This is a genomic window from Neisseria sp. MVDL19-042950, assembly GCF_030504625.1.
GTDB lineage: Bacteria > Pseudomonadota > Gammaproteobacteria > Burkholderiales > Neisseriaceae > Neisseria.
In genome coordinates this window covers 115344-172192 of record NZ_JAUKWH010000004.1, presented here as the reverse complement: position 1 = coordinate 172192, position 56849 = coordinate 115344, and the positions used below count along the sequence as shown (strand labels likewise).

Here is a 56849-nt window from a genome sequence, read left to right as displayed (position 1 = left end):
ATTTCTTCCCGTCCCAAATGCCCCCCTTCACCAGCATGCGGATTCAGACCGGTTACCAAAATGCGGGGGTTTTCAATGCCGAATTTGGTACGCAAATCACGATGCAAAATGGTGGCGACCGACTCCACCAAAGGCCGGGTAATGGCTGCGGCAATATCTTTCAGCGGCAGATGCGTCGTTACCAGCGCAACCCGTAAACCTCCTCCCACCAACATCATAACCACTTGCTCGGCACCGCTTTTTTCGGCGAAATATTCGGTATGGCCGCAGAAAGGTACGCCGGCATCATTGATGATGCCTTTGTGCAAAGGTGCGCTTACCATCGCCGCAAATGTGCCGTTTTGTACGCCTTCCAATGCGGTGTCCAACAACTTCAATACATACAGCGAATTTTCAGCGTTCAAACGGCCTGCTTCGCAAGGTGCGTTTAATGGGATATGCCAAACATCCAACACGCCATGCTCAGGAGCTGCCGAGGCATCGTAATCACGTATTGCTACTTTTTTCCCAAGAGCGGCAGCGCGCTGTTGCAGCAGGGTCTTGTCGCCTACAACGACACAATGGCAGGGCAATTCTGCCGCAGCAAGATCCAAACAGATGTCGGGGCCGATACCGGCAGGTTCGCCACTGGTTATGGCCAAAACAGGTAAAGTCATATTTTTCTCGCTTGCATGGCAGATAATGGTGTCAGGCATTGTATAGCCATAGTCCGAATAATGATATAAGAGAAAAAGTCGGGTAATACGGCGGAATCGCTGGATTCTCACTGTTATATCGAAAAGGCCGTCTGAAAAGTTTTCAGACGGCCTTTCGTTATCTTGCCTTAACGGATAATCCCACGGCTAGATGCTGCAAAAAATTCTTTAAATACAGCAAGCTCGGGCGAAACTTGACTGAGTTTCAACACTTCCGCCTTGGCTTCTTCCAAGCCCAAACCCTGACGGTAGAGGATTTTATACACCTCTTTCACACGTGCAATTTCTTCGGCGGAAAAACCGTTACGACGCATACCTTCAGTGTTCAAACCGGCCGGTTCGGCACGGTAGCCCGATGCCATCACATACGGAGGCACGTCTTTATGAACACCTGCCGCAAAAGCGGTCATGGCATAGCTGCCGATCTGACAAAATTGGAAAACCAAGGTATAGCCCCCCAAAACCACATAATCGCCGATGGTTACATGACCCGCCAGTGAAGCATTGTTGGCAAAAATGGTATGGCTGCCGACCACGCAATCGTGTGCAAGATGCACATAGGCCATAATCCAGTTATCGTCGCCGACACGGGTTTCGCCGATGCCTGTTACCGTACCGGTGTTAAACGTGGTGAACTCGCGAATGGTGTTGCCATTGCCGATAATCAGACGGGTCGGCTCGTCGCGGTATTTTTTATCCTGCGGTTGCGCACCTAACGAAGCGAACTGGAAAATCTTATTATTCTCACCGATGGTGGTATGCCCTTCAATCACGGCATGCGGGCCGATTTCAGTATGTGCACTGATTTTAACGTTCGGGCCGATAACGGAATAGGCTCCCACTTTAACGCTGCTGTCGAGTTCGGCTTTAGGGTCAATAATCGCGGTAGGATGGATTAAGCTCATTCAGGCTTTCCTTCATGCGGCAAACAGGTTGATTTATGTTGTGCAAAAATCTGTTTACCATACAAAATAAACAATCAGGCCGTCTGAAAACAAGCTCCAATTTAATGTTTTCAGACGGCCTCAATCATAGATTACAGTTCGACGGCGCGTTTGGCACACATAATTTCGGCTTCTACGGCCACTTGGCCGTCTACTTTGGCCACGGTTTTAAATTTACCGATGCCGCGTTTGTTCGCAATCAGTTCCACTTCGAAAACCAACTGGTCGCCCGGGATAATCTGACGTTTGAAGCGGGCATTGTCGATGCCGGCGAAGAAATAGATTTCTTCGGGATTGCGGCCGCCTTCACTCAAAATAGCCAACGTGCCGCATGCCTGCGCCAATGCTTCGATAATCAGCACGCCGGGCATCACGGGGAAATCAGGGAAATGGCCTTGGAAATGCGGCTCGTTCATGCTCACGTTTTTAATCGCCGTGAGGCTTTTCATAGATTCAAACGCGGTAATGCGGTCGAGTAACAAAAACGGGTAACGGTGGGGAATCAGTTTCTGAATATCTTTGGCTTCAATCGGAAGGGTAAATTCCATAGTTTATTCCTTATTATTTTCAGTGGATTGTGATACTTCAAGTGCTTTTTCAAGCTGTTTGATGCGTTTGCTCATTTCACTCAAATGGCGGATGTGCACGGCATTACGCGCCCACTCTTTATGGGTTTGCATCGGATACGGGCCGGCAATGTGCTGGCCGCTTTCCTTAATGCTGTGAGTGATGCTGCTGCCGCCGCCGATGGTGGTTTTATCGGCAATTTCAATATGGCCGACCGTGCCTACTCCACCGCCGAGAATGCAGTAATTGCCGATGGTAACGCTGCCGGAAATACCGGTTTTGGCAGCAATAACGGTATGCGAACCGATTTTGCAGTTGTGGCCGATTTGCACCTGATTGTCGATTTTGGTGCCGTTGCCGACAACGGTATCGCTCATCGCGCCGCGGTCGATATTACTGTTGGATCCGATTTCAACATCATCTCCCAACGTTACGCCGCCGGTTTGCGGAATTTTAAACCATGAATCACCGGCAAATGCCAAACCGAAGCCGTCCGCGCCAATCACGCTGCCGCTGTGGATTTCTACACGGTTCCCCAATGTACAGCCGTAATAAATAACCGCATTAGGGTGAATAACCACTTCATCCCCAAGCGTGCAATCATGCTCGACTACGGCACATGCCAGAATACGGCAGCCTTCGCCTAACACGGTATTGCCGCCGATATAAACATGTGCCCCGATTTCACAACTTGCCGGCACCGTAGCAGTAGGTTCGATAACCGCCGTCGGGTGTACGCCAGCCACTGCCCGCTCAACGGGAGAAAACAATCGGGCTACTTTGGCAAAATAGAGATACGGGTCTGGTGCAACAATCAGGTTATGCCCGGCAAATTCATCCGCCACTTTCGGGCTGACAATGATTGCGCCCGCATTGCTTGCTGCAACATCGGATTTATATTTGGGATTAGCCAGAAAGCTGATATGGTCTGCCGTAGCAGTCGCAAGCGGCTGAACGGCAGCAATGCCCACATCTTCGCCGCGCCATTCGCCGCCTAACTCTGCCACGATTTGCGATAGGGTGTAAAAAGCTGGTTTCATCTACATCAAAGGCCGTCTGAAAAGTAATGCCTGCACGTTTGAAGCAATTAACGTGCGTTTAAAGCTTTGATAACGCTGTCGGTTATATCAAACTTACTGTTAACATAAACAGCTTCCTGCAAAATCAGGTCGTAACCTTCTTTTTTAGCCAACTCCACGATAATGCGGTTGGCGTTCTGCTGCAAAGCTGCAAACTCCTCATTGCGTCGCAAGTTGTATTCCTCAGCCAACTGAGCCTGCTCCAAGCGGAACTTTTGCACGGCTTCGCCCAGTTTTTGAACGGCAGCTTCCCGCTCCGCCCCTTGCAGTTTTCCGGATGCGATTCTCTTTTCAAGCTCCGCACCTTCCGATTGCAATTTTTGCAGAGCCTTCTGCCGGCTGCTGAATTCTTTTTCCAGCGTTTTTTGGATAAGCTGCGCCTGCTTGGACTCCCGATACACCCGCTCGGTATTGATAAAGCCAAACTTTTGTACGCTTTCTGCCGCCGCTGCCTGCCCCATCAGGCCTAAACCCAATGTTGCGGCAGCACACCAGCGGATGATAAGTGATGGTTGTTTCATAACAAATCCTTCATTCTTGCCGGACAAAGCTTAGAATGTAGTACCCAATTGGAATTGGAAGCGTTGGATTTCATCGCCTTTTTTCTTATTCATCGGATACGCATAACTGAATTTCATCGGACCGAGCGGAGATAACCAAGTAACGGCCGCACCGGCAGAGTAACGCAATTCTTCTTTAAATGTCGACTTATGGCTTGTGCCTAATCCGTAAACATTCTGTGGTCTTTTGCTGGATTGGAGGCGATCGCTGCTGTTGTCATTGTAGGTCTTACCGTCCCACACGCTGCCCGCATCGGCAAATAAGCTCAAACGCACGGTACGCGAATCTTTAATACCCGGCATCGGGAACAGCAATTCTGCACTCACATTGGCCTTCTTGTTACCGCCGTAACTGATCAAATCACCGTGCTGGTCATAAACTTTCGGTCCCAAAGTGCCGCTTTCAAAACCGCGCACCGAGCCCAAACCGCCGCCATAGAAGTTTTCAAAGAACGGCAACTCTTTGGTTTTACCATATCCGTTGGCATAGCCCACTTCTCCGCCCAGCAGCAGGGTAAGATTTTTGCTGAGAGGGAAAAACCATGTTTGATTATGAGTCAGACTGTAATATTGCAGGTCGCCGCCGGGCAAACCGAATTCTCCGTTCACACCAGTAATATAACCGCGCGTAGGCCATAATGCACTGTCGGTTTTATTACGGCCCCAGCCGATATTGCCTTTGAATGTCCAACCTTTAAACTTACCGGTACAAGAGGTCGTATCGGTACCGTTGGCACAGGTAGGATCATTAAATTTGCCATACTGCTGGATGAAGTCGCGGTAACGGCGGGGAGCTCCCGAATAAATGTCGACGTTCAAGTGCTCCGCACCGAGGCCGAAGTTCACGCGGTCGTATTCGGTTACCGGCACGCCCATGCGCAAGCCGCCGCCCAACTTGGTCTGTTTATATTGCTGGGTACTTGATGAAGATTTACGCGGATCGTAAACGTTGCCATATAAGTCATAACCCAAGCTCACACCGTCAGGAGTGAAATAAGGGTCGGTAAACGACAACGATGCGTTTTGAGTTGTTTTACTGCGCGACACTCGGGCAGATACGGATTTACCCGTACCGAACAAGTTATCTTGTGCCACACCGAACGATAGAACCAAACCGGTATCCTGCACCCAACCTGCGCTCAAATCAAGCGAACCGGTAGAGCGCTCTTGCACCGACATATTCAAATCTACTTGGTCCGGCGTACCTTCTACGGGCTTGGCATCGAACTGTACGTTGTCGAAATAACCGAGCAACTCCACACGCTCTTTGGAACGTTGCAATTTGGAAGTATCGTATGGTGCGGCTTCCATCTGACGCAACTCGCGGCGGATTACTTCGTCGCGGGTTTTATTGTTGCCCGTGATATTGATTTCATTCACATAAACCTTGCGGCCGGGCTCGACATGCAATACGAAGTCCACCACACCGGTTTGCTGGTTGGGCACCGGCTGCACATTGATTTCGCTGAAAGCATATCCTGCACTGCCCATGGCATTCTGCATTGCCTGCAGGCTTTCAACCATCTTTTGGCGCTCGTACCATTTACCTTCTTTCATGGTCAGCATTTTGTAGAGGTTTTCTTTAGGTACTTCGCGGGTATCGCCTTCTATCTGCACCTTACCCCAACGGTAACGCTCACCTTCATGAACTTTTACGGTAATGGTTTGTTTGGTTTTATCATCGTTCGTTTGAATATCGGTATCCAAAACCCGGAAACTGAAATAGCCGTTGTTTTGGTAAAACTCGGTTACCCGTTCCATATCTTCGGCAAACTTTTGCTCATCGAAACGGTTGCTTTTCGTTAACCATGTGAATATGCCGCCTTCACTCAGCAACATTTGTTTGCGCAGTTTACGGTCCGAATAACGCTCGTTACCTTCAAAATTGATATCGGTAATGGTTGTACTCTTACCTTCTTCGATTTTTATATCGATTGCCACACGGTTACGCGCCAGCTTGGTAACAGTAGGCATGATTTTCACCGACTGTTTGCCACGGGTAATGTATTCCTGCTTCAAGCCTGCGATTGCCTGATTCAGTGTGGCTTGGTTGAAAGGTTGCGATTGTGCCAAACCGAATGCATCAAAGTTTTTCTTGATGGCATCGTTTTGAAGCATCTTCGCACCGGTAATATTGAGGCTGCTGATAGTGGGGCGTTCCACCACGGTCAGCAAAACCTGATTACCCATGGTTTCTACGCGCACATCATCAAAGAAACCAGTGGCATACAGGTTTTTAATGATTTCTTCACTCTTGGCATCGCTAAAAGTGTCGCCCACCTTGACGGGAAGATAGTTGAATACCGTACTCGGTTCGGTACGTTGCAGACCTTCTACACGGATATCCTGAATGGTGAAATCGGCCAAAGCCAGCGGAGACAGGCTGATCAGCATTAAGGTTGAAGCAATCTTTTTTAATTTCATAACATTTTATCCAAATATACGGGTTATATCGTTAAAGAAGGCCACCATCATCAACATCAGCATGACGGCCAAGCCGAAACGCAAACCAAGCATCTGAACACGTTCGCTCAGCGGCTTTCCGCGTATCCATTCGGCGGCATAATACACCAAATGCCCGCCATCCAACACAGGCACAGGTAATAAATTCATGATTCCTAAGCTGATACTCACCAGCGCAAGAAATTCCAAATAACTTTGCACACCGATCGAAGCGGTTTTGCCGGCAACATCGGCGATAGTTAACGGACCGGAAATATGGCTCAGCGAAGCCTGCCCTGTCAGCAGTTTACCGAAAAATTTTACCATTATCACTGAATAATTCTGTGTTTTTTCCCAACCCATTTTGAATGCTTCCGGCACGGAAGGCACATAATGATGGCTGATTTTTTGCCGCCACACCTCATCGGTAGAAGCCACCACACCGACCTTTCCGATCAAGGTGCCGTCCGAAAGCTCTTCGGAATCGGGCCGTACACCAGTGAGCATCACTACGCCGTCACGCTCGTACTGCACAGTGATTTTCTGCCCCGGGCTGTGGCGAAACAATGCCGCCCATTCCATCCAATTTTCTATGCTTCTGCCGTCGGCCATCAAAAGTTTGTCGCCTTTTTTCAAACCGGCCCGTTCGGCAGGGCTGCCTGCAATAACCATACCGATATAGTTGGTAATCTTAAACGGCAAAATACCGATATGCCCTTCTTCTTTGGCTACTTTACCTGCTTGCGGCGTGCCTGCAATATCTATTATGCGTAGGGCGTTTTTTCCGTCTTCCTTTTCCACCTCCGTGTTAACCCTGCCTACTTCGATGTTCAAAACGATTTCGGTACGCGCCTGCGCCCAATCTTCCACGGCCGTATTGTTTACCGACAAGATTTTATCGCCCGGCTCGAATCCGGCTTGGGCGGCAATACTGGACGGTTCGACCGTACCGACATAAGGACGGATTTCGGTTACGCCAAATGAAAAACTCAAACCGAACAACAAAATCGCCAATGCCAAATTGGTAAGCGGCCCGGCGGCGACGATGGCAATACGTTTGGCCGGATGCTGTTTATCAAAAGCATACGGCAAATCTTTTACCGCCACCTTGCCTTCACGGGTATCGACCATTTTGACATAGCCGCCCAGCGGAATCGGTGCCAAGCACCATTCGGTATCGCCGCGTTTTTTCTTTACAAACGGCTTGCCGAAGCCAATGCTGAAACGCAGCACTTTCACGCCGCATAAACGCGCTACAATGTAATGGCCGAACTCATGCAAGCTAACCAAAATCAAAATCGCAACGATAAAAGCCAATACGGTTACCACAACTTCACTTCCCCTATCTGCTTAAAGCAGTTATGCCCTGCCGTGCTTGTGCACGCGTTTGTGCATCTTGCGCCAACAGGCTGTCAATATCATTCAGGCCGTCTGAAAAACCTTGCTCCAAACAATGCGCCACAATACGGGCGATATCGGTAAAACGGATTTTTCCCGCCAAGAACGCGGCAACAGCTTCTTCATTGGCCGCATTCAAAACGCAAGGGGCACCGCCCCCTGTGTGCATGGCATCGTAAGCCAGCTTCAGACAAGGAAACCGATTCAGATCCGGCTCGCGAAACGTTAAAGCCGACAGTTTGCCGAAATCCAACGCACCTACCCCCGATTCAATACGCTCGGGCAGGCCCAAACAATAGGCAATCGGCGTGCGCATATCGGGATTGCCCATTTGCGCCAGCACCGAGCCGTCCAAATAACGCACCATGCTGTGAATCACGCTTTGCGGATGTATCACGACTTCCAATTTATCCGGCGGGCAGTTGAACAGCCAATGCGCTTCGATCAATTCCAAACCTTTGTTCATCATAGTAGCGGAATCAACCGAAATTTTCTGCCCCATCGACCAGTTGGGGTGTTTTACCGCCTGTGCGGGCGTGATATGGTCAAGCGTGTTTAAATCGGTATCGAGAAATGGGCCTCCGGAAGCCGTCAGAATAATCGACTGAATGCCGTGAACATTCAGACGGCCTGAATAATCCTGAGGCAATACTTGGTAAACCGCATTGTGCTCACTGTCTACCGGCAATACCTTCGCGCCGTTTGCCCAAGCGGTTTCCATAAACAATGCACCCGATACCACCAATGTTTCTTTGTTGGCCAGATAAATGGTTTTGCCGTTTTTGGCTGCGGCCAGTGCCGATGGCAATCCCGCCGCGCCGACAATAGCCGCCATCACTCCGGTTACTTCGGAAGCAGAAGCCACTTCAATCAAAGCCTGACCGCCATACAATACTTCGGTTTGGCAATCGGCGAGCTCCAAAAGCTGTTCCAGAGCGGCGGCATGTTCGGCATCGGCAACAACGGCAAAACGCGGCTTGAACCGCTCGCACTGTGCGGCCAGTTTGTTAACCTGCTTATGCCCCGCCAAAGCAAAAATGCGGAATTTATCGGGATGGCGGGCAACAACGTCCAGCGTGCTTTCGCCTATGCTGCCCGTGCTGCCCAAAATGGTTAAGACTTGTTGTGTCATGATTTGGTTCTTTATTAGGCCGTTTGAACAAGATCAAACCGGTAAAACAAATTAATCTTTAAGACGGCCTTACAAGCATGTATTCCTATTGTCACAAAACTCAATTCCTATCGCAATATGACGTAGAAATCTTGTAAATCATACAGGGCTGCAACGTAAAAAGCAGACAATAGCATACTCCGTTATGTTTTCAGACGGCCTGTTTATCATCAATTGCCCATTCAAGCATGAGGCCGTCTGAAAAGTTCTTCTAATCAACGCCGTATTCAATCGTTACGACCAAGCGCACTTGTTTGCCGACGGTAGATTTATCATAAATGCCTCCGTAGTCGTCGCTTTCGCCGCTACCGGTATCGGCATAAATATTAAACGAGCCTTGGGAAGCGGAACGCATGGCACCGACTTTGCCGCCGCCGGTTTTAACGAATTCCTGTGCACGCTTATGAGCATCTTCGGTAGCCTGATTAATCAAATCGCGCTTAATATTTTCCAGATTGCCGAGCAGATATTGCGGCGACTCAAATTCAATAAATTCGTTACGCGCCCGCAGATTTAAAATGGCTTTATGTGCGGCCTGCACTTTATCGAGCTTGTTGCTGCGCACGGTTATCTCTTGAGTGCCGTCGTAGCCGTTAGGAATTTGGCGTTCCCGACCATGCTCGTCGCTCTCCGTACGGTAGGAACGGGTTATCGAAGGCGTTCCGGTTTTGATTTCTTTTTCCTCAAAACCCTGTGCCAACAAAAACTTTTTTAATGCGGGATGTTCTTTTTTCAAAGCATCCAACACTTCTTTATAAGTATCGGCATGCAGGCTGACCGAAGTCGTCCATTGGGCACTGTCGGACTGAAAACTTTTTTCCGCAAGGCCTTTTACCGTAATGGTACCCGGCTGGCGGAAGTTTTTGAAATTCATACCAAGAATAAACGATGCGGCAATCAAGCCGACTGCAAGCAAACCGCCGAGGATACCCAAACCGGAAGAAAGGTTTTTTTCAGACATCATTCCATTCCTTTTTCAAAAACAATCTTTTTACAGACCTAAAGGCCGTCTGAAAACAATCAAGCGAATACCATCATAATCGCAGCATATACGCTCAGCACGGCAATCAAACTGTCTACGCGGTCAAAAACACCGCCGTGCCCGGGCAGCAAATCGCTACTGTCTTTAATGCCTGCCGAACGTTTCAACCAGCTTTCCAGCAAGTCCCCGACAATGCTCACCACAGTCAGCAACAGCCCTACCATAATGGCACCAAACCATGAAACTTCAAACGCCAGCCAACCGGCATTCCACACCAAAGTCATGTAAACAGCCACACATAATGCGCCTCCGAGTGCGCCCTCCCAGCTTTTGCCGGGGCTGATGGCCGGAGCCAATTTGCGTTTGCCGAATGCTTTGCCGCAGAAATAGGCAAAGATGTCGGCAACCCATACCAAACCCATCACTGCAAGCAATGAAACGGCCGCGTCTACGTCCGGGCGCAACATGACCAATGCGAACCAGAACGACACCATCAGCAGCCAACCTACCGTATAAGCCTGCCAGCCCGACGGCAATGTCCACTTGCCCCGCAGCCACAGCGGTACCAAAACCAGCCAAAACACCAGCACAACCAGCCACACCAACGAAGGCAATGCCCAATCGCCCAGATAAGCCACCAATCCGAACACGGCCGTTGCTGCCAAATAGTGATTGTTTTGTGCCGGCGTAAAGCCTGCCATGCGTCCGTATTCCCACAGCGCCACCAGCGCGATTAATCCGCTGAATGCCGCCCAGAGGCCGTCTGAAGCATAAAACAGCATGCCCAACATCAGCGGCAGTAACACCAATGCAGTAATTATTCTTTGTTTTAACATAATCCCTTAACCCCGTTGCTGCTCGATCGGCAGTTGCTCTGAGGTACGCCCGAACCGGCGTTCACGTGTCCGAAATGACTGAATGGCGGCATCCAACGCCGCCGCATCAAAATCAGGCCATAAAATATCGGTGAAATACAGTTCCGCATAGGCTATCTGCCACAGCAGAAAATTGCTGACACGGGTTTCCCCGCCCGTGCGGATAAATAAATCCGGCTCCGGTGCTTCGGCCAGTGTCAGATTTTCGGCCAACGCTTCTTCGGTAATTTCCACAACACCCGCTTTAACCAGTTTGTTGGCCGCCTGAAGAATATCCCAACGGCCGCCGTAATCGGCAGCAATAACCAAAGTCAAACCGGTATTACCGGCGGTTAAAGCCTCCGCCTCTTCGATGCCTTTACAAATTTCGTCATTAAACCGGTTTCGGTTGCCGATAACTTTCAAGCGCATATTATTACTGTGCAGGCGCTCCACCTGTTTTTGCAATGCCTGCAAAAACAACCCCATCAGAAAAGACACTTCATCTTCGGGTCTGCGCCAGTTTTCGGTGGAAAAAGCGAACACCGTCAGATACTGAACGCCCAGCTCGGCACACCGCCTGACCATATTTTCAAGCGCCTCAAGGCCGCGTTTGTGCCCCATCACACGAGGCAGGAAACGCTTTTTTGCCCAGCGGCCGTTTCCGTCCATAATCACGGCAATATGGCGCGGAATCTGCGTATATTCCAAAATGGTTTGCGTGCTGCTGTTCATATCTGCTGTTCCTGCCGTTTGTTTAAGCGGTTTTCACACGAGCCTGCAATATCCCAAGCCGCCTGTTGTTTTCAGACGGCCTGTTCGGATATTTAAATCGCCATCAAATCTTCTTCTTTAGTCGCCAACATCTTATCGACTTCGCCGATATATTTGTCGGTCAACTTTTGGATTTGTTCTTCACCGCGGCGTGCGTCATCTTCGGAAATTTCTTTGTCTTTCAACAAACGTTTGAAATCATTATTGGCATCACGGCGTACATTGCGGATGGCCACGCGGCCTTCCTCGGCTTCGCCCCGCACGACTTTGATCAAATCCTTACGGCGCTCTTCGGTCAGCATCGGCATCGGAACACGGATTAAATCGCCCATTGAAGCGGGATTCAAACCCAGATTGGAATCACGGATAGCCTTTTCGATAGAGGAAGCCATATTGCTTTCATAAGGCTTCACACCGATAGTACGGGCATCGATCAGGGTAACGTTGGCTACCTGACTTACCGGCACGGGGCTGCCGTAATATTCCACTTCCACTTGATCCAGCAAGCCGGTATGGGCGCGGCCGGTGCGGACTTTGGCCAGATTTTCACGTAATACTTCAAGTGAACGCTGCATTTTGCTTTCGGCAGTTTTTTGAATGTCGCTAATCATTATTGAACCTTGAAAATAGTTAAAATCAAACAGATAGGGTTATAGGCCGTCTGAAATCCTGTTTTTCAGACGGCCTGAATCATTGCTAAACAGTACATAGTACCGTGCTTGGGGTTTCCCGACAAGCCGCATACACCGAGTATTCGGGTTCAAGAGCCTGATTTATTTGTTTTATAAAAACTAAACATAATCGCATATTCGGCAACGGCAATCCTCAAATCCGCTCCTTATATCTTATTTGATTTGCATTCGTCATAAATATTTGTTATAAACTGAAATCTTTTGTTTGTTTTGTATATTTTTTGTTAAGGGGAAAACTTGTTCACATTGGCTTTAATATATGTTGCGGCAATCATCATATGTGCAATCAGCGCACATTGGTTGGCGGGAAAAATCATCAACAATAATTCATATACCATCCGCACCATATTAACTATGTTTTTATTCTTTATTTTCAGTGCGTTTTTTCGCGCAGGAGCAACGCCGGTGCTTGAAAAAATCCTGCATTCCTCTCCGAAAAATTCACTATTGGAAATATCGGTTTTTCAGGCATTCGATACCACGCTGCTAACGGAATTTCCCGATTTTATGGATGATTAACAGTCGGTCGCTTTTGAACATCTTTACCCGCTACGATTTTTGTATGGCAGCATTTTTCATCTCTTAAATAGCAGATAAACCAAATCATTCTACAACACACTGTTTGTAACAATTATTTGGTTTACCCGTTATATGGCCACGATAAATAGCAAATAAACTTTTTTGATGCGAAGCGGAAAGCCACAGACAATACGAGTAGTATGGAACCGACTCCGTTTCCGCTTTAGCAGCTTATAAAATTGTTCTCTTTGAACTGAAACACAGCACCGCCGTAGCAAGTTAAGTTTATTTGCGATAACTGTGAAATCAAAATATCAAGCCTCTCAACCATATAAGCCGTTTCATCATAAAAATCAGATTGTTGTCCGGTTCATACAAAAGAGGCCGTCTGAAACTTTTCAAACGGCCTCTCTGATTGAATCACAGCCAAATGATTTGAAAATCAACAATGCACCAATGTGCCTTCATCTTCCCCTGCAATCACACGTTTTAACGCGCCATCTTTTGCAATGCCAAACACCACAATATTCAGTTTTTGCTCACGGCATAAGGCAAATGCGGTGGCATCCATCACGCGCAGGTTTTTATTAATGGCCTCGTCAAAAGTGATGGTTTGGTAACGTGTAGCCGACGGATCTTTTTTAGGGTCGGCAGTATACACGCCGTCTACATTAGTGGCCTTAAGCATAATGTCGCAGTTCATTTCCGCGCCGCGCAACGAAGCGGCTGTATCGGTGGTAAAGAACGGGTTGCCGGTACCTGCTGCAAAAATCACAACTTTTCCTTCTTCCAAATATTGGATGGCTTTCGGACGGGCATAAGTTTCGGCAATCTGCTGCATACTCAAGGCAGATTGCACACGCGCCTTGAGGCCCAATGATTCGAAAGCATCTTTCAAAGCCAATGCGTTCATCACGGTTGCCATCATACCCATATAGTCTGCGGTGGCACGATCCATGCCTTGGGCTTGGGTGGCTACGCCGCGGAAGATGTTGCCGCCGCCAATCACTACGGCAACTTGAACACCCATATCCACTATTTCTTTTACCTGCCCGACAATCTGCATAATGGTGTCGCGATTAATGCCGAATGCGTCTTTGCCCATCAGGGCTTCTCCGGAAAGTTTCAATAAAACGCGCTTATATTTGGTTTGTTGTGTCATGGGATACCTTGCTTTCTTTGGGTTTGCTGTCAGAGGCCGTCTGAAATTGATTTAAACAGAGCGTTTCAGACGGCCTTTAAATGAGTGATGCGTATTTTAAATTTATGATTATTCTAACTTCCATGTGAAATAATTCAAATGATGCTGCACTTTGCCAAACCATCCGGTACGATTTTGCCAATCGGATTAACGGTAAGATATTCTTCCGGCAGCGCAATTCATTCAAGCAATTATTTTCAGACGGCCCCACCGGTTTCCAATCTGCCACTTGCCCGTTTCGTGCTGTGCATCATACTCGGTTTGCTACGGTTCGTCAGGCCATCTGAAAAACGCCCTCAAAAAAAAGCACCCTGATTCAGTGATGAATCTGAGTGCTTTCTTTTTCATGGGAAATTACACTTTCGCAGCAGCAGCCACTTCGGCAGCGTAGTCTACAACGGCTTTTTCGATACCGTCGCCTACTTTGTAACGTACGAAGCTGATTACTTCCGCGCCGTTTTCTTTCAGGAATTGGGCTACGGTTTGGTCAGGGTTCATCACGAATGCTTGGCCGTTCAGGGTAACTTCAGCCAAGAATTTTTTGATGCGGCCTTCAACCATTTTTTCGGCGATTTCGGCAGGTTTGCCTGATTCGATGGCTTGTTGGGTGTAAATGCGGCGTTCTTTTTCAACGGTTTCCGCATCTACTTCAGCTTCAGACACGCATTGGGGTTTGGCGGCAACGATGTGCATGCCTACTTTGCGGGCAACGTCTTCGGCGCCTTTGAATTCAACCAATACGCCTTCGGTAGCCAAAGCACCGTGGATGTAGGCGGTCAGGCTGTTGGCGGTTTCGATAACTTGGAAACGGCGTACAGACATGTTTTCGCCCAATTTGGCGATGATGGCTTTACGCTCTTCTTCAACCAAGTTGCTCAATTCTTCAACAGAAGCGGGCTTTTTCTCAACGGCAGTTTTTGCAACGAAGTTGGCAAACTCAACGAAACCGGCATCTTTTGCAACGAAGTCGGTTTCGCAGTTTACTTCAACCAAAGCGCCTACATTGCCTTCGATCGCATAAGCCAATACGCCTTCGGCAGCGGTACGGCCGGCCAGTTTACCGGCTTTGGCACCGGATTTGATGCGCAGGATTTCTTCTGCTTTTTCAATGTTGCCTTCGGCTTCAACCAGTGCTTTTTTGCACTCCATCATACCCAGACCGGTAGCGGCGCGCAGATCGGCAACCATTTTTGCAGTAATTTCTGCCATTTTGAATCTCCTAGAAATTTGGGAAGCACGGTTCGGCGTGCTTGTGAATCTTTTGCGAGGCCGTCTGAAAAGGCGTTTCATGTGTTTTCAGACGGCCTGTTTCGACAAAAGGGGGCATGAAGCCCCTTTTGGAAAAGCCTTATTCGGCAGCAGCTTGGGCAGCGGCTACGGTTTCTTGGATGGCTTGGTTTTTGCCTTCCAAAACGGCATCAGCCATGCCGCGGCAGTACAGACGGATGGCTTTTGCAGAGTCGTCGTTACCGGGGATAACGTATTTCACGCCATCAGGGCTGTTGTTGGTATCTACTACGGCGATCACGGGGATACCCAGTTTTTCGGCTTCAATCAGGGTACCTTTTTGGTAGCCGGTGTCGATTACGAAAATCGCGTCGGGCAGACCTTTCATGTTTTTGATGCCGCCCAATGAACGCTCCAGTTTTTCAACTTCGCGCTGCATTTCCAAGATTTCTTTTTTGCTGTAGCCGCTCTCGGCAGCATTTTCCAAAACCGCGGCTTTTTCTTCCAAGCGTTTGATGGATTGTTTAACGGTTTTGTAGTTGGTCAGCATGCCGCCCAACCAGCGGTGGTCAACGAAAGGCATACCGGCACGGGTAGCTTCTTCGCGGATGATTTCGCGGGCTTGGCGTTTGGTGCCTACGAACAGCACGGTGCCTTTGTTTGCAACCAGACGGCGAACGGCCTCTTGCGCTTCTTGGAACAGCGGCAGGGTTTTTTCCAAGTTTACGATATGGATTTTATTGCGCGCTCCGAAAATGTATTGTTCCATTTTCGGGTTCCAGTAACGGGTTTGGTGGCCGAAGTGAACGCCTGCTTCCAGCATCTGGCGCATAGTAATTTGAGACATAAAATTTCCTTAAAAGGGTTAAAGCATACACTTTGTCGCATAGAACTTACCTTGCGGTAAGCACCCTTTCGCGCAAAGTGCGGGCGTTTGTGTAAAAATAAAAATGCTTCCGCAAAACGGAAACCGAAAGATTATATAAGATAAGGATGCGGTTTGAAAAGTGTTTGTATGTGCCTGCGATTAAATCTTCGCGCCCGCCTACTTTGACCGACGGAAAAATGCGTCGGAAAGGCGAAATACGGCTACTGTCGGTTGCGCCCGTTTTCCGCCTGTTGTTTTTCGCTGAGTTTCATCATTTTGTTGCGCCGCCGTGTTTTTACTACCCAAAAGGTAAACAGGCTCGGCAGCACCGACCAGAACAGCAGGTAAATCAACGCCCGCTCTATGCTCGGTTGTACGGCGGCAAATAAAACAGTAACAAACAAATAACCTATGGCGATGATGTGCCACATACGAATCATTCCTTAATAATTTAAAATCTGTTTTTCAGACGGCCTGTTCCGGCTTTTCCGCCGGCAAGAAATCCGCTTACAATGCGTGAGGCCGCCTGAAAACAATCCGCCGCCCAAAGGAGCATAAAAATGAATATCCGCCCTTATCTCGACCATTTCTCTGAAATTCACGAAAGCTGCCTGATCGACCCTGCTGCGGTCATTATCGGCGACGTTTCGCTGGGCGAACATGTGTCAGTATGGCCTTTCACCGTTATCCGCGGCGACGTTAACCGCATTTCCATCGGCAGCCGCAGCAATGTGCAGGATTTGAGCATGCTGCACGTTTCGCATAAAAACGATGCCAAACCCGACGGTTCGCCTTTGATTATCGGCGAGGATGTTACCATCGGCCACAAGGTTATGCTTCACGGCTGCACCATCGGCAACCGTGTGCTGGTGGGCATGGGCACGATTATTCTGGACGACGCGGTTATCGAAGATGATGTGATGATCGGTGCGGGCAGTTTGGTGCCGCCGCGCAAACGTCTGGAAAGCGGTTATCTGTATGTCGGCTCGCCTGTTCAAAAAGTTCGGGCACTCACCGAAGCCGAAAAAAGCTCGCTGCTGTATTCTGCCGTGCATTATATGCGGGTGTCGGCCAATTACAAAAAAACGGCGCAGCAAGCAGGCTGACCATCGCCGTATCTACAATCAAAAGGCCGCCTGAAAAAATTTTTTCAGGCGGCCTTTTGATGTAAAACGTGAAATCCGGAACTTTATGGAATGCTTCGGTTTATTTGCTATACAATAGCCGCCATTCTGTTTCGGCAAGAACAACCTTATGAATGTACGTTGGTTTTATACCGCCTTATGGCAAGCTGCGCCGTATTTTATCCGCCGTTATCTGCGCCGGCGCGGAGAGAAAGCACCGGCTTATCTGGAACATTGGTGCGAACGCTTCGGCGAACCCTATCCCAATCCCGTTCAAAATCCCATCTGGATACATGCCGTATCAGTGGGTGAAACCCGTGCCGCCCAGCCTTTGGTGCGAGAGTTGCGGAAACATTTTCCCGATGCGCCCTTATTGCTAACGCAAATGACACCGACCGGCCGCGCCGCGGCGGAAAAGCTGTTCCCCGATGCGCAATGCCGTTATCTGCCTTACGACAAGCCTGAATTCATACGGCAATTTCTGAGCGAACACCGGCCGCACTTCGGCGTGCTGATGGAAACCGAAATCTGGCCGAACCTTATGCACGGATGCTCCGAAGCCGGTGTACCGTTGTTTTTAGCAAACGCGCGGCTGTCGGAAAAATCACAAAACGGCTATCTGAAAATACGTTCATTGGTGGAGCCTGCCATGCAGACTTTGCGCGGCTGTTATGCGCAGACCGCCGCCGATGCCGAGCGTTTGCATTTGATCGGCGCATCCAACGTGCATGTGTGCGGCAACAGCAAATACGATATTTCTCCGACCGCAGATATGCGCGAATGTGCGGCGGCATTCCGCCGGCGAATCGGCAACCGCCCTGTGGTGGTGTGCGCCAGCACCCGTGAACACAAAGGCGTTGACGAAGCGGAACTGCTGCTCAAAGCATGGCAGGGTTATCACGGCGATGCTTTGCTGGTGATTGTGCCGCGCCATCCCGAACGTTTTCAGACGGCCTTCGACACCGCCGCCGGCATGGGCTTTAAAACTCAGAAACGTAGCGACAATACCGAAGTGGCCGCCGATACGCAGGTATGGATAGGCGACAGTATGGGCGAGCTGTTCGGTTATTATCTGGCGGCCGATGTGGCGTTTGTGGGCGGCAGTTTGGTGGATACGGGCTGCCAGAACATTATCGAACCGGTGGCCTGTGCGGTTCCGGTTTTGTTCGGCCCGTCGACTTATAATTTTGCCGCCACCTGCAAAGGGGCATTGGAAGCGGGAGCGGCGAAACAGGTGTTCAGTGCGCAGGAATGGCTGTATGCGGTAACGCATTGGCTGGCCCACCCCGAAGAGCGGGCACAATATGCGGGGCGTGCCGAAGCGTTTGTGAGTCGACACCGCGGTGCCAGCAAAAAAATGGCGGAGATTATGGCAGAGGCCGTCTGAAATTGCTTTCAAACGGCCTCTGTATACTGCCTACCAAAATTAGCGGACTTGGCTGCCGATAATACCGCCCAAAGCTGCACCGCCCAGGGTGGAACCGGTGTCGCCACCGAGCAGATTGCCGGCCACCCCGCCGATAATGGCACCGGTGGTAGTATTGCGTTGAGTACGGCTCAGATTCCCGCAAGCGGTCAGAGAAGCGGCGATAGCCAGCAAAGCAATGGTTTTAACTACTACTGATTTCATGAAATATCCTCCGGATAAAATTTAGTTAGGCATAAATTCGCAAACAGTATGGCATAAGCGGCAGATAATGGTATATTGCCTGACGTAAATCCTGTTAAAACTGCGAAAAGATTGTGAAAGCATAAAATATGTCTGTTTACGCTGTTGCTCACATCATACACTTGCTCTGTGCCATCGCTTTTGTCGGGGGCGTATTCTTTGAAACGCTGATACTCTCTGTGCTGCACACCAAGCAGGTGTCGCGCGGGGCAAGGCGGGAAACGGAAAAGGCTATTTCCCGTCGGGCGGTGCAAGTGATGCCGTGGATAGTCATCATGCTTTTTCTTTCCGGCTTGGCGATGTCGCACCGGTATGCCACCGCTTTCGCCCAGCCGTTCGCTTCTTCTTTCAACCTTCAGTTGTGTTTGAAAGTGCTGCTGGCTTTCGGCGTGCTGGTGCATTTTGTGATTGCGGTAACCAAAATGCGGCGCGGCACGCTCACGGTGGCTTGGTCGAAATACATCCATACGGCGGTACTGATACACATGATATTGATTGTGCTGCTGGCGAAAACGATGTTTTATGCAAGCTGGTAGGCATGCTTACCGCAAAGGCCGTCTGAAACATAACACGCTGTTTCAGACGGCCTTTCAGCGGGATATGCTAAAATATCTATTTTAATATTATTTACTCTCTGAATTTCTGTTAAGGAAACACACACCATGGTAGAGCAACACCCTTCCGTCGGATCGCCGTTATTTTATACGGCATTTTTTATTGCGATATTGATTATGATCGCCATCGACATGCTGTCGCTGAAAAAAGCCGGCGTACATAAAGTCAGCGTAAAAGAAGCGTTGGCATGGTCGTGCGTTTGGGTGGCCGTATCGTGTGCTTTTGCGGGCTGGTTGTATTTCGAGCTGGCGGGCAATCCGCTCTACGGGCATCTGGTCGCCAAAGAAAAGGTGATGGAATTCTTTACCGGCTATGTGCTGGAAAAATCGTTGGCCGTCGATAACATCTTTGTGTTTTTAATGATTTTTTCTTATTTCAAAGTGCAGCCGCAATACCAGCACCGCGTGCTGCTCTACGGGGTGTTCGGTGCGATTGTGTTGCGGATGATCATGATTTTCATCGGCGCGGTATTGGTAAGCAAGTTTGAGGCGGTGCTTTACGTGTTCGGCGCATTCCTGCTCTATACCGGTATTAAGATGATTAAATCGGGCGGCGAAGAAGAACATGAAGATTTGTCGCAAAACAAGCTGCTCAACTGGGTAAAAGGCCATATTCCGGTAAGCAAAGATTTTCACGGCGAAAATTTCTTTACCGTTGAAAACGGCCGCCGCATCGCTACGCCCATGCTGCTGGTGCTGATTATGATTGAAATGAGCGATGTGATTTTTGCGGTGGACAGCATTCCGGCCATTTTCGCGGTAACTACCGACCCGTTTATCGTGCTGACTTCCAACATCTTCGCCATCCTCGGCCTGCGCGCCATGTATTTCCTGCTGGCCGATATTGCCGACCGCTTCGTATTCTTGAAATTCGGCTTGGCATTCGTGCTGAGTTTCATCGGTATCAAAATGCTGATTATGCACTGGGTACACATTCCCGTCGGCGCATCGCTGGCAGTGGTGTTCGGCGCGCTGGGCGTGTCGATTCTGATTTCGCTGATGTATAACCGCCGCAAGGCGAACGGAAATTAAACTTCAAACGGCTTGTCGGATGCGGGCTTTATCCGTCCGATACGGCAGGCCGTCTGAAAAAGAAGGTATCGCTCCATGACTGCATCCATGTATGTTTTATTGCTGTTGGCACTTATTTTTGCCAACGCCCCATTCCTTACCCCGCGTCTGCTCGGCGTGTTCAAATTGCGCAGCAAACATTTCGGCCATCATTTGCTCGAGCTTTTCACCGGCTTCGGCATCATCGCCGCGCTTGCCCGCCTGTTGGAATCCCGCGCGGGCAGCGTGCACCCTCAGGATTGGGAATTTTACGCAACCGTTGCCTGCCTGTATCTGATCTTCGCTTTCCCCGCCTTTGTCTGGCGTTATTTCTGGCACAGCAAACATCAGCAGTAAGGCCGTCTGAAACGGAACACCATCATGCACATTGAAAATCTATCCCAAGCCCATTTATTGGTGGTTAAAGTCGGCTCCAGCCTCGTTACCGCCGAGGGCAAAGGCATCGACCAAGCCGCACTCGACAACTGGGCGGCACAAATCGCCAAGCTCAAAGCCGACGGCACACAGATTATATTCGTATCCAGCGGCGCGATTGCCGAGGGCATCAAACGGCTCGGCTGGCCGAAACGCCCGACCGCACTCAACGAATTGCAGGCCGCCGCCGCAGTCGGGCAGATGGGCATTGCACAAGCGTATGAAAACGCGTTCGCACCGCACCATATCCATACTGCCCAAATCCTGCTCACCCATGAAGATTTGAGCAACCGCACCCGCTACCTCAACGCCCGCAGCACGCTGAGAACCCTGCTGAATAAAGGCATCGTGCCCATCATCAACGAAAACGACACCGTAACCACCGACGAAATCAAACTGGGCGACAACGATACGCTCGGCGCACTCGTTACCAATCTGGTCGAAGCCGACGCATTGGTGATCCTGACCGACCAAAAAGGGCTGTACGACAGCGACCCGCGCAAAAACCCGCAAGCCGAATTGATTTCCACCATCGCCGCCGAACATCCCGAGCTGGAAAACATGGCCGGCGGCGCAGGAAGCAGCGTCGGCACCGGCGGCATGTACACCAAAGTGCTGGCGGCCAAACGTGCGGCCTTGAGCGGTGCGGCTACGGTAGTGGCCAGCGGGCGCGAACCCGACGTGCTGGTGCGTTTGAAACAGGGCGAGAGCATCGGCACGCTGTTTACCAGCGAACACAGCCGCATCAGTGCCCGCAAACAATGGCTGCTCGGCCACGTGCAATTGAGCGGCAGCCTGATTGTCGACAAAGGCGCGGAGCGCGCCGTTGCCGAAAAACACGCCAGCCTGCTGCCAGTGGGCTGCGTGCGGGTAGACGGGCACTTTTACCGCGGCGAACTGGTGGCCGTACTCAACACCGAAGGCAAAGAAATCGCCCGCGGCTTGGTGAATTACGGCAGCGGCGATACGGCCAAGATTCTGGGGACACCGTCCGACCAAATCGCCGACCGGCTCGGCTACGCGGCGGAAGACGAATTGATTCACCGCGACAATATGGCGCTGCATTGGTAAAACATGGCAATGAGGCCGTCTGAAAACATTTTCAGACGGCCTCAAACCAACCGGCGGCCGCATGCTTTCGCACGAGGTTCCGATCCGGCATGACGGGTTCGCAGCCATATCCGACCGACGTTAGGCCGGAAACGCCGTCGCGATGCAATCGAATGTTTCGCCGCCGTACATCACAAGCCTTACATCACCAAAGGAGACAAACACATGGCAAAGGTCAACGTGCTGGTAGTGGAAGACGAAGAATCCATCCAGATGCTGATCCGCTTCACGCTCGAGCAGGCCGGATTCGGCGTACGGTCGGCCGCCGGCGTGGAAGAGGCTCGACCGATGCTGACCGAAGCCCTGCCCGATGTGGTGCTGCTCGACTGGATGCTGCCCGGCATGTCGGGCGTGCAATTTACCCGAGAGTTGCGTCAAGACCCGCGCAGCAAAGACTTGCCGATTATCCTGCTAACCGCCCGCAGCGAAGACACCGACAAAGAGCTGGGGCTGAATCTGGGTGCCGACGACTACCTTACCAAACCTTTTTCCCCGCGCGAGCTGATTGCCCGCATCAACGCTCTGCTCCGCCGCCGCGCCCCGCAGAAAACCGACGAAGCCATTGTATTGGAAGGGCTGCGGCTGGACCCCGCCGAACAACGCGTATATGCCGGCGACAGCCCTATCTCTTTCGGCCCCGCCGAGTTCAAACTGCTGCATTTCTTCATGACCCACACCGACCGAGTGTATAGCCGCCGCCAATTGCTGGATTTGGTGTGGGGCGATCATGTGTTTGTGGAAGAACGCACGGTAGACGTACACATCCGCCGCTTGCGCCGCGCTTTGGAGCCGACGGGCTTCGACCGTTTCATCCAAACCGTGCGCGGCAGCGGATACCGCTTTTCGCAGAAAACAGAGGCCGTCTGAAAATGGGATTCGTATGGCACCATATCGCCGGCGCATTGTTCGGCCTAACCGCAGCGGCACTCATCGGCTATGCGGTTGACGAAACCAACGGCCTGCTGCTGGCTTCGTGCGGCTGGCTGGGCGGCTGGCTGGTTTATCAGTTTTACTATATTTTCAAACTGGTGCGCTGGCTGGCCACCCCGAAAACCGACACCGCGCCGCCGGCCGGCGGCATGTGGTCGCATGTTTTCGACGCAATGCTGCAACAGGCAAAAAGCCGCAACAACCGCGAACAAAAGCTCACCACCGCCCTGCAACGTTTCAACCGCGCCGTCGAAGCCATGCCCAACGGCGTGCTGATTCTCGACCGCCAAGGGCGCATCGGTTGGATGAACCCGCTGGCGGTGCAACACCTCAACCTCAGCCCCCATTCCGACTGGAACAGCCTGTTAAAAAACCGCGTGCACATTCCCGCCCTGCTGAATTTTCTCGACAGCCCGCCCGCAACCGCCCCCGAAATCAAAATCACTCTGCCCAAAAGCGGCGGCATAGGTACGCGCACGCTGCTGGTGGCGCAAGCGGTGTTCGACGGCAACGAAAAACTGCTGATCACCCGCGATATCAGCGAAACCGAGCAACTCAACGCCACACGCACCGCCTTCGTAGCCAATGTGTCGCACGAATTGCGCACGCCGCTCACCGTGATTAACGGCTTTCTCGAAACCATGGCCGACATGCCCGGGCTGCCGCGCGAACAGTCGCAACAGTTTATCGGCCTGATGCAGAAAGAAGGCCGCCGTATGCAGACGCTGCTGGCCGACCTGCTGACCTTGTCGCGTTTGGAGTCGGGGGCAAAAGCGGAACTCTCTCCGGTCAACCTGTCGGCGCTGGCCGCATCGCTGACCGACGATGCCGATAACCTGTCGGCCGGCAAACACACCATACGTGCCGAAATCGAACCCGATTTATGGATGAAAGGCGCACCGGCCGATTTATATACCGCCTTGAGCAATCTGGTGTTCAACGCCGTGCGCTATACGCCGGAAGGCGGCGAAATCACCGTAAGCCTGCATCTCGTGCCCTCCGGCAACCCGCTGATCAAACCGAGAATACGCTTTGCCGTACGCGACAACGGCCCGGGCATCTCCGCCGAACACCTGCCCCGCTTGACCGAACGGTTTTATCGGGTGGACAAAGGCCGCTCCCGCCGCGACGGCGGCACAGGGCTGGGGCTGTCGATTGCAAAACACGTTCTTGCCGCCCACGGCAGCGCGTTACAGATTTGGAGCGAAGTGGGCAAAGGCAGCGAGTTTTCCGCCGAGTTCAGGCAAACCGCCCCGCCGGAAGCCGCATAAATCTCTCCGGCCGCACGAACGGGCAGCCGTCCGAACCGGTCATAACCATGAACGGCCTGCCGTTTGCCGAACCGGTAAATTTGGCAGCGAGGCCGTCTGAACGTTGGCCGCAAAATCTTTTCAGACGGCCTCACAACAACAGCACCCTATCCGATTCATTTGATTTACTGAGGATTTTTCATGATTTCGCTCACTACATTGATTATCGCCGGCATCTTCGTGCTGGCCCTGCTGCTGGTCAGCATTTTCGCCCCCAATCCGATTACTTGGATCATGACTTTGGCGTTCGGCGCAGTATTTTTCTTCATTCTGCTGCCCAAATACCAAGGCGAACAACAAGCGGTGCGGCAGGGGGTGGAAATTCAGGCCGCCGTACAGGAAGTGCGCTCGTGGAGCCGCAAAACCGGCGACGGCAACTACATCGACCAATATGAAATCATCGCCGTCGCCCCCAACCCCGAAAACGGCAAAATCCAACAGTTCGTCAGCCCGCCGATGGGCCAGAACCCCCAACCTTATCTGGGCGACAGCATCAAGGTAACGGTAGATTGGTCCGACCCCAAAGCCTATGTGATGGATTTATCGTTTCTGCCGTTTAAAGTGAATTGAACGCAGCCGCAAGAAGAGGCCGTCTGAAAATATCTTTCGGACGGCCTCTTCCCGCTCTCTGTTTTTTGCAACAAATTCACCGTTTTAAATAAGCACGCCGGCACTGAAAATGCTACAATCTGCAACTTTCATCCCATATTCGACACCACTTGCGGGCTTGCTAAATTAATCGAAAAAATATGTCTAAATCAACACATTGGTCGTCTAAAATCGGCTTCATTCTGTCGGCCGCCGGCTCGGCCATCGGGCTCGGTGCCATCTGGAAATTCCCCTACACGGCGGGAACCAACGGCGGCGCTGTGTTTTTCCTGCTGTTCCTCCTGTTCACTATACTCATCGGCCTGCCGATTTTACTGGCCGAGTTTTACATCGGCAGGAAATCGGGTAAAAACGCCATCGATGCGTTCAAAACACTGGCTCCGGGCACACCGTGGCACTGGGTGGGGCGCATGGGCGTGCTGGCTTGTTTTATATTGCTGTCGTTTTACAGCGTCGTCGGCGGCTGGGTGCTGGCCTATGTGGTGCACGCTTTTCAGGGGGCGGTATCGGCGCAAACCGATTTTGAAGCATTGTTCAACCAAACCATCAGCAGCCCCGCTTCCGCCATCGGCTATCAGGCTTTGTTTATGCTGCTTACCGTAGCCGTGGTGCAAGGCGGGATTGCACAGGGGATTGAAAAAGCCAGCCGCTGGCTGATGCCGGCTTTGTTTGTGATGTTCCTGCTGCTGGCCGCCCGTTCGCTTACTTTACCCGGTGCCATGGAAGGCGTGGCTTTCCTGCTGCAACCCGATTTCAGCGCCGTTACCGCCTCTTCAGTGCTGACGGCGTTGGGTCAGGCGTTTTTCGCCTTGAGCTTGGGCGTATCGGCCATGATTACTTACGCCGCCTATTTGGACCAAGAACAAGATCTGTTCCGTTCCGCCAACAGCGTGATGTGGCTCAATATGTTGGTGTCGCTACTGGCCGGTTTGGTGATTTTCCCCGCCGTATTCGCATTCGGTTTCAAACCGGGCGCGGGGCCGGGGCTGATTTTTATCGTGCTGCCTGCCGTCTTTCAAAACATTCCGTTCGGAAACGTATTGTTCGCCGTTTTTATGCTGTTGGTTTCCTTTGCCACGCTCACTTCGGCATTCGCCATGCTCGAAACTGTGCTGGCCGCCACCATACACAATCACGAAAGCCAACGCCGCAAAGCCGCTTGGCCTTTAGGGGCGGCCATTTTGGTGGTGGGCATTCCTTCCGCCCTGTCGTTCGGCATCATGGCGGAAACCAAAATCTTCGGCAAAACCGTTTTCGATTTGTGGGATTATCTGATTACCTCGTGGATTATGCCGGTAGGCGCTCTGTGCATCGCAACATTTGCCGGCTGGATGCAAAAACGGGAAAACGTTTTGGCACACATGCGGCAGGGAACGTCCGTACCGCAAAAACTTACCGCCGCATGGTATTTTGCGTTGCGCTATCTCGCGCCGATAGCGATTTTGCTGGTATTTGCCAATACTTTGGGCTGGATAACGGTTTGACGGGAGAACGCGGGGTTCAAGCCGGTTTCGTTCCCGCATCATGATAACGAGGCCGTCTGAAAATGGTTTTCAGACGGCCTCGTTTTATCTCGACAATGAATTTCTATAACAGCCTTACCGCTTTAACATCACGCCCTGTTTCGGGATCATTCGTTTGATCTTCTGCAAAGAAGCCCGTTGCATAAAGATTTTCTTGAAGCCATTCGGTTGTAGCTTGCTTAGTGTTAGGTTGATTTGCTCCATGTGTTCTCAACCAATAATCCAAAGAATAAGGTTTTCTGTGTTTTTCTAAAACGTCATTTTGGTCTCCAACAATAACAATATTGTTGTTTTGTCTGAAAAATTTCAATAATTCCAGAAAGTCTACTTCACCACCGCCATACTTTAACGTTAACTTGATTGCCACTTTAAACTCTCCTTTTGTTATCTTGTGGAAGAAACATTGATTATTTGGCAATAATAATTTAAGTAATTATAAGTTTTAAATTCTTTTTTTCAAGTTATAAATCAAAAAGGCCGTCTGAAAACTTTTTCAGACGGCCTCACTTCTCTATTTCACAGACTTGGCTTTATTTGGCAGCTAGCTCGCTACGCAGTTTTTTGGTTACTTCCATCATTACTTCAAGCTGCTCGATGGTTTCTTTCCAGCCGCGGGTTTTCAGGCCGCAGTCGGGGTTGACCCACAAGCGCTCGACCGGTACCACTTCCATGGCTTTGCGCAGCAGTTTTTCCACCTCGGCGGTGGTCGGCACGCGCGGGCTGTGGATGTCGTACACGCCCGGGCCGATGTCGTTCGGGTATTTGAAGTCGCCGAATGCGGTGAGCAATTCCATGTCGGAGCGTGAAGTTTCGATGGTGATCACGTCGGCATCCATAGAGGCAATGGCGGGCAGGATATCGTTAAACTCCGAGTAGCACATGTGGGTGTGGATTTGGGTGCTGTCTTCCGCGCCGGTGGACGACAGGCGGAAAGATTCGCAGGCCCATGCGAGGTATTCGTCCCATTGTGCTTTTTTCAGCGGCATGGCTTCGCGGATGGCGGGTTCGTCGATTTGAATCACTTTGATGCCGGCTTTTTCCAAATCCAACACTTCGTCGTTCAAGGCCAAGGCGATTTGTTTGGCGACTTCGCTCAACGGAATGTCGTCGCGCACAAACGACCATTTAAACATGGTTACCGGGCCGGTAAGCATGCCTTTCATCGGGCGTTTGGTCAGGGTTTGGGCGTAGGAAGACCAGTAAACGGTCATCGGGTTCGGGCGGGAAACATCGCCGAAGATGATGGGCGGTTTCACGCAGCGTGAGCCGTAGCTTTGTACCCAACCGAATTGGGTGAAGCAGTAGCCGGCCAGTTGCTCGCCGAAGTATTCCACCATGTCGTTACGCTCGGCTTCGCCGTGTACCGGTACGTCCAGCTCCAATTTTTCCTGTACTTCCACGCAGTAGGCGATTTCTTTTTTCATCGCTGCATCGTAATCGGCTGCGGAGAGTTCGCCTTTTTTGAAGGCGGCGCGGGCTTGGCGGATTTCGGTGGTTTGCGGGAACGAACCGATGGTAGTGGTCGGCAATACGGGCAGGTTCATCCAAGCCTGTTGTGCTTTGATGCGCTCGGCAAACGGTGATTTGCGTTGATCGGCGCCTTTGGGCAGGTTGGCGACGCGTGCTTTTACGGCATCGTTGTGGATTTTTTTGTTGGTGGCGCGGTCGGCTGCGGCGGCATCGGAAGCGGCAATCGCGTCTTTCACGCTGTCTTTGCCGTGTGCCAAGGCTTGTTTGACTACGCCCAGCTCAACCAGTTTTTGTGCGGCAAAGGCCATCCAAGATTTGATTTCGCTGTCCAGTTTTTCTTCCACGGCCAAGTCTTGCGGGCTGTGTAGCAGCGAGCAGGAAGGGGCGATCCACAAGTTGTTGCCCAGCTTGGCTTTTACCGGTTCCAAAGTGTCGATCACTTTGGAGAGGTTGGCACGCCATACGTTGCGGCCGTCAATCAGGCCGACAGACAATACTTTGTTTTCCGGCCATGCGTCGGCGAATACGGCGAGTTGCTCGGGTGCGCGCACGCAGTCGATGTGCACGCCGTGTACCGGCAGGGCTTTCAGCAGGTTCAGATGCTCGGCTACGGTCGCAAAGTAGGTGCCGATGATGATGCGCACGCCGGTGTTGGCCAGTTCTTTGTACACGGCGGAGAAAGCGTCGAGATAAGGTTTGGGCGCGTCAACGGCCAAAATCGGCTCGTCGATTTGAATCCAATCCACACCTTCGGCGGCCAGTTCGCGCAACAGTTGTGCATAAGCGGGCAGCAGTTTCGGCAACAGGGTGGCTACGCGGCAGCCGAATTCTTCTTTCTTTTTACCCAACCACAACAAAGTCAGCGGGCCGACCAAAGTAGGCTTGATGTCATGGCCTTGCGCTTTGGCTTCTTTGATTTGGGCAATCAGATTTTTGGCGTTGACTTTGAATTCGGTGTCGGCGTGCCACTCGGGTACGATGTAGTGGTAGTTGGTGTCGAACCATTTGGTCATTTCCATTGCAAACTGGGTGGCGTTGCCGCGCGCCAGTTGGAAATATTCGGGCAGGGTCAGATTAGCCGCGTCGAAACCGAAACGCTTGGGAATCGCGCCCAAAGTGCAGAGCAGGTCCAAAACGTGGTCGTAGAAAGAAAAATCGCCCACGGGCAGCAAATCGGCACCGGCGGCTTTTTGGGTCACCCAGTTCAGGCGGCGGATTTCGGCGGCAACTTCTTGCAGCTCGGCTTCGCTTTTCGCGCCTTTCCAAAAGGCTTCAACGGCAAATTTCAGCTCGCGCTTCGCACCGATGCGCGGGTAGCCGGACAGATGAAATGTGTTCATAACTTCTCCTGTTTAACGGATATCAATCAGATATTAATTGGATGGTTACATCTTGAATGCTTTTATTGCATGACGCAAACGATAAATTTGAACGGTTTGTATGAATAATTTTAATAAATATATTTTCAGACACCCTGCCATTACGAATGATAAATCAAGGCCACTAAATGTGATAACGACTTTTTTGTTATATGGCTATATCGATTTTTGCTTTTCAATTTGTGCATTTTTCAAGCGGCGGTTTTGATTTTATTGGGAATTGCCGATTGTTAAAAAGCAGAGGAAAAAAGGCCGTCTGAAAATTCAGACGGCCTTCGGCTCATAAGCAACAACGGATGGGAAAACATGGTTTCAGCTTGGCAGGTCTATGTTGAAGTGTGCACCGACATTACGGTCGCACAACACGGCGGCATCGGCCACGGCTTTGGCGCACAGCAGCAGATTGCGGTCTTCGTATTCCCGTGCGGTTTGCGGTTCGGGTAAGGTGTTCAGCCAAGCGTTTAAGACGGCCTGTGCGTCAGCCAAGCCGTTATGATTGCGCAAAATGCCCAAGCAGGATGCAGTTAGTTTATGCAGATTTTCGCGGCTGAATACGGGCAGGTTTGAGGGCGGATTTGCCGGTGTGTGAACGCTTGGCTCGGTGCGTTTCAACAAAATCTGTTTTCCGCCCTTCTCTATCCGTTCCGCCGCTTTGTGCGCCATGACTACGCATTCCAGCAGCGAATTGCTGGCCAAGCGGTTGGCTCCGTGCAGGCCGGTGCAGGCGGCTTCGCCCAAGCAGAACAGGTTGGCGATTTGGGTTCTGCCGCAAGTGTCGGTGGCCACGCCGCCGCAGGTGTAATGTTGCACGGGGCAAACGGGCATGGCTTCGCGGGTGATGTCGATGCCGTTTGCCAAACAGTGGGCGTAAATGCTGGGGAAATGGCTGCGGACAAATTCTGCCGGTCGGTGGCTGATGTCGAGCCGCACAAACGGTTCGCTTTGCTTGGCGATTTCTCGGGCAATGGCGCGGGCGACGATATCTCGCGGTGCCAGTTCGGCCAAAGGATGTTGACCCAGCATAAAGCGTTCGCCTTGCTGATTGCGCAACACGCCGCCTTCGCCGCGAACGGCTTCGGAAATCAGAAAAGTCCGCCCGTCTGTTTTATGCAGCAAAGCCAAGCCGGTGGGGTGGAATTGGATAAACTCGGCGTTTTCTATGGTGCAGCCGGCACGCAAAGCCATGGCGATGCTGTCGCCCGTGCATTCCGGCGGGGTGGTGGTGTGCGGATAAATCTGCCCCAAGCCGCCGCCGGCCAACACGGTATAGCGGGCATGCCATTCGGCTGTCTGGCCGTTTTCTTGCGACAACACGCGCAAGCCGCAGGCCGCGCCTTCGGGATTTTTCAAAACGTCCAGCGCTATATGGCGTTCAAACACATGGATATTGGCTCGGTTGCACAAGGCGTGATGCAGGTTTTCCATCACCGCTTTGCCGGTGTGGTCGGCAATATGGGCGATGCGACGCATGCTGTGGCCGCCTTCGCGGGTTAAATGCAGCAGGCCGTCTGAATTTCGGTCGAACGGCACGCCGAATTGCAGCAGCCATTCAATCGCTTGCCCGCCTTGCGCCAAAATGTCGCGCACCGCCGTTTCATCGCACAACCCCGCTCCGGCGGTTAAGGTGTCGGCCACATGCTTTTCCAGCGTGTCGGGATCATACAAAACCGCCGCAATCCCGCCCTGTGCATGGCTGCTGGCGCTGTGTGGCAGGCGGTTTTTGCACAAAACGGCAATGCGGCAGCTTTCAGGCAGCGAGAGTGCCAGCGTTAAGGCGGCCAAGCCGTTGCCGGCGATGATAACGTCCCATTCGGTGTTCATTATGCAGGTCCGATTCCGTTGAAAGGGTTTTGTTTGGGTTGTTTTAAGGCGGCGGCAAAATTCAACATGCGGTCAAGCGGCAGTTTGGCGGCTTTGCCCAGCTGCTCGTCCAGCAGGATTTCCCCGTTTTTGTTTTCCAGCGCGTTGCGGATACCTTGCAGCGAGTTCATCGCCATCCACGGGCAGAACGCGCAGCTTTTGCAGGTGGCGCTGTTGCCTGCGGTGGGCGCGGCGATAAAGGTTTTATGCGGGGCATGTTTTCGCATTTCATGCAGAATGCCCAAGTCGGTGGCCACGATAAAGGTCTGTTCCGGCCGCTCGATCGCGGCTTTCAACAGCTTGCTGGTCGAGCCGACTACATCGCCCAGCTCGGTAACACCCGACGGAGATTCGGGGTGCACCAACACCACGGCTTCGGGATGCTTGGCTTTGAGGGCGGCCAGTTCGGACGTTTTAAATTCGTTGTGCACAATGCACGAACCTTGCCACAGCAGCATGTCCGCGCCGGTTTCTTTGCGGATGTATTCGCCCAAATGGCGGTCGGGACCCCAAATCAGCTTTTTGCCTTGCTGATGCAAATGCGTGGCGATTTCCAAGGCAATCGAAGAAGTAACCACCCAATCGGCACGCGCTTTAACGGCGGCGGAAGTGTTTGCATACACCACCACCGTGCGGTCCGGATGTTGATCGCAAAACTCGGCGAATTCATCGGCCGGACAACCCAAATCCAAAGAACATTCCGCTTCCAAATCCGGCATCAACACGGTTTTTTCGGGGCTGAGGATTTTGGCGCTCTCGCCCATGAAACGTACGCCGGCCACTACCAGCGTTTGCGCAGGATGTTCCGCACCGAAACGCGCCATTTCCAACGAATCGCCCACGCAGCCGCCCGTTTCCAAAGCCAAATCCTGAATCAGCGGATCAACATAATAATGCGCCACCAACACGGCATTGTGCTGCTCCAATAAATCGCCGATTTCGTTTTTCAGACGGCCTGTGGCTTCATGGGACAAAGGCTCGGGCACACGCGCCCATGCTTGGCGGATTTGGCAGGCGGAAGAGGGCTGGTTCGACAACGGCGCATCATAGTCGAAAGCGCGGTATTGGCCGGTTTGCATGGCAAGGTTCCTCCTTGTCGGGTGAATTTCTTTTTTATATTATGCTCATATTGAGTATAATAAACAAGCGGAAGCCGTGCAGTAAAAACGCACCATACGAAAAGTGTTACGAAAGCCATGCAACGATATACGTTAAAATAAGGCTTTAACCAATAATCGGATCAGAGCGGATGGATTCATTTCCCGAGACAGACGGCAACACTGAAGGTCTGGTGGAACTGGTGGCAGTCTTGATTGCTGTAACCGACGGACAGCCGCGTGTGCTTACCGTTGATAACGGCAACTTGTTGCTCAACGGCCCGTTGCTGCCGGTACACCGTTCGCTTCAAGCGGGTGTGCGCGTGTGGGTGGCAAAGAAAACCGGGCAACCGATGGGCTATGTGGAACAGCTTTACACTTTTCTCGACACCAACTGCAAAAACGGACAAGGCCTGCCCGTGCTGTATGTGAGCTATTTGGGCTTGGTGCGCGAAGCAAATGAAAATATTTTGAGTGATACGGCCAGATGGTGCGATTGGTATGCCTATTTCCCTCGGGAAAACACCTGCCACCCCGATCATGAACAAATTATCGCCCATATCGTGCAGCATATCCGCCGTTGGGCGAATACCGCCGACACCGAAGCCACACGGCGGGAGCGCCTGAACCGTATGAATTTGTGTTGGGGATTGGAACCTTACGAGTGGTCGGAGGAATACGTTTTGTTACGTTACGAATTGCTGTATGAATCAGGGCTGATTCACGAATCACCCGAGCCGGCGGCAGGGTTTGATTTGAACTTAACGGGCAAAGCGATGGCACATGACCACCGGCGCGTATTGGCCACCGCCATGTCGCGTCTGCGCGCCAAAATCAAATACCGCCCGATTATTTACGAATTGCTGCCGCCGCAATTTACCCTGTTGCAGTTGCAGCAAAGCATCGAGGCCTTAATCGGGCTCAGGCTGCACAAACAGAATTTCCGCCGCCAGATCAAGCATCAAGACTTGATCGAACCTGTGCCGGGCAATACCGTAAGCAGTATCGGCCGTCCGGCACAACTTTATCGATTTAAAGACAACATTTTGTTGGAAAGCCCGATTTCCGACATCAAACTGCCGTTGCGCAAATAACCGAATTGTATGGAGAACCTTATGCAGACCGCTGCCGTGTCGCCTTTGCTGTTTCCTCTGCCCGATGTATTGTTGAAACCGTTAGTTCGGGAGGCCTTGTCGGAAGACTTGGGGCGGCGCGGCGACATCACTTCCGCGGCGGTGATTTCTGCGGGGATGCAGGCCGAATTGGCAATCGTGAGCCGCGAGAACGGCATATTGGCCGGTATGGATTTGGCAAGACTGGCATTTGCCGAAACCGATGCTTCGATTATGTTTCAGGCTTTGGCTGCAGACGGGGCGAATATTTTGGCCGGACAGGTGCTGGCGACGGTTAAAGGTTCGGCGCATGCTTTGCTTACCGCCGAACGCACCGCCCTCAACTATCTCACCCATTTGAGCGGCATTGCCAGCATGACCGCCGCCGCCGTTGCCGAAATCAAAGATTATCCGACACACATTACCTGTAGCCGCAAAACCATTCCCGGTTTGCGTACCCTGCAAAAATACGCGGTGCGGGCAGGCGGCGGTTGCAATCACCGCATGGGCTTGGACGATGCCATTCTGATTAAAGACAACCATTTGATTTATTCAGGCGGCCTCATGGAAACGGTAAAGCGCGCCAAACAGCTTGCCGGTCATCTGATTCCCGTTGAAGTGGAAGTGGATACGCTGGAACAACTGGAGCAGGCTTTGGCCGGCGGTGCGGATTTGGTGTTGCTCGACAATATGGACAATGAAACGTTGAAACAAGCCGTAGCCATGTGTTGCGGACGGGCGCGTTGCGAAGCGTCCGGCGGGATTAAATTCAACCGTTTGCGCGAAGTGGCGGCAACGGGCGTGGACTTTATCGCGCTGGGTTATCTGACGCACAGCAGCCGTGCTTTGGATATCGGTTTGGATTTTATTGCCGGATAATCAAGATAAGGTAAAAAGAAAGGCCGTCTGAATTTTCAGACGGCCTTGAAATTTAATATGGCTCAAATGCACTCTTGCAACATGCGACGACACACATGAAATATGTTATAAAGACAGCTTTCTAAACCTTTATTTCGGAGCGACATGATGGAATTAGTATTTATCCGCCACGGGCAAAGCGAATGGAATGCCAAAAACCTCTTTACCGGTTGGCGGGACGTTAAACTGAGCGAGCAAGGTTTGGCCGAGGCAGCTGCTGCGGGTAAAAAACTGAAAGAAAAAGGCTATCAGTTTGACATTGCATTTACTTCGGTTTTAACCCGTGCCATCAAAACCTGCAATATCGTACTGGAAGAATCTGACCAGTTATGGGTGCCGCAAATCAAGACTTGGCGTTTGAACGAGCGCCATTACGGCCAACTCCAAGGTTTGGATAAAAAACAAACTGCCGAAAAATATGGTGATGAACAAGTACATATCTGGCGACGCAGTTACGACACCCTGCCCCCGCTTCTTGATCCGAACGACGAATTTTCCGCCCGCAACGATCGCCGCTATGCCAATTTACCGGATGATGTTGTACCGGATGGCGAAAACCTGAAAGTAACCCTTGAGCGCGTATTGCCTTTCTGGGAAAATCAAATCGCTCCCGCCATTTTGAGTGGAAAACGCGTATTAGTGGCCGCTCACGGCAATAGCCTGCGTGCGTTGGTAAAACATATCGAAGGCATTTCCGATGAAGATATTATGGGTGTGGAAATCCCGACCGGCCAGCCGCTAGTATACAAATTAGACGATCATTTGAAAGTGGTTGAGAAGTTCTATTTGTAATTTCCCGGCCTGAGACCTTTACAATAACATACGTTACTAAAATATTCTGCCAAATAAAATTGCCGAAATGAAAAACCTCTTAAATTTGCTTACAAAATTAAGCAGATTTAAGATGTTTTTAATCGGTATGGACTGTTAAAAGCAATATTATGTGTTAAATATCATTAATTAAATATTTTGCAAAGGTCTCGGCCTGACTGATCTATCAAAAGGCCGTCTGGAAAAAAACCAGCAAAATTGCAGGTTTTTTTCCAGACGGCCTAAACCGTTTTAAAAGACTTATTAATCTGCTTGGCGACGCAGAATTGCAGGAATCTCAAAATCATCCAACACAGATTGGTTTGAGAAATCTGAAGCGGTTAAATTCATGCTGCGCGTACTGCGGCCTGAGCGGATCAAACTGTCAATATTCGGGAATCCGTCGTCGGTACCGGTAGCCTGCTGGGTTTTTACCATGCGCAAATTGCTGCCGGAAGAAACTCCGTTATTCTCTTTCAAACCGGTAGCGATAATGGTAACGCGGATAGCATCTTCTTCCATGTTTTCATCTTCGGCAGTACCGTATTTACGTTCGGCATCCGGATGGGCATATTCGTCAACCACTTTCATGATTTCGCGGTATTCAGACATTTTCAGGCAGCCGGGAGCGGTAGTGATGTTTACCAATACGCCGCGCGCTCCATCCAAAGTAACATCGTCCAATAGAGGGCTGGAAATGGCTTGCTCGGTAGCCAAACGGGCGCGGTCGATGCCTTGCGCAAAACCGGAACCCATCATCGCCATACCCATGATGCTCATCACGTTTTTAACGTCGGCAAAGTCCAAGTTGATGAAGCCGGGGCGGGTAACCACTTCGGAGATACCGGCTACGGCATCACGCAATACGTTGTCGGCGGCACGGAATGCTTCACGCACGGTTACGTCTTCACCTAAAGCAGTCATCAGTTTGTCGTTAGGAATCACGATCAACGAATCCACTTGGCTTTTCAGATGATCCAAGCCTTCTTGTGCGATATGTACGCGTTTGCCTTCATGACCAAACGGACGGGTAACGACGGCCACAGTCAGAATGCCCAGCTCTTTGGCCACTTCGGCCACGACAGGAGCTGCACCGGTACCTGTACCGCCACCCATACCGGTGGTAATAAACAACATATTGGCACCGCGAATGGCATCGGCAATGGCTTCACGGTCTTCCTGTGCGGCAGCACGACCGATTTCGGGATTGGCACCCGCACCCAAGCCGCGGGTGAGGTTGGTACCTAATTGAATACGTTTGGCTGCATTATTTTTACCCAAAGATTGGGCATCAGTATTGGCACTGATAAATTCCACACCTTGAACGGTGTTTAAAATCATATTATTGATGGCGTTGCAGCCACCGCCACCAATACCGATTACTTTGATGACCGCAGGGCTTGCGGCGGATTCCACGACGTCGTAAACCAATTCCATGTATATGCTCCTCTGCGCCCTGCGTCAGGACGAATAAAAACGATGTTAACAATTGACATTATATAAGAAGCATGATGCGGCTGGCAAAAGGCTTCTTGTATTTTTATTATATTTTTACGTTCATTTTAAAAATTATTTTTCAACCAATCTCTGATTCTGACCCAAAGGCTTTCTTTGGGTTCTCTGATGGCAACCGCACCGGTAACAGGCGTACCGTAAACTTCGCCGCGGGCCGCCTGAAGCAGGCCGATGGCAGTCGCATAACGGGGGTTGCGGATACGCTCGGAAACACCGCCCATTTCTTGCGGCACGCCGATACGTGCAGGCAAGTTGAATACGTCTTCGGCCAAATCGACAATACCGGTAAGCAGCGATGCGCCACCGGTCAAAACGATGCCCGAAGTCAGCACTTCTTCGGGGAAACCCGAACGGCGCAATTCGTTTAAGGTTAATTCTAAAATTTCTTCCACACGCGGGCCGATCACGCTGGCCAACACTCGACGGGAAATTTGGCGCGGTTGGCGGTCGCCCACGCTGGGTACTTCGATCATTTCATCCAAGCCGTCCATGGTGGCGATGGCCACGCCGTGATGGATTTTGATGTATTCGGCGGCATTATGGGGCGTGCGCAGAGCTTGCGCCAAATCTTTGGTAATCAAGTCGCCTGCAACGGGAATGACTGCGGTATGGCGGATGGCACCGTTGGTATAAACGGCAATATCGGTGGTGCCGCCGCCGATGTCGATCACGCACACGCCCAAATCTTTCTCGTCTTCGGTTAAGACGGCCTGCCCGCTTGCCAAAGGCTGCAACATGATTTGATCCATGTGCAAACCGCAGCGGTTAACGCATTTTTGGATGTTTTGCAGGGCGGTAATGGCACCGGTGATAATGTGTACGCGGGTATCCAAACGCACGCCGCTCATGCCGATGGGCTCTTTTACACCGGGTTGGTTGTCGATGATATATTCTTGAACCACAGTATGCAGAATGTTGTGATCGGGCGGGATATTCACGGCCTTGGCGGTTTCAATGGCCCGGTCAATATCGGCTTGAGTAACTTCGCCGTCTTTAATCTTCACGACCCCTTGGGAATTCAGGCTGCGGATATGGTTGCCGGCAATGCCGGTGGTAACGCTGTCCACTTTGCAATCGGCCATCAACTCGGCCTCATTCATCGCCTGCTTAATGGCTTGGGCGGTTGCATCGATGTTGGTAACCATGCCGGCTTTCAACCCGCGCGAGGGGGCTTGGCCCAAGCCGATGATATGGATTTCGTTATCTTCCTGTATCTCGCCGATTAATGCGATTACTTTAGATGTGCCGATATCCAATGCACTGATGTATTTGCCTTTTACCATGATGTCCCATTCATTTCTGTTTTACTGTTGATTCTGTACTTCTGCCGTCTCCGAAACATTGCTTTCAGACGGCCCATCTATTTCTTCCTGCTGTTTACGGTAACGCACAGCAAAACCGTCTTTGTAGCGCATATCCACATACATCAGGTTGCTTTGCTGCGAGCTCAAAATATCCGGCCAGATTTCGGCAAACCGTTGCAGGCGTTTGATTTCGTGTTCTCGCCCCAAACGCACGGAGATGCCGTTGTTCAATTCTACCGACCACGCGGAACGCGGCGTATATTCGAGTTTGGCAATTTCCAGCTCCAATGGTTTAAGTATGGCGCTGAATTCATTGTAATGTTTTACCATGACTTTGGCTGCACCGGGCTGCCCTTCGAAGAGCGGAAACGATTCATCGGTAGCCGCTTTAAACAGGTTGCCGTTACTGTCGACCAAGCCCGATTCTTTCCAACGGGCAACCGGTATCCGTTCGACCAAATCGATTTCCACCGTATCCGGCAGACGGCGGCGCACCGATACTTTGGCCACCCACGGCAATTGTTCGAATGCTCTTTGCGCTCCGTTCAAATCGGCTTTTAAAATATTGCCGCGTATGTATTTTTGAGCAACGGTTTGCAGTTGCTTATTGCCGGTACGCTTCACGTCGCCCTCGATTTTAACTTGCTTTACCGGAAAATAAGGTGAATTGTAAACCCAAACGCTGAAAGCTCCCAGTAGTATTAGCACTACTAGAAGCATCAACCAACGGGTAATGCGCCGCAAGGCGCCGGCATTATCCCACATGAGCAGTTTTCAGAATTTCAACACATAAATCGGCGAAGCTCAAGCCGGTTTGAGCGGCAGACTTCGGCACCAAACTGTGGCCGGTCATACCGGGCAAGGTATTGATTTCAAGCAAATACAGTTTGCCGTCGGTATCTTTCAGGAAATCCACCCGCGATACGCCCTCGGCACCGACCGCTGCCGTACCGCGGGCCGCCAGAGAGCGCATCAGTTTCTCGTCTTCTTCGCTTAAATCGGACGGACATTGATACACGGTATCGTCACGGTTGTATTTTGCTTCGTAGTCGTAAAACTCGGTAGCGGGAATAATGCGGATGCTGGGATAGCCTTGGCCGTTAATCACCGGACAGGAATATTCGCCGCCGCCGATAAAGCGTTCGGCAATAATCTCGCCGTGAAAGTGCTTCAATTCTTGATAAACATTTTTCAGACGGCCTGATTCTTTTACTTTAACCACGCCTACGCTGCTGCCTTCTGCGGCAGGTTTCACAAACATGGGCAACCCGAGTTGCCGCTCGACGGCTTCAAAATCAGTGTCTTCATGCAACACGGCAAATTCGGGCACCGGCAAGCCGACGGCCTGCCAAATCAGTTTGCAGCGGTATTTGTCCATACCGACCGCCGAAGCCATCACGCCGCTGCCGGTATAGGGGATACCCAATAATTCCAGTGCGCCCTGCACGGTACCGTCTTCGCCGAAGGTGCCGTGCAGGATATTGAAGGCCGTCTGAAAACCTTGCGTTTTTAATTCGTGCAACGGGGTTTCTTTCGGGTCGAATGCATGGGCATCTATGCCTTTGCTTTTCAGCGCGGCAATGATGGCGGTTCCGCTGTCGAGCGATATTTCGCGTTCGCTTGAAAACCCGCCCATCAATACGGCAACTTTGCCAAATTCTTGCATGGTTTGCTTCTTTCTTATTCAGACGGCCTGTTGGTTTTCAGACGGCCTGTTATGTTTGTTATCAGATATTCTTACCCGCCAGAGCCTGCGGGGTCTTGTTGATGCTGCCTGCGCCCATAGTCAGCAATACGTCGCCGTCTTTCAACACATTCAGCAGTGTTTCCGGCAAGGCGTTGACATCTTCGCAGTAAATCGGCTCGAGCTTGCCCAACACCCGTACGGCGCGTGCCAATGCGCGGCTGTCGGCAGCGATAATCGGGTCTTCGCCGGCCGCATATACTTCGGTCAACACCAAAGTATCGACGGTATTCAGCACACTCACGAAATCTTCAAACAAATCGCGGGTACGGGTATAGCGGTGCGGTTGGAATGCCAACACCAAACGGTTGTCCGGATAAGCTCCGCGTGCGGCGGCCAACGTAGCGGCCATTTCTACGGGGTGATGGCCGTAATCGTCGATTAATGTGGCTTTTCCTCCGTTCGGCAATGCAATTTCACCGTATTTTTGGAAACGGCGGCCTACACCTTCGAAGCCGAGCAATCCTTTCTGTATGGCCTCGACCGACGCGCCGACTTCCAATGCCACGCCGATGGCGGCAAGTGCGTTCAGCACATTGTGGCGGCCGGGCATGTTCAACACCACTTCGAACGGCTTGATGTCGTCTTGCTTCACATGCACGGTAAAGCGCATCTGCGTGCCTTCCGTGCGCACATCGGTGGCATAAATATCGGCAGATTCATCCAACCCGTAAGTGGCGAAAGGTTTGCTGATACGCGGAATGATGGCGCGGACGTGCTCGCTGTCGATACACAAAAACGCCTTGCCGTAGAAAGGCATGCGGTGGATAAAGGTAACAAACGCCTGATACAGCTTCTCGACGCTGTGGTCGTAAGTATCCATGTGGTCGGTGTCGATATTGGTAACCACCGACATCACGGGCGTTAAATGCAGGAACGAAGCATCGGATTCGTCGGCCTCGGCAACAAGGTATTCGCCGCGCCCCAACCGTGCGTTGGTGCCGGCGGCAGTCAGTTTACCGCCGATAACGAAAGTCGGATCCATGCCTGCCGCCGCCAGCACGGAAGCGGTAAGGCTGGTGGTGGTGGTTTTGCCGTGCGTGCCGGCAATGGCAATACCGTCGCGGAAGCGCATCAGCTCCGCCAGCATCAGGGCGCGGGGAATCACGGGAATCTTGCGCTCTTGTGCGGCAACCACTTCGGGGTTGTCGGATTTCACGGCGGTAGACGTAACCACCACATCGGCATCGGCCACATGTTCGGCGGTATGGCCGGGATAAACCCGAACGCCCAAGCTGCTCAAATGCTGCGTTACCGCGCTTTGGGCCTGATCGGAACCGGATACTTTAAAACCCAGATTGTGCAAAACCTCGGCAATCCCGCTCATACCTGCGCCGCCGATGCCCACAAAATGAATGTTGTTAACTCTGTTTTTCATCATTTGGAATTATCCCGAAGCTCCGTTTCAGACGGCCTTTTCGGAGGCTGAAAAGCCATTATTTTAAAGGCCCGAAGCAATATACGCCATGATTTTAATGTAAAGGGCGTTTAACACTGAACGAGGCTGTCTGAAAGGCACGAAGCTCTCTTTTTAAGACGGCCTCAGGTTTGAAACCGGCCGTCTGAAAACCTTACATGGTGGTGGCAATCGCCGTTACCGCCACATCATCCGCGCTGTACGGCATGGCGAGCGTGCGGGCGTTTTTCGCCCACTCCAAACAGCGTTCGCGGTTCAACGCCCACAATACTTCCGACAGCTTCTCGGCAGTCAACTGGGATTGCGGCAGCAACAGCCCCGCATCGGCCTTCACCATAAAACGGGCGTTGGCGGTTTGGTGGTCGTCTACCGCATGCGGATATGGCACCAGCAACGCTCCCAAACCGGCGGCGGTCAATTCGGCAATCGTCAACGCACCGGCACGGCAAATTACCAGATCGGCATCGCGGTAGGCGGACACCATGTCGTCGATAAACTCCACGCACTCGGCCTCCACGCCCAAAATATCGTAGTCGGCCTGCAATGTGCCCAATTTATTGCGGCCCGCCTGATGATAGATCTGCGGGCGTTCGCTTTCCAACAGCAATGCCAATGCCTGCGGAACGATTTGGTTCAGCACGTCCGCACCCAAACTGCCGCCCATCACCAATATTTTCAGACGGCCTTCGCGACCGGCAAAACGCTCGGCAGGATCGGGCAATGCGGCAATATCGGCACGCACCGGATTGCCGACCAAACCGTCGGGATTATCGAATGCTTTGGGGAAGGCATATAGCACGCGGCGCGCCCAGCGGGAAAGCTGTTTGTTTGCCAGCCCCGCCACGGCATTTTGTTCGTGAATCACAATCGGAATACCGGCCAGCTTCGCCGCCACTCCTCCCGGAAAAGTAACGAAACCGCCGAAACCGATAACACAATCCACGCGGTGTTTTTTGATAATGTGCAACGCATGCTGTACGGTTTTGAACAAAGTAAACGGCAGCATCAGCTTGCGTTTCCAACCATTACCGCGCACACCTTTAATCGCCAATGTTTCCAGCGGAATATTGTGTTGCGGCACAATACGCGTTTCCATCGAATCTTCGCTGCCCAGCCAAATCACACGATGCCCGTACTCCCGTAATGATTCGGCTACTGCCAATGCCGGAAAAATGTGGCCTCCCGTGCCCCCCGCCATCAGCATGAATGTTTTTCTTGCCATTTTTTATCCTTCTACTTTATAACCGCGCAATTTTAAGCGGTTTTCATAATCTATCCTCAATAACAAAGCCATGCACACCAACATGATAATCACCGCCGAACCGCCGTAAGACATCAGCGGCAGCGTCAAACCTTTGGTCGGCAGCAAACCGATATTCACACCGATGTTGAAAAAACTCTGAATACCCAGCCAGATACCGATACCTTTCGACACATACGCCCCGAAATACAATTCCAGATCGCGCGCCTGCTTGCCGATAGAAAACGCACGCCACACCAGCCACGCATAACAGAAAATCAGCACGAAAATACCGACAAAACCGAACTCTTCGCCGATAACGGCCAAAATAAAGTCGGTGTGCGCTTCGGGCAGGTAGAAGCGTTTTTCCAAGCTCGCGCCCAAACCCACGCCGAACCACTCGCCGCGGGCAATCGCCATCAGCGAATGGGTAAGCTGGTAACCTTTGCCGAGCGGGTCTTCCCACGGGTTCAGGAATGCCGCCACCCGCGCCATCCGGTACGGGGCAACGGCAATCAGCCCTATCATGCTGGTCAAACCGATACCCACCATCATCATGAACCAACGCCACGGCAGGCCAGCCAGAAACAGCAGCCCCATCGCCACGGCGGTTACCACCACAAACGAACCGAAGTCGGGCTCCAACATAATCAAGCCCAAGCCGATACCGACCGGCACGGCCGAGAAGCCCACTTTTTTAAACTGTTTGAGAATTTCGGCACGGCGGGTAAAGAAGCTCGACAGATACAGAATCACCGCCAGTTTGAATATTTCGGTGGGTTGCAAATTGACCGGCCCCAGATGAATCCAGCGTTTCGCACCGTTAATCTCGCGCCCCACCACCAACACGGCCACCAATAACACCAAACTGACCAGCAATATCAGTGGCGTCATCTTTTTCCATCTGGCCATCGGGATTTTGGCGGCAAGCAGACCGAACAACGCACCCGCGCTTAAAAACATGGCTTGGCGGCCGAGGTAAAACCACTTGTCGCCGCCGTCGTGCGCGGCATAAGCAATGGAGGCGGAATAAATCATCATCAGGCTGAACGTTACCATCAGCACCACCATCCACAACAAGGACTGGTCGATTTTATGGCCGCTGCGCAGGATTTTGCGGTCTAGGATTTTCGATTCGGTAATCATATTTCTGGTTTCGGATGTATTTCTGTTGTTTCATGTTTTCAGACGGCCCCGTCAAGCAGGCCGTCTGAAAAAACTTACGGTTTAATATTGATTCCGGCGTTATGTGCGACGCTGCGGCAAGGTTCGCCGACTTCTCCGTCGGTAACGGCAATACCGCCGTCAGCCCAATCGCGGCACAGATATTGGCGGCCGATAAAACCTCGGCCGGTGGGCAGGCCGTGGATTTTAATCAATCCGCCGCCGGTTTGTCTTGCGCGGCAGCGGCGGATTGCGTTTGTTTGTCCGGTAAATACTTTCGGGCGTTTTGCCGTCGCCTTCAAACTGCTTGCGGCCTACCGGATTGAAACCCAGCGACACAGGATAGATTTTCATCAGTTCGCTGTCATGATACGCCCGTGTCTAGCGTTTTTCTTGATAAACCACCGATCGGTCTATCACGGCTTCAGACGGCAGCGGTTTGCTGCTGCCCGCTTCGGGTTTGGATTCCGCCGCGCCTTCCGATACTTCCGGCGGCTTCAGCAAAAACAGCGCTGCATCGAGCACCGCAGCCAACAGGCATATCGTAGCGAAGAGGCGGCGTTGCCATTTTTTACGTCGGTTCATATTCTGCTCAAGGCCGTCTGAAAAAATAAAATTCGGTTTCACAGTGATGCTTTTCAGACGGCCTGATTACAACGCCTCAAACACCTCAACAAACACCTGCGCCCGATGCGCATAGCCTTTGAACATATCGAAGCTCGCGCAAGCCGGGCTGAGCAAAACAATATCGCCGCTTTGCGCCAGCTTGTAGGCCGTCTGAACGGCTTCTTCCAGCGTTGCGCAGTCAATCAAGTCCACGCCGCAGCCTGTCAAATCGCGGCGGATAAGCGGCGCGTCCACACCGATCAGCAGCACGGCGCGGGCTTTGTTGTGCAGTGCTGCGCGCAGGGGCGTGAAGTCCTGCCCTTTGCCCTGCCCGCCCGCAATCAACACCAGCGGGCTTTGCAAACCGGCAATGGCGGCGGCGGTGGCACCGACATTGGTGCCTTTGCTGTCGTCGATAAACGTGATGCCGTTTTTCTCGCCGACTTTTTCCACTCGGTGCGGCAAGCCTTTAAAGGTTTGAATATGTTGCAGCAATTCGGTTCGCGGCAGGCCGACGGCTTCGCACAAAGCCAAAGCCGCCAACACGTTTGCCGCATTATGCAAGCCTTGCAGGGGAATGGCGGCGGTGTCCAGCAAATCGTTTGCACCGGCTTTCAGACGGCCTGCCTGAACATCTGCCCAATAATCGGCCTGTCCTTCCAATGAAAACCATTTAACGTCGCGGTTCGGACGTTTCATGGCGCGGCACATCACGTCGTCGGCATTGAGCACCTGCACGCCGTGGCCGCGAAAGATTTTGTCTTTGGCGTGGGCGTAGTCGAGCAGGTCGTCGTAGCGGTCGAGATGGTCTTCGGAAATATTCAGCACCACCGCGGCATCGGCGGCAAGATGGCCGGTGTTTTCAAGTTGGAAACTGGATAACTCGAGCACCCATACGTCCGCCGCTTTGCCGCCGCGCTGCATATAGGCTTCCAACACGGGCGTGCCGATATTGCCCGCCACCACGGTATCCAGCCCGCATTTTTCACACAGATAACCGACCAAACTGGTTACGGTGGTTTTGCCGTTGCTGCCGGTGATGGCGATGATTTTGTCGCTTTTGCCTTTCAACTCGTGCGCCAGAATTTCCACATCGCCCAACACCACGCCGCCGCTTTGCTTGAACGCCTCGATTTCAGGCGTACGCTCGCTGATGCCGGGGCTGAGGGCGAGAATATCGAAGCCGTGCGTCAAAGCATCTTTCAGACGGCCTGTATAACAGCTTAAGCCGTTAAACCGCTGCTTCAATTCCGCCTCGCGTTCGGCTTTCAGACAGGCATCATAAGCCGCCACCTGTGCGCCCTGCTGCAGCAAAAACGCAATCATCGAAACACCCGTGCCGCCCAAGCCGGCGACTAGGATTTTTTTGTTTTGCCAGTTCATGTTTTGTCGATACCTTAATGGAGGGGTTTTCATCCGCCTCATCCAATTTAAATAACAATGTGAAAGATTCCGTTTTACTTATCAGGTCAAGTCTTGAACAACATTAATAGCAGCAACAATTGGCAACAATGCGCCCACCAATAAAATAACCAGCCACAATAAGAGGCTATCGCTAACCCTCCTGAGCAATACAAAGTAACCCCAAGCATATAGCCCCAAAATAGCGGAACTTATTATCGAAACAGGCAATGCGCTGATATCGATGACCCGGCTTAATATCACATTCAGCAACACATAGCCTACTGCCCATTTCCATGCCGGGTAATTGTCAAAACTATCCTGTAACTTCCCGAATATCAATAAAATCAAGATTTGCAGCATTTCCATCCCCTGAAACTGTGATCATGGTCATAAAATATGCTTGATTACTCGATCTTTCAGACGGCCTCAACGCACCTTCAGCGTACTCAAACCGATCAGCACCAACACGATGGTAATGATCCAAAAACGCACCACCACCTGCGTTTCTTTCCAGCCTTTTTGTTCGTAATGGTGGTGAATCGGTGCCATCAGGAAAATGCGTTTTTTCGTGCGTTTGTACCAGCTCACTTGCAGCATCACGGAAATGGCTTCGACCACAAACAGGCCGCCCATAATCACCAGCACGAACTCTTGGCGGATAATCACGGCCACGGTGCCGAGTGCCGCGCCCAAAGCCAGCGCACCCACGTCGCCCATAAACACTTGCGCGGGGTAGGCGTTGAACCACAAAAAGCCCAAACATGCGCCGCACATGGCCGCGCAGAAAATCACCACTTCGTTCGCGCCCGCCACATACGGCTGCTGCAAATAGGCGGCAAATTCGGAGTGACCGCTGGCGTAGGCAAAAATCGCTAAACCGCCCGCCACCAGCACCACGGGGAAAGCGGCCAAGCCGTCCAAACCGTCGGTAAGGTTCACGGCATTGGACGTGCCGACGATGGTCAAATAAGCCAACACCACAAAGCCGAACACGCCCAGCGGCAAGGCGACTTGTTTGAAGAAAGGCACAATCAGAATATTGTTGGCCGAGTTCTGCGCCACATAAAACAGCAGCAAGCCCGCCGCCAATGCCACGCCCGATTGCCACACCATTTTGAACCGCGCCGACACGCCGTTCGGGTCTTTATAAACCACTTTGCGCCAGTCGTCGTAAAAACCCAGCGCGCCGGTAGCCAATAACACCAGCAGCAGAATCCAGATGTAGATGTTGCCGAGATTGCCCCACAGCAGTGTGGACACGGTGATCGCGGTAAGAATCAGCGAGCCGCCCATCGTGGGCGTACCGGTTTTAATCAGGTGGGTTTGCGGCCCGTCGTGGCGCACGGCCTGGCCGACTTTCAACTCGGTAAGCTTGCGGATGGTCCACGGGCCGAGTAGGAGTGAAAAGACCAAAGCGGTCAATGCAGCCATCACGGCACGGAATGTAGTGTATTGGAAAATATTCAGCGCAGAAATCCAGTCGCTGAAGTGGGCTAGCCATAAAAGCATGGAGGTACTTCCTTTTTGTTTGTGTTTTTATTCATCAGGCCGTCTGAAAAGGCTTCGAACATTATCGAATCCGTTTTCAGACAGGCATTTTATTGATCGGTTTTGCGCTCCATCACGCATATCGGATAACCGCCGGGTTGTTTTCCGCCGCCCAAATCCAGACATAAATCATCATAAACATAGGCTTGGAATTTCATGCCTGCGTAAAAAGCGGCCATTAGAGCGACGAGGAAAATAATGGTTTTGAGTGTTTTGTTCATATTTAAGATTTTGAATTTAATTACCTATTCATCCAAAGGCATAAAAGCTTCATCTTCGATAATCAGCCCTGTTAAACCGTTTTCACAACGGATTTCGACAAACCGATCGGTTTTTCCATATTTTTCATTACCTAAAAAACAGATACTTCCTTTGGGAATAACAAAATCCACAAGGCTGTAAGCCGCATCTGTACTGTTATATCCATGTATGTCTCTTAACGCTTTTACTTTGATTTCTTGTGAATGGCACGCACCCAACAGGAAAAACGCCATGCAGAAATATTGCTTCATTTGGATGGTTTACCTAAACTTTTATTTAAAAATAACTGTCCAAGGCTGTTTTTAGGCTATATCTCACTAATTCATTTACTCCACAGGCTTGAAAGCTTCGTCTTCAATGACCAGTCCTTTAAGCCCATTTTCACAACGAATTTCTACGAAACGGTCTGTTTTTCCATATTTTTCATTACCTAAAAAACAGATACTTCCTTTGGGTATCATGAAATCTACAGTTGACAAGTCCACCTCACCCGTATCAGATATACTGTAAGCAGCATCCGTACTGTTATATCCGGGTACATTTCTTAAAGCTTTTACTTTGATTTCTTGTGAATGACACGCACTCAACAGGAAAAACGCCATACAAAAATATTTTTTCATTTTTTAGGATAAATCCTTCTTTTAATTACTCGAGGAGATTTATTTAAGCCATCCATTATGTCTGATGGCGAGAGCATCCCACCCAAACTCCAACGCGGGTCAACAATAAGAATGTCGGTTACACCAAATACATTTACCATGGCAGAAGAGCAACTATTATTAATTAAATTGTATGGCTTATTCTCTTTTCTCTGCTTTTGTATCTCGTTTAAAATTGCATCTTTTTCTGCTTTGGTAACAGCAAGTGTATAACCCCAAGTGTCCCTACGCATATTTACCTGCTGTCTTAAGATATAGTTAACTTTATGATTAACACTCCAAATACTAACTGCTCTTCCATAAACGGTTCCGTCAATATCAACTGCAACATGTCCAAATTGAGAACCCATATGCCGCAAACTTGAATCACTAACTAAGATTTCGACAGTTTCTTCCACAAAACACTCCTTTCACAAATATAATCAAAGTGATAAATAACTAAAATTGCTTACTTCTTATTTACTCTCATTAACCAACGCCTCAACCACTTCTTCCATCTTCATAAAACGCGATCCTTTTACCAACACATTCGCCTCTTGCGGCAAATCGTGTGCCAGCACTTGAATCAGCGGGTCTTTGTCGGCGAACCACAGGCCGTTGCCGCCGAAGGTTTCCGCCGCGTGCGCACTGTCGTTGCCGACAAAATAGGCCGCTTCGATGCCTTTGTTGCGTGCGTATGCGCCCACTTCGGCGTGCATGGCGGCGGCTTCGTCTTCGCCGAGTTCGCCCATATCGCCCATCACGAATACACGCGGGGCGGGGAGTTGGGCGAGCACGTCGATAGCGGCTTTCATGCTGTCGGGGTTGGCGTTGTAGGTGTCGTCGAGCACGGTTGTGCCTTTGATGCCTTTTTTGATATTCAGACGGCCTTTGATGTTGGCAAAACCGGCGAGGCCGTCTGAAATTTCTTGCAGGCTCAATCCGGCTGCTTGGGCAAGCGCGGCGGCGGCCACGGCGTTGTGGACGTTGTGTTTGCCGGGCACGGGCAGTTTGACGGCGGCGCGCTGGTTGCCGCACACCAAATCAAATTCGCACGACAATGGGTTCAACACGATATTTTCCGCGTGGATACCGCCCTCTTCCGCGCCGAAAGTTTGGCATTTCAAACCTTGTGTTGCGGCTTGGAAAACAGCAGCATTCGGGTCTTGGCAGGGAATCAGGGCGAGGCCGTCTGAATCCAGCCCTTGATAAATCTCGCTTTTGGCTTTGGCAATATCGCCCACGCCGTCGAAACCGCAGCCGACATGGGCGCGCAGGGCGTTGTTGACGAGCGCGACATCGGGCTTGGCAATGCGGGTGAGCTCGGCCAACTCGCCGAAGTGGTTCATGCCCATTTCAATCACGGCATAACGGTGCGCGGGCGTGAGCTTGAGCAGAGTGAGCGGCAGGCCGATATGGTTGTTGAAATTGCCCGCCGTCGCCAGCACGGCCTCTTCGCCGAAACGGCGGCGCAATACGGCGGCCAGCATTTCTTTGACGGTGGTTTTGCCGGATGAGCCGGTGATGCCGAACACAAACGGGTTGATATTTTCCCGCCACGCGCGCGCCAAATCTTGCAGGGCTTTGAGCGTATCGGCCACTTTCAACGCACCCGGCAGCGCGGCGCAATCTTCGCGCGACACCACGGCCGCGGCCGCGCCTTTTGCCAATACGTCTGCCACAAAGTCATGCGCATCGAAGCGTTCGCCCGCCAGTGCGAAAAAGACATCGCCGCTTTGAATATCGCGGCTGTCGGTAACGATGCGTTTGACGGTTTGGTTGTCAGACGGTATCGGGAGGTTGAGGGTTTGGCAGATGAAGGTTAGGTTTAAGGGTTTCATGTTGGTTTTAAGTTTTCTTTTCGGTAAAGCATTGCATCTTGGGCAAAGTTTTATTTTTCAAACAAATTTATTTTTGAATTTGGTTTTAAACAAATTGTGTTGCTTTAAAGGTTTTTTCAGCGTAAGATTCACTTCGAAATGGCTGCTACCTCTGCTTCTGCATGTAGTGGCCTTTATTTTTCCACAAATCCCATTCCCGATAATTTTCCGGCAATCCGAATGCAGTCAAGCTGATGTTGGCCGCCCCTTCGGGAAATTCACGCAGCACCTCATCAAACCTATCTGCCCATTTGGAGTTCGGACACAATATTTTCATCATCTGCTGCATAATGCAGAAATAGAAAAACGGACGGTAATTGTCGAGTTTTTTCCAATATTCATCTGTTGAAATCGGAGCCGCCTGCTGAACGATACGGATATTCCACAAGCGGTCATGATGGGCAGCGATATTGCGTATTTCATTCAAACTGCGCAACCATTTCGCAAATACTCCGCCATGTAATGCACCATATTTATGAGCAATGATATTTTGCTCTTGTTGTTTCATCCCCTCGTATAAACGAGACATCGCACCAAAGTCCCACAACCCGCACACTGCCCAGATTGGCAAATGCCCGTATTTATGCAAATTATGAACGACACAAGATGTTTTTCTTTGTCGGGCTTTTCTAACCAGCTCTTCCAACCGCTCATACCATTCCTGATACTTGGTCTTACCTTTATTAGCCTGAATTGTTTTGGCAAATTTACCGTCGAAACACTCCGGTTTTTCATGAGCCAGCGGGTCTTTTTTACCCAAGATATGCACAATATCCACCCTCACAGCCATTTCGATCCGTTCCAAAGCATCCAATGCCAATAAACGCAGTTTTTTATCAAACAGATATAGCGATAAAACATCCTCAAAATGGCTATCGGGCTGAAAAGTATCCAACAAAATTTGCTCTTGACTATCCCATTGACGAAAAACATGAAAATAGCCGCTCAACCGATAATACCCGATGAGGCGTAAATATCTTTCCGCCCGCTCTTCATCATCAATAATCAACCCTCTTGTTTTTAATAATTCGACCTGCTCAGAAAAATCCAACCACGGTTTTATCGGTTCGCACATATTTTCAGACGGCCTTCCGTTATATTATTCTAATATTTATTTCAAATGCTTAAATTTATCCAATTCAGATTACCTACTCTGATCAATCAACGGATAAGGATTCACCGCACCGCCCGGCAGGTAAACGCCGTAATGCAGATGCGGGCGGGTATTTTTGGCATTGCCGGTTTTGCCGACATAGCCGATCACTTCGCCCGCTTTCACGCGGCGGTAGAGTTTGCGGCTGGCGAATTTGTCCAAGTGGGCGTAGTAATGCCACGCACCCGGGCCTTGTATGCCGATCACTTTGCCGCCCAAGCGGTTTTTGCCGAGTTTGGTAACAATGCCTGCGGTGGTGCTGCGTACCGGCGTGCCTGTTTTGGCGAAAATATCCACGCCTTCGTGTTTGCGGCCGCCGCTGCGCGGTGCATGCCAACTGTCGTCGAAAGAGTGGCCTTTAACGGGGTTGATCAGGCTTTGCTCGGTGGGTGCGGGCATGGCTCTGAGTGCGGCTAATTCTTGGGTTGGCCGCGGGGCGTGTTTGGTTTGGCAGCCCCATACAAAGACTAAGCCGATAACGCACAATATCCGGCCGCTGTACTTCGACATCATTTGGTTACATCCTTTCTTTTATTCAGACGGCCTTTGAGTTAGGAAGAGGCCGTCTGAATACTTCTCTAAATCATTCCCTTTTGCATGACTGTCCGTATTTCAAATTTTCTGTTTGCCTACATCAACTGAAACGGATAAATGATTAAATTTTTAATCTGACATACATATTTTCATGTGTTCCGACTGCGTTTTTCCGCATTTCGTACTCAAAAATATCAGGGTATTTTTTTATTAAATCTGTAAATTTTTTACACCCATAGGTGCGTGGGTCAATATCTACTTGCAGTAACTTCCATTGGCCAACTAAAGCTGCAATCGATATCCACTCGCTGTCAGAAGATTCAAAGGCTTTCTTGATTATGTCTGTTTGCAGCTCTATTTTTTCAGCAATCATTTTCTCTTCTGTTTTTTCTTCTTTTAAAGATGTTCCCGCTTTAAAACATTCTGCCAACATTCCTTCTTTTTCGTGCTTCAATTCAGGCAGCAAATTTTCCACATAAATAAACTGGCTACACGCATTTACAAATGCTTTAGGGGTCTGCATTTTGCCAAATCCATATACCATCGCACCCTGTTCTTTTAAACGTATGGCCAATGCGGTGAAATCGCTGTCACTGGACACAATACAAAAACCGTCAAAACGGTTCGTATAAAGCAGATCCATCGCATCAATAATCATAAAGCCGTCAGTCGCATTTTTACCCTTGGTAAAAGCAAATTGCTGCATGGGCTTAATGGCATATTCATTTATTACTTCTTTCCATTGACCATTAGCTGAAACAAAATTACCGTAAATCCGCTTGGCAATTGCTTCTCCAAATTGGGTAACTTCCTCCAAAATAGCTTTGACATCTTGTGCTGATGCGTTGTCAGCATCAATTAAAACTGCCAACCGTGCTGATTTTTCTTCCACTACATTAAAACTGGTTTTGATTTTAGACATCGTTTTTCCTTTCTTTCATAATGTGCTTGATAAAATTTAAACTTTGTAAATCATGGTATTGTTCTTATTGTCTATGTTTTTCCATTTTATATTTTCAGACGGCCTTTTCAGACAGGCATTTGAAATATGCCCATACTAAGGCCGTCTGAAAGCGAACTTTGTGAGCTTCGCCAAAACTACCTTCCCGCCAAAGCTTTCTGCGCTTCGTCAAAATCGGAAAAATAGTGCTTCTGACCCTGCACGTCCTGATAGGTTTCGTGGCCTTTGCCGGCAATCAGGATGATGTCGTTGGCGGCGGCGTGTTTAACCGCGTATTCGATGGCCGAGCGGCGGTCTGTTTCGACGTGTTCGGGCTGGGGCACGGCGGGGAGGATGTCGTTGATGATGTCGGCAGGCTCTTCCATGCGCGGGTTGTCGCTGGTCACGACGACTTTATCCGCACCGGCTACGGCAGCCGCGCCCATCAGCGGGCGTTTGCCTTTGTCGCGGTTGCCGCCGCAGCCGAACACGCACCACAGGTTTGCGCCTTGCGGTTTGATTTCCTGCAAGGTGGCAAGTGCTTTTTCGAGGGCATCGGGGGTGTGGGCGTAATCGACGACGACAAGCGGTTTGCCGGTGTTCATAATGCAGTCCATACGGCCGGTGGCGGGGCGGATTTGGGCAAGCACGCGCAATACTTCGGCCAGCGGGTAGCCTGCCGAACACAATACGCCGACGCACGAGGCGAGATTTTGGGCGTTGAAGCGGCCGAGCAAGCGGGTTTTGACTTCGCCGCTGCCCCACGGGGTGTCGAGCTGCACGGTCATGCCGTCTGAAGAGGCGGTGAATCGGGTGATGCGGATGTCGGCTTGTTCTGCAAAGCCGTAGCCGTACACGTTTAATTCTGGGCGTTCTGTTTTCAGACGGCCTGCCAGCGCTGCGCCGAACGGGTCATCCACATTAATCACGGCGTGTTGCAAACCTTGCCAGTAAAACAGGCGGGATTTGATTTCGCCGTAGGATTCCATGCTGCCGTGGTAGTCGAGATGGTCGCGGGTGAGGTTGGTGAACACGGCCGTCTGAAAAGGCACGCCGTTAACGCGGAATTGGTCGAGGCCGTGGCTGGACACTTCCATCGCTACGGCTTTTGCGCCTTGCTGTTTGAACCGGTGCAGCAGGGTTTGCACGGAAACGGGATCGGGCGTTGTGTGGGTGGCTTCTTCCAGCGCGCCCCAGAAGCCGTTGCCGACGGTGCCGATGACGGCGCATTTTTCATCCAACAAATCCGCTGCTTGCGCCAGCCATTGGGTAACGGAGGTTTTGCCGTTGGTGCCGGTTACGCTCCAAACTTTGAGGCCGTCTGAAAGATTGCCGTACACTTGGGCGGCTACGATTCCGGCGCGGGTTTTCAGGTTTTTAATGCCTTGATTGGGTACGTTCCATTCGGGATTCCATGCGAATTTGCCGTCGTCGTCCCAAAAAACAAAAGCCGCGCCGTTGGCAACGGCGGCGGGGATATACTCGCGCCCGTCGGTGTATTCGCCCTGACAGGCAATGAAAATGTCGCCTTGCTTGATTTTACGGCTGTCTGAATGCAACAAACGCCCTGCTGCGTTTTCACACAGCAAGGGCGGTAAGTCGGTTTCAGCTAAAGGAACTAAGTCGCTGAACATATTGTTTACTCTTTAATTTTTGGAGGCCGTCTGAACGGGTACATCTTTTAAGGGTTTGGTTGGCGAAACGCCGAGAATATTCAGGCTGCCGCCCATGATGCCTTTAAACACGGGGCCGGCCACCACGCCGCCGTAGTATCCGTTAACAGTCGGTTCGTCCACGGTAACCGCCACAATCACGCGCGGTTTGTCTGCGGGGGCGAAACCGATAAAGGTGGCAACGTGTTTGTCGCTGGCATAACGGCCGTTAACCAGTTTGCGCGCGGTACCGGTTTTCGCGCCGACATCAAAGCCGTCGACCGCACCCATGGTGCCGGTACCGCCTTTTTCGGTAACGGAAACCATGATGTCGCGCACGGCGCGGGCGGTTTCGGGTTTGATAATCTGCACGCCTTTGGGCGGAGCCACTTGTTTTTCAAAGCTTACCGGCAGCAGTTCGCCGTCGTTGGTCAGCACGGTATAGGCACGCGCCAGTTGCAGCAGGCTCAATTGCAAACCGTAGCCGAACGACATGGTTGCCTGTTCGATCGGTTTCCAGTTTTGCCACTTGCGCAACAAGCCGGGGCTTTCGCCGGGGAAGCCCGAGTGCATGCGCTGGCCTACGCCCAAGCTCTGATAAAACGTGTACATTTCTTCAGGTTTGAACATGGCCGACAGTTTGCTGGTGCCGACGTTGGAAGACTTCTGCATCACGCCGCGCACGTCCAAAGAAGGATACACATGGGTATCGCGCACGGTAGCCGGGCCGATTTTGTACGGATTGGTATTCAAACGGGTGTTTACGTTTACCTTGCCGGCATCCAATGCCTTGGCAATCGGGAACGGTTTCATGGCCGAACCCGGCTCAAGCATATCGGTAACGGCACGGTTGCGGCGTTGTTCGCTGCCCGCTTCGCCCGGGTTGTTCGGGTCGTAGGCGGGGCTGTTGACCAATGCCAAAATCTCACCGGTTTGTGCATCCAACACAACTGCACTGCCGGCTTTGGCACGGTGGTAATCGACAGCTTTGTTCAGCTCGTCGTAGGCCAGCGTTTGGATACGCTGGTCGAGCGACATCACCATGTCGTGGCCGTTTTGCGGATCGCGGTTGCGCGGAGAATCAAGGCTATCAACGATATTGCCTTTATTGTCGCGCAGCACCACTTTGGCACCGTTTTTACCGTGCAAATCATCTTCGCGCGCCAGTTCCAAACCTTCTTGGCCTTTGCCGTCGATGTTGGTAAAGCCGATCACATGGGCAAAGAGGTTGCCCATCGGGTAATGGCGTTTGGATTCTTTTTGGAATGCCAAACCTTTAATACCCAAAGCAGCCACTTTATCGGCGGTTTCTTTGCTCAACTGGCGTTTCAGATAAATGAAGTCTTTGTCTTTCTTCGCCAAACGCGCTTCGATGGTTTCAACCGGCACGCCGATTAAGGCGGAAAGTTTGGCCAACTGCTCGCCGGTCGGCTGGATATCCATGCCGGAAGGCACGGCATACAGTGATTCGGTCGGTGCGCTCAAGGCCAACGTTGCGCCGTTGCGGTCGGTAATCGTGCCGCGCGACGCAGGCAGGGTAATGGTGCGCACGAAACGCTGGTCGCCCTGATTTTTCAGAAATTCATGTTGTGTGGTTTGCAGATAGACGCCTCTGCCCACCAATGCCGCGAAAGCCAATGCCAATCCGCCCAGCACAAAAGCAATCCGCCCGTTGGTAGAAACGGGTTTTTTTGCCTTCGGCTGTTTAGACAGCATCTGCGGCTTATATTCGTTTTTGATTAACATAGCAACTTCTCTTTTTTATTTCAGCAACTTGTCGTGCTGTTATTTACTTCATTTCAATCATGCGGGTGTCTGCTGCGCTCGGAGGCTGTAATTTTTGTTTTTCGGCTGCTTCTTTAATCAATTTATGATTCGACAACTTGGCCTGCTCGAGCTTCAAACGCGCATAATCCTGATCAAGCTGGATTTCGTGCTTTTGGGCTTTATCCAGCGAAATGTAGTATTGGCGCGACTGGTCTTGCACGGTAACAACCGCCAAACCCGACAACAACGCCAACACCAGCAAAATCACATTCAATTTATTCATATTTTTTCAGACGGCCTTCCGACTGCATCTGCCTTTTCAGACGGCCTGTTGTACTTCAAACTTGCCGCTTGTGCGCTCGGCCACACGCAATACGGCCGAACGTGCGCGCGGATTGGCTGCGGTTTCCTCCCCACCCGGCTTGATGGCCTTACCCACTGCCTTCAAAGGCGGCTGCGGCAAATCGGCTTCTTTCACCGCCGCCCAACGCGGCAGCTGAAGGGGTTGCGAATACTGCTTGATAAACTGTTTCACAATGCGGTCTTCCAGCGAGTGAAACGCAATCACAGCCAGCCTGCCGCCCTCTTTCAGACGGCCTGTAACCTGCGGCAAAACTTCTTTTACTTCTTCAAGCTCACGGTTGATGAAAATCCGAACGGCTTGGAACGTCCGGGTCGCCGGATCTTGACCGCGCTCACGAGTACGGACGTTTTGCGCCACGAGCTGCGCCAGCTTGCGGGTTGTATCGATGGGTGCCGTTTCGCGTTGCGAAACAATGGCGCGCGCAATTTGGCGACTAAACCGCTCTTCACCATAATTCTTAATTACCTCGTGCAATTCCTGTTCGTCGGCAACGGCAATCCATTCTGCCGCCGACATCCCTCTCGTGGGATCCATACGCATATCCAGCGGCGCATCAAAACGGAAACTGAATCCGCGCTCCGCTTCGTCTATCTGCGGCGACGAAATACCCAAGTCAAACAATGCACCGTCGATTTCGGCAATGCCCAGTTCGTCTAAGGCCGTCTGAAAAGTAGCGAAGCCGTTGTATACCACGCTCACGCGTTTGTCTTGTGCCGCCAATTCGT

The 56849-nt window shown here is 51.4% G+C and carries 60 protein-coding genes (2 of these 60 cut by a window edge); 14 read left to right on the top strand and 46 right to left on the bottom strand.

The window, feature by feature from the left end; all coding sequences use genetic code 11:
* The 12 genes from pdxA to frr all read right to left on the bottom strand — a co-directional run.
* Positions 1-656, bottom strand: the 5' portion of a protein-coding gene (pdxA, locus tag Q0X97_RS05390; RefSeq protein ID WP_302066389.1) for a 4-hydroxythreonine-4-phosphate dehydrogenase PdxA. Its footprint begins 325 nt before the window's first position; 656 of the gene's 981 nt are visible here — the first part of the coding sequence; its start codon is at positions 654-656; its stop codon lies beyond the left edge, outside the window.
* A 167-nt stretch (positions 657-823) separates the two neighbouring features.
* The gene (gene lpxA / locus Q0X97_RS05385) at positions 824-1600 is read right to left on the bottom strand and encodes an acyl-ACP--UDP-N-acetylglucosamine O-acyltransferase (protein WP_302066245.1); all 777 of its coding nucleotides are present in this window, start codon (positions 1598-1600) and stop codon (positions 824-826) included.
* A gap of 131 nt (positions 1601-1731) precedes the next feature.
* Positions 1732-2187, bottom strand: coding sequence for a 3-hydroxyacyl-ACP dehydratase FabZ (gene fabZ, locus Q0X97_RS05380; protein ID WP_302066246.1), 456 nt, complete (start codon positions 2185-2187; stop codon positions 1732-1734).
* 3 nt (positions 2188-2190) lie between these two features.
* Positions 2191-3246, bottom strand: coding sequence for a UDP-3-O-(3-hydroxymyristoyl)glucosamine N-acyltransferase (gene lpxD / locus Q0X97_RS05375; protein ID WP_302066247.1), 1056 nt, complete (start codon positions 3244-3246; stop codon positions 2191-2193).
* 47 nt (positions 3247-3293) lie between these two features.
* A complete protein-coding gene (locus tag Q0X97_RS05370; RefSeq protein WP_302066390.1) occupies positions 3294-3746 on the bottom strand; it encodes an OmpH family outer membrane protein in 453 nt (150 codons plus the stop codon).
* A gap of 90 nt (positions 3747-3836) precedes the next feature.
* A complete protein-coding gene (bamA, locus tag Q0X97_RS05365; RefSeq protein ID WP_302066248.1) occupies positions 3837-6269 on the bottom strand; it encodes an outer membrane protein assembly factor BamA in 2433 nt (810 codons plus the stop codon).
* Positions 6270-6275: 6 nt separating this feature from the next.
* The gene (gene rseP / locus Q0X97_RS05360; protein ID WP_302066249.1) at positions 6276-7616 is read right to left on the bottom strand and encodes an RIP metalloprotease RseP; all 1341 of its coding nucleotides are present in this window, start codon (positions 7614-7616) and stop codon (positions 6276-6278) included.
* Between the two features lie 13 nt (positions 7617-7629).
* Entirely contained in the window at positions 7630-8817 is a 1188-nt protein-coding gene (ispC, locus tag Q0X97_RS05355) for a 1-deoxy-D-xylulose-5-phosphate reductoisomerase (protein ID WP_302066250.1), read from the bottom strand.
* A gap of 250 nt (positions 8818-9067) precedes the next feature.
* Positions 9068-9817, bottom strand: a complete 750-nt coding sequence (locus Q0X97_RS05350) for an SIMPL domain-containing protein (RefSeq protein WP_302066391.1) — start codon at positions 9815-9817, stop codon at positions 9068-9070.
* 59 nt (positions 9818-9876) lie between these two features.
* A complete protein-coding gene (locus Q0X97_RS05345) occupies positions 9877-10674 on the bottom strand; it encodes a phosphatidate cytidylyltransferase (protein WP_302066251.1) in 798 nt (265 codons plus the stop codon).
* A 6-nt stretch (positions 10675-10680) separates the two neighbouring features.
* Entirely contained in the window at positions 10681-11427 is a 747-nt protein-coding gene (locus Q0X97_RS05340; RefSeq protein ID WP_302066252.1) for an isoprenyl transferase, read from the bottom strand.
* A 92-nt stretch (positions 11428-11519) separates the two neighbouring features.
* Positions 11520-12077 carry a ribosome recycling factor gene (frr, locus tag Q0X97_RS05335; protein WP_302066253.1) on the bottom strand — a complete coding sequence of 186 codons (558 nt, stop codon included), beginning with the start codon at positions 12075-12077 and terminating at the stop codon, positions 11520-11522.
* A 327-nt stretch (positions 12078-12404) separates the two neighbouring features.
* On the opposite strand from frr, the gene Q0X97_RS05330 reads away from it, so the two are divergent.
* Entirely contained in the window at positions 12405-12677 is a 273-nt protein-coding gene (locus Q0X97_RS05330; protein ID WP_302066254.1) for a hypothetical protein, read from the top strand.
* Between the two features lie 442 nt (positions 12678-13119).
* Here Q0X97_RS05330 and pyrH read toward each other — a convergent pair whose 3' ends face one another.
* From pyrH to Q0X97_RS05310, 4 genes are all read right to left on the bottom strand, one after another.
* Positions 13120-13839 carry a UMP kinase gene (gene pyrH / locus Q0X97_RS05325; protein WP_302066255.1) on the bottom strand — a complete coding sequence of 240 codons (720 nt, stop codon included), beginning with the start codon at positions 13837-13839 and terminating at the stop codon, positions 13120-13122.
* Between the two features lie 393 nt (positions 13840-14232).
* Positions 14233-15087, bottom strand: coding sequence for a translation elongation factor Ts (gene tsf, locus Q0X97_RS05320; protein WP_302066256.1), 855 nt, complete (start codon positions 15085-15087; stop codon positions 14233-14235).
* Positions 15088-15226: 139 nt separating this feature from the next.
* Entirely contained in the window at positions 15227-15952 is a 726-nt protein-coding gene (gene rpsB, locus Q0X97_RS05315) for a 30S ribosomal protein S2 (protein ID WP_302066257.1), read from the bottom strand.
* 242 nt (positions 15953-16194) lie between these two features.
* A complete protein-coding gene (locus Q0X97_RS05310; protein ID WP_302066258.1) occupies positions 16195-16404 on the bottom strand; it encodes a hypothetical protein in 210 nt (69 codons plus the stop codon).
* 129 nt (positions 16405-16533) lie between these two features.
* On the opposite strand from Q0X97_RS05310, the gene Q0X97_RS05305 reads away from it, so the two are divergent.
* Together Q0X97_RS05305 and waaA are read left to right on the top strand one after the other, a co-directional pair.
* On the top strand, positions 16534-17079 hold the full coding sequence (locus Q0X97_RS05305; protein WP_302067684.1) for a gamma carbonic anhydrase family protein: 546 nt from the start codon (positions 16534-16536) through the stop codon (positions 17077-17079).
* A gap of 148 nt (positions 17080-17227) precedes the next feature.
* Complete coding sequence (waaA, locus tag Q0X97_RS05300; protein WP_302066260.1) at positions 17228-18484, top strand: lipid IV(A) 3-deoxy-D-manno-octulosonic acid transferase; 1257 nt, start codon at positions 17228-17230, stop codon at positions 18482-18484.
* Positions 18485-18523: 39 nt separating this feature from the next.
* Here the strand turns inward: waaA and Q0X97_RS05295 are convergent, their stop codons facing one another.
* Positions 18524-18727, bottom strand: a complete 204-nt coding sequence (locus tag Q0X97_RS05295; RefSeq protein WP_302066261.1) for a glycine zipper 2TM domain-containing protein — start codon at positions 18725-18727, stop codon at positions 18524-18526.
* A gap of 128 nt (positions 18728-18855) precedes the next feature.
* Between Q0X97_RS05295 and Q0X97_RS05290 the strand changes: the two genes are divergently transcribed.
* From Q0X97_RS05290 to Q0X97_RS05255, 8 genes are all read left to right on the top strand, one after another.
* Positions 18856-19302, top strand: coding sequence for a CopD family copper resistance protein (locus tag Q0X97_RS05290; RefSeq protein ID WP_302066262.1), 447 nt, complete (start codon positions 18856-18858; stop codon positions 19300-19302).
* A 126-nt stretch (positions 19303-19428) separates the two neighbouring features.
* A complete protein-coding gene (locus Q0X97_RS05285) occupies positions 19429-20412 on the top strand; it encodes a TerC family protein (RefSeq protein WP_302066263.1) in 984 nt (327 codons plus the stop codon).
* 75 nt (positions 20413-20487) lie between these two features.
* Positions 20488-20787 (top strand): DUF2818 family protein, encoded by a 300-nt coding sequence (locus Q0X97_RS05280; RefSeq protein WP_302066264.1) that lies wholly within the window; start codon positions 20488-20490, stop codon positions 20785-20787.
* A 24-nt stretch (positions 20788-20811) separates the two neighbouring features.
* Positions 20812-21936 (top strand): glutamate 5-kinase, encoded by a 1125-nt coding sequence (gene proB, locus Q0X97_RS05275; RefSeq protein WP_302066265.1) that lies wholly within the window; start codon positions 20812-20814, stop codon positions 21934-21936.
* 204 nt (positions 21937-22140) lie between these two features.
* Complete coding sequence (gene phoB, locus Q0X97_RS05270) at positions 22141-22842, top strand: phosphate regulon transcriptional regulator PhoB (RefSeq protein ID WP_302066266.1); 702 nt, start codon at positions 22141-22143, stop codon at positions 22840-22842.
* 2 nt (positions 22843-22844) lie between these two features.
* Positions 22845-24176 carry a phosphate regulon sensor histidine kinase PhoR gene (gene phoR / locus Q0X97_RS05265; protein WP_302066267.1) on the top strand — a complete coding sequence of 444 codons (1332 nt, stop codon included), beginning with the start codon at positions 22845-22847 and terminating at the stop codon, positions 24174-24176.
* Between the two features lie 180 nt (positions 24177-24356).
* Positions 24357-24785, top strand: coding sequence for a hypothetical protein (locus Q0X97_RS05260; RefSeq protein ID WP_302066268.1), 429 nt, complete (start codon positions 24357-24359; stop codon positions 24783-24785).
* A 179-nt stretch (positions 24786-24964) separates the two neighbouring features.
* Entirely contained in the window at positions 24965-26308 is a 1344-nt protein-coding gene (locus Q0X97_RS05255; RefSeq protein ID WP_302066269.1) for a sodium-dependent transporter, read from the top strand.
* A gap of 103 nt (positions 26309-26411) precedes the next feature.
* Here the strand turns inward: Q0X97_RS05255 and Q0X97_RS05250 are convergent, their stop codons facing one another.
* From Q0X97_RS05250 to nadA, 4 genes are all read right to left on the bottom strand, one after another.
* On the bottom strand, positions 26412-26714 hold the full coding sequence (locus Q0X97_RS05250; RefSeq protein WP_126305159.1) for a hypothetical protein: 303 nt from the start codon (positions 26712-26714) through the stop codon (positions 26412-26414).
* Between the two features lie 163 nt (positions 26715-26877).
* A complete protein-coding gene (metE, locus tag Q0X97_RS05245; RefSeq protein ID WP_302066270.1) occupies positions 26878-29157 on the bottom strand; it encodes a 5-methyltetrahydropteroyltriglutamate--homocysteine S-methyltransferase in 2280 nt (759 codons plus the stop codon).
* A gap of 351 nt (positions 29158-29508) precedes the next feature.
* Positions 29509-31017: an L-aspartate oxidase gene (gene nadB / locus Q0X97_RS05240; protein WP_302066271.1), complete on the bottom strand. Its 1509-nt coding sequence runs from the start codon at positions 31015-31017 to the stop codon at positions 29509-29511.
* A complete protein-coding gene (gene nadA / locus Q0X97_RS05235) occupies positions 31017-32135 on the bottom strand; it encodes a quinolinate synthase NadA (protein WP_302066272.1) in 1119 nt (372 codons plus the stop codon). Before nadA ends, nadB begins: the two co-directional genes overlap by 1 nt.
* A 170-nt stretch (positions 32136-32305) precedes the next feature.
* Here nadA and Q0X97_RS05230 point away from each other — a divergent pair, with 170 nt between their 5' ends.
* The 3 genes from Q0X97_RS05230 (at position 32306) to Q0X97_RS05220 (ending at position 34975) form a co-directional block, all read left to right on the top strand.
* Positions 32306-33247 carry a hypothetical protein gene (locus tag Q0X97_RS05230; RefSeq protein ID WP_302066273.1) on the top strand — a complete coding sequence of 314 codons (942 nt, stop codon included), beginning with the start codon at positions 32306-32308 and terminating at the stop codon, positions 33245-33247.
* A gap of 21 nt (positions 33248-33268) precedes the next feature.
* Complete coding sequence (nadC, locus tag Q0X97_RS05225) at positions 33269-34144, top strand: carboxylating nicotinate-nucleotide diphosphorylase (protein ID WP_302066274.1); 876 nt, start codon at positions 33269-33271, stop codon at positions 34142-34144.
* 147 nt (positions 34145-34291) lie between these two features.
* Positions 34292-34975, top strand: a complete 684-nt coding sequence (locus Q0X97_RS05220) for a 2,3-diphosphoglycerate-dependent phosphoglycerate mutase (RefSeq protein WP_302066392.1) — start codon at positions 34292-34294, stop codon at positions 34973-34975.
* Positions 34976-35257: 282 nt separating this feature from the next.
* Here Q0X97_RS05220 and ftsZ read toward each other — a convergent pair whose 3' ends face one another.
* The 25 genes from ftsZ to rsmH form a co-directional block, all read right to left on the bottom strand.
* Positions 35258-36430, bottom strand: a complete 1173-nt coding sequence (gene ftsZ / locus Q0X97_RS05215) for a cell division protein FtsZ (protein ID WP_302066275.1) — start codon at positions 36428-36430, stop codon at positions 35258-35260.
* Between the two features lie 125 nt (positions 36431-36555).
* Entirely contained in the window at positions 36556-37791 is a 1236-nt protein-coding gene (ftsA, locus tag Q0X97_RS05210) for a cell division protein FtsA (protein ID WP_302066276.1), read from the bottom strand.
* Positions 37792-37812: 21 nt separating this feature from the next.
* Positions 37813-38577: a cell division protein FtsQ/DivIB gene (locus Q0X97_RS05205; RefSeq protein WP_302066277.1), complete on the bottom strand. Its 765-nt coding sequence runs from the start codon at positions 38575-38577 to the stop codon at positions 37813-37815.
* On the bottom strand, positions 38567-39478 hold the full coding sequence (locus Q0X97_RS05200) for a D-alanine--D-alanine ligase (protein ID WP_302066278.1): 912 nt from the start codon (positions 39476-39478) through the stop codon (positions 38567-38569). Before Q0X97_RS05200 ends, Q0X97_RS05205 begins: the two co-directional genes overlap by 11 nt.
* A 61-nt stretch (positions 39479-39539) precedes the next feature.
* Complete coding sequence (gene murC, locus Q0X97_RS05195) at positions 39540-40937, bottom strand: UDP-N-acetylmuramate--L-alanine ligase (RefSeq protein WP_302066279.1); 1398 nt, start codon at positions 40935-40937, stop codon at positions 39540-39542.
* 190 nt (positions 40938-41127) lie between these two features.
* Entirely contained in the window at positions 41128-42195 is a 1068-nt protein-coding gene (murG, locus tag Q0X97_RS05190; RefSeq protein ID WP_302066280.1) for an undecaprenyldiphospho-muramoylpentapeptide beta-N-acetylglucosaminyltransferase, read from the bottom strand.
* Between the two features lie 3 nt (positions 42196-42198).
* Positions 42199-43359 (bottom strand): putative lipid II flippase FtsW, encoded by a 1161-nt coding sequence (gene ftsW, locus Q0X97_RS05185; RefSeq protein WP_302066281.1) that lies wholly within the window; start codon positions 43357-43359, stop codon positions 42199-42201.
* A gap of 74 nt (positions 43360-43433) precedes the next feature.
* The gene (locus tag Q0X97_RS05180; RefSeq protein ID WP_302066282.1) at positions 43434-43592 is read right to left on the bottom strand and encodes a hypothetical protein; all 159 of its coding nucleotides are present in this window, start codon (positions 43590-43592) and stop codon (positions 43434-43436) included.
* Positions 43585-43731, bottom strand: a complete 147-nt coding sequence (locus tag Q0X97_RS05175; RefSeq protein ID WP_302066283.1) for a hypothetical protein — start codon at positions 43729-43731, stop codon at positions 43585-43587. Before Q0X97_RS05175 ends, Q0X97_RS05180 begins: the two co-directional genes overlap by 8 nt.
* A 27-nt stretch (positions 43732-43758) precedes the next feature.
* Positions 43759-44004 carry a hypothetical protein gene (locus tag Q0X97_RS05170; RefSeq protein WP_302066284.1) on the bottom strand — a complete coding sequence of 82 codons (246 nt, stop codon included), beginning with the start codon at positions 44002-44004 and terminating at the stop codon, positions 43759-43761.
* Between the two features lie 24 nt (positions 44005-44028).
* Positions 44029-45366, bottom strand: a complete 1338-nt coding sequence (gene murD / locus Q0X97_RS05165) for a UDP-N-acetylmuramoyl-L-alanine--D-glutamate ligase (protein WP_302066285.1) — start codon at positions 45364-45366, stop codon at positions 44029-44031.
* 81 nt (positions 45367-45447) lie between these two features.
* Entirely contained in the window at positions 45448-45747 is a 300-nt protein-coding gene (locus Q0X97_RS05160; RefSeq protein ID WP_302066286.1) for a hypothetical protein, read from the bottom strand.
* A 66-nt stretch (positions 45748-45813) separates the two neighbouring features.
* Complete coding sequence (gene mraY / locus Q0X97_RS05155) at positions 45814-46896, bottom strand: phospho-N-acetylmuramoyl-pentapeptide-transferase (RefSeq protein WP_244740330.1); 1083 nt, start codon at positions 46894-46896, stop codon at positions 45814-45816.
* Positions 46897-46985: 89 nt separating this feature from the next.
* Entirely contained in the window at positions 46986-47156 is a 171-nt protein-coding gene (locus Q0X97_RS05150) for a hypothetical protein (protein ID WP_244740333.1), read from the bottom strand.
* Positions 47157-47180: 24 nt separating this feature from the next.
* Positions 47181-47447: a DNA mismatch repair protein MutS gene (locus Q0X97_RS05145; protein ID WP_244740335.1), complete on the bottom strand. Its 267-nt coding sequence runs from the start codon at positions 47445-47447 to the stop codon at positions 47181-47183.
* A 75-nt stretch (positions 47448-47522) separates the two neighbouring features.
* The gene (locus Q0X97_RS05140; RefSeq protein WP_244740337.1) at positions 47523-47816 is read right to left on the bottom strand and encodes a DNA mismatch repair protein MutS; all 294 of its coding nucleotides are present in this window, start codon (positions 47814-47816) and stop codon (positions 47523-47525) included.
* On the bottom strand, positions 47813-48253 hold the full coding sequence (locus Q0X97_RS05135; protein ID WP_302066287.1) for a DUF4105 domain-containing protein: 441 nt from the start codon (positions 48251-48253) through the stop codon (positions 47813-47815). Before Q0X97_RS05135 ends, Q0X97_RS05140 begins: the two co-directional genes overlap by 4 nt.
* A gap of 57 nt (positions 48254-48310) precedes the next feature.
* The gene (gene murF, locus Q0X97_RS05130; protein WP_302066288.1) at positions 48311-49675 is read right to left on the bottom strand and encodes a UDP-N-acetylmuramoyl-tripeptide--D-alanyl-D-alanine ligase; all 1365 of its coding nucleotides are present in this window, start codon (positions 49673-49675) and stop codon (positions 48311-48313) included.
* A 145-nt stretch (positions 49676-49820) separates the two neighbouring features.
* On the bottom strand, positions 49821-50765 hold the full coding sequence (locus Q0X97_RS05125; protein ID WP_302067683.1) for an Abi family protein: 945 nt from the start codon (positions 50763-50765) through the stop codon (positions 49821-49823).
* Positions 50766-50858: 93 nt separating this feature from the next.
* Positions 50859-51380 (bottom strand): M23 family metallopeptidase, encoded by a 522-nt coding sequence (locus Q0X97_RS05120; RefSeq protein ID WP_302066290.1) that lies wholly within the window; start codon positions 51378-51380, stop codon positions 50859-50861.
* Positions 51381-51522: 142 nt separating this feature from the next.
* The gene (locus Q0X97_RS05115; protein WP_302066291.1) at positions 51523-52323 is read right to left on the bottom strand and encodes an NYN domain-containing protein; all 801 of its coding nucleotides are present in this window, start codon (positions 52321-52323) and stop codon (positions 51523-51525) included.
* A gap of 176 nt (positions 52324-52499) precedes the next feature.
* Entirely contained in the window at positions 52500-53975 is a 1476-nt protein-coding gene (locus tag Q0X97_RS05110) for a UDP-N-acetylmuramoyl-L-alanyl-D-glutamate--2,6-diaminopimelate ligase (protein WP_302066292.1), read from the bottom strand.
* 12 nt (positions 53976-53987) lie between these two features.
* The gene (locus Q0X97_RS05105; protein ID WP_302066293.1) at positions 53988-55739 is read right to left on the bottom strand and encodes a penicillin-binding protein 2; all 1752 of its coding nucleotides are present in this window, start codon (positions 55737-55739) and stop codon (positions 53988-53990) included.
* A 43-nt stretch (positions 55740-55782) separates the two neighbouring features.
* Entirely contained in the window at positions 55783-56043 is a 261-nt protein-coding gene (gene ftsL / locus Q0X97_RS05100) for a cell division protein FtsL (protein ID WP_085359212.1), read from the bottom strand.
* 36 nt (positions 56044-56079) lie between these two features.
* Positions 56080-56849, bottom strand: partial view of a 16S rRNA (cytosine(1402)-N(4))-methyltransferase RsmH gene (rsmH, locus tag Q0X97_RS05095; protein ID WP_302066294.1) — the 3' portion only. 199 nt of this gene lie beyond the right edge of the window; only the last 770 of its 969 coding nucleotides appear in the window; its start codon lies off the right edge, out of view; it ends in the stop codon at positions 56080-56082.

Excerpts from the sequence above, each read along its gene's own strand:
- lpxA (WP_302066245.1), bottom strand. The coding sequence starts at position 1,600 with ATGAGCTTAATCCATCCTACCGCGATTATTGACCCTAAAGCCGAACTC.
- fabZ (WP_302066246.1), bottom strand. The coding sequence starts at position 2,187 with ATGGAATTTACCCTTCCGATTGAAGCCAAAGATATTCAGAAACTGATT.
- lpxD (WP_302066247.1), bottom strand. The coding sequence starts at position 3,246 with ATGAAACCAGCTTTTTACACCCTATCGCAAATCGTGGCAGAGTTAGGC.
- Q0X97_RS05370 (WP_302066390.1), bottom strand. The coding sequence starts at position 3,746 with ATGGGGCAGGCAGCGGCGGCAGAAAGCGTACAAAAGTTTGGCTTTATC.
- bamA (WP_302066248.1), bottom strand. The coding sequence starts at position 6,269 with ATGAAATTAAAAAAGATTGCTTCAACCTTAATGCTGATCAGCCTGTCT.
- ispC (WP_302066250.1), bottom strand. The coding sequence starts at position 8,817 with ATGACACAACAAGTCTTAACCATTTTGGGCAGCACGGGCAGCATAGGC.
- Q0X97_RS05350 (WP_302066391.1), bottom strand. The coding sequence starts at position 9,817 with ATGTCTGAAAAAAACCTTTCTTCCGGTTTGGGTATCCTCGGCGGTTTG.
- Q0X97_RS05345 (WP_302066251.1), bottom strand. The coding sequence starts at position 10,674 with ATGTTAAAACAAAGAATAATTACTGCATTGGTGTTACTGCCGCTGATG.
- Q0X97_RS05340 (WP_302066252.1), bottom strand. The coding sequence starts at position 11,427 with ATGAACAGCAGCACGCAAACCATTTTGGAATATACGCAGATTCCGCGC.
- frr (WP_302066253.1), bottom strand. The coding sequence starts at position 12,077 with ATGATTAGCGACATTCAAAAAACTGCCGAAAGCAAAATGCAGCGTTCA.
- pyrH (WP_302066255.1), bottom strand. The coding sequence starts at position 13,839 with ATGACACAACAAACCAAATATAAGCGCGTTTTATTGAAACTTTCCGGA.
- tsf (WP_302066256.1), bottom strand. The coding sequence starts at position 15,087 with ATGGCAGAAATTACTGCAAAAATGGTTGCCGATCTGCGCGCCGCTACC.
- rpsB (WP_302066257.1), bottom strand. The coding sequence starts at position 15,952 with ATGTCTCAAATTACTATGCGCCAGATGCTGGAAGCAGGCGTTCACTTC.
- Q0X97_RS05310 (WP_302066258.1), bottom strand. The coding sequence starts at position 16,404 with ATGTGGCACATCATCGCCATAGGTTATTTGTTTGTTACTGTTTTATTT.
- Q0X97_RS05305 (WP_302067684.1), top strand. The coding sequence starts at position 16,534 with ATGAATATCCGCCCTTATCTCGACCATTTCTCTGAAATTCACGAAAGC.
- waaA (WP_302066260.1), top strand. The coding sequence starts at position 17,228 with ATGAATGTACGTTGGTTTTATACCGCCTTATGGCAAGCTGCGCCGTAT.
- Q0X97_RS05295 (WP_302066261.1), bottom strand. The coding sequence starts at position 18,727 with ATGAAATCAGTAGTAGTTAAAACCATTGCTTTGCTGGCTATCGCCGCT.
- Q0X97_RS05290 (WP_302066262.1), top strand. The coding sequence starts at position 18,856 with ATGTCTGTTTACGCTGTTGCTCACATCATACACTTGCTCTGTGCCATC.
- Q0X97_RS05285 (WP_302066263.1), top strand. The coding sequence starts at position 19,429 with ATGGTAGAGCAACACCCTTCCGTCGGATCGCCGTTATTTTATACGGCA.
- Q0X97_RS05280 (WP_302066264.1), top strand. The coding sequence starts at position 20,488 with ATGACTGCATCCATGTATGTTTTATTGCTGTTGGCACTTATTTTTGCC.
- proB (WP_302066265.1), top strand. The coding sequence starts at position 20,812 with ATGCACATTGAAAATCTATCCCAAGCCCATTTATTGGTGGTTAAAGTC.
- phoB (WP_302066266.1), top strand. The coding sequence starts at position 22,141 with ATGGCAAAGGTCAACGTGCTGGTAGTGGAAGACGAAGAATCCATCCAG.
- phoR (WP_302066267.1), top strand. The coding sequence starts at position 22,845 with ATGGGATTCGTATGGCACCATATCGCCGGCGCATTGTTCGGCCTAACC.
- Q0X97_RS05260 (WP_302066268.1), top strand. The coding sequence starts at position 24,357 with ATGATTTCGCTCACTACATTGATTATCGCCGGCATCTTCGTGCTGGCC.
- Q0X97_RS05255 (WP_302066269.1), top strand. The coding sequence starts at position 24,965 with ATGTCTAAATCAACACATTGGTCGTCTAAAATCGGCTTCATTCTGTCG.
- metE (WP_302066270.1), bottom strand. The coding sequence starts at position 29,157 with ATGAACACATTTCATCTGTCCGGCTACCCGCGCATCGGTGCGAAGCGC.
- nadB (WP_302066271.1), bottom strand. The coding sequence starts at position 31,017 with ATGAACACCGAATGGGACGTTATCATCGCCGGCAACGGCTTGGCCGCC.
- nadA (WP_302066272.1), bottom strand. The coding sequence starts at position 32,135 with ATGCAAACCGGCCAATACCGCGCTTTCGACTATGATGCGCCGTTGTCG.
- Q0X97_RS05230 (WP_302066273.1), top strand. The coding sequence starts at position 32,306 with ATGGATTCATTTCCCGAGACAGACGGCAACACTGAAGGTCTGGTGGAA.
- nadC (WP_302066274.1), top strand. The coding sequence starts at position 33,269 with ATGCAGACCGCTGCCGTGTCGCCTTTGCTGTTTCCTCTGCCCGATGTA.
- Q0X97_RS05220 (WP_302066392.1), top strand. The coding sequence starts at position 34,292 with ATGGAATTAGTATTTATCCGCCACGGGCAAAGCGAATGGAATGCCAAA.
- ftsZ (WP_302066275.1), bottom strand. The coding sequence starts at position 36,430 with ATGGAATTGGTTTACGACGTCGTGGAATCCGCCGCAAGCCCTGCGGTC.
- ftsA (WP_302066276.1), bottom strand. The coding sequence starts at position 37,791 with ATGGTAAAAGGCAAATACATCAGTGCATTGGATATCGGCACATCTAAA.
- Q0X97_RS05205 (WP_302066277.1), bottom strand. The coding sequence starts at position 38,577 with ATGTGGGATAATGCCGGCGCCTTGCGGCGCATTACCCGTTGGTTGATG.
- Q0X97_RS05200 (WP_302066278.1), bottom strand. The coding sequence starts at position 39,478 with ATGCAAGAATTTGGCAAAGTTGCCGTATTGATGGGCGGGTTTTCAAGC.
- murC (WP_302066279.1), bottom strand. The coding sequence starts at position 40,937 with ATGATGAAAAACAGAGTTAACAACATTCATTTTGTGGGCATCGGCGGC.
- murG (WP_302066280.1), bottom strand. The coding sequence starts at position 42,195 with ATGGCAAGAAAAACATTCATGCTGATGGCGGGGGGCACGGGAGGCCAC.
- ftsW (WP_302066281.1), bottom strand. The coding sequence starts at position 43,359 with ATGATTACCGAATCGAAAATCCTAGACCGCAAAATCCTGCGCAGCGGC.
- Q0X97_RS05175 (WP_302066283.1), bottom strand. The coding sequence starts at position 43,731 with ATGAAAATCTATCCTGTGTCGCTGGGTTTCAATCCGGTAGGCCGCAAG.
- murD (WP_302066285.1), bottom strand. The coding sequence starts at position 45,366 with ATGAACTGGCAAAACAAAAAAATCCTAGTCGCCGGCTTGGGCGGCACG.
- Q0X97_RS05160 (WP_302066286.1), bottom strand. The coding sequence starts at position 45,747 with ATGCTGCAAATCTTGATTTTATTGATATTCGGGAAGTTACAGGATAGT.
- mraY (WP_244740330.1), bottom strand. The coding sequence starts at position 46,896 with ATGCTTTTATGGCTAGCCCACTTCAGCGACTGGATTTCTGCGCTGAAT.
- Q0X97_RS05150 (WP_244740333.1), bottom strand. The coding sequence starts at position 47,156 with ATGAACAAAACACTCAAAACCATTATTTTCCTCGTCGCTCTAATGGCC.
- Q0X97_RS05145 (WP_244740335.1), bottom strand. The coding sequence starts at position 47,447 with ATGAAGCAATATTTCTGCATGGCGTTTTTCCTGTTGGGTGCGTGCCAT.
- Q0X97_RS05140 (WP_244740337.1), bottom strand. The coding sequence starts at position 47,816 with ATGAAAAAATATTTTTGTATGGCGTTTTTCCTGTTGAGTGCGTGTCAT.
- murF (WP_302066288.1), bottom strand. The coding sequence starts at position 49,675 with ATGAAACCCTTAAACCTAACCTTCATCTGCCAAACCCTCAACCTCCCG.
- Q0X97_RS05120 (WP_302066290.1), bottom strand. The coding sequence starts at position 51,380 with ATGATGTCGAAGTACAGCGGCCGGATATTGTGCGTTATCGGCTTAGTC.
- Q0X97_RS05115 (WP_302066291.1), bottom strand. The coding sequence starts at position 52,323 with ATGTCTAAAATCAAAACCAGTTTTAATGTAGTGGAAGAAAAATCAGCA.
- Q0X97_RS05110 (WP_302066292.1), bottom strand. The coding sequence starts at position 53,975 with ATGTTCAGCGACTTAGTTCCTTTAGCTGAAACCGACTTACCGCCCTTG.
- Q0X97_RS05105 (WP_302066293.1), bottom strand. The coding sequence starts at position 55,739 with ATGTTAATCAAAAACGAATATAAGCCGCAGATGCTGTCTAAACAGCCG.
- ftsL (WP_085359212.1), bottom strand. The coding sequence starts at position 56,043 with ATGAATAAATTGAATGTGATTTTGCTGGTGTTGGCGTTGTTGTCGGGT.